Below are 57,671 nucleotides of genomic sequence, written 5' to 3'. Positions count from 1 at the left end.
TGATTGGTCAAACGATTCATGAGATATAAAAAAACATGCAATTTATTAAAACAGGAATAATCGTCACTATGCATGAAACACTTCTACAGAATACTTTATTGGATTTTCTCTCAATTTAAATGAAAACTGTTGTATCTAAGGAAAAAAAATGGTAATCTTTACAGATGAAAGGGTTCATCTGATTAGTTCTATCATGGATTGCTAAAAAAGAAAACCCTCACATAAAAACAACACTCACTTAAAGGAGACCGATTAATATGGAAAAGAAAGAATTTCACGTAGTAGCAGAAACTGGGATCCACGCACGTCCAGCTACTCTATTAGTACAAACAGCAAGCAAATTTAACTCTGATGTAAACTTAGAGTATAAAGGTAAATCAGTAAACTTAAAATCTATCATGGGCGTTATGTCTTTAGGTGTAGGTCAAGGTTCTGACGTTACTATCACTGCTGAAGGTGCTGACGAAGCTGATGCTATGGCAGCTATCGTTGAAACAATGAAGAAAGAAGGCTTATCTGAATAATGGTTGAAATGCTAAAAGGGATCGCCGCTAGTGACGGAGTAGCCGTTGCAAAAGCTTACCTGCTAGTTCAACCGGATTTATCATTCAGTAAGACGACAGTTGAGGATACTTCAGCTGAAGAAGCTCGCTTAGATGATGCTTTAGCAAAATCAACTGAAGAATTACAACAAATTCGTGAAAAAGCAGCGCAAAGCTTAGGTGAAGCAGAAGCGCAAGTATTTGACGCACATTTAATGGTTCTTTCAGATCCTGAAATGATAGGTCAAATCAAACAAAACATCAAAGATAACAGTGTAAATGCTGAATCAGCTCTTAAAGAAGTAACGGATATGTATATCGGGATGTTCGAAGCAATGGAAGATAATGCTTACATGCAAGAACGTGCAGCAGATATTCGTGACGTTGCAAAACGTATTTTAGCACATCTTCTAGGTGTGACTCTACCAAACCCTTCAATGATCAATGAAGAAGTTGTTGTCGTAGCGCATGATTTGACGCCAAGTGACACTGCTCAATTAGATCGTAACTTCGTAAAAGCTTTTGTAACAGATATCGGTGGACGTACATCGCATTCTGCAATCATGGCTCGTTCTCTTGAAATTCCAGCAATCGTTGGAACAAAAGAAATCACTGCGAAGGTCAAAGAAGGCGTAATGTTAGCTGTTAATGGGATCGAAGGCGATGTAGTCATTGAGCCAACAGCAGAACAAAAAGCCGAATTTGAAAAAATCGGCGCAGATTATGCTGCACAAAAAGCAGAATGGGAAAAACTGAAACATGCTGAGACAGTGACTGCCGATGGCAAACACTTTGAATTAGCAGCCAACATTGGTACACCTAAAGATTTAGTCGGTGTACACAACAATGGTGGTGAAGCAGTTGGACTTTATCGTACAGAATTCCTTTATATGGATTCACCAGATTTTCCTACTGAAGAAGATCAATATGTTGCTTATAAAGCAGTATTGGAAGGAATGGAAGGAAAACCTGTCGTTGTTCGTACAATGGATATCGGTGGAGATAAAGAATTACCATACTTGCAATTGCCGCATGAAATGAATCCTTTCTTAGGATACCGTGCATTACGTATCAGCTTATCAGAACAAGGTGACGATATGTTCCGTACGCAAATGCGTGCGTTATTACGTGCCTCTGTACATGGAAACTTGCGTATCATGTTCCCAATGGTTGCTACACTAAAAGAATTCCGTAGTGCAAAAGCAATCTTTGAAGAAGAAAAACAAAAATTAGTAAATGAAGGCATTGAAGTCTCTGATTCGATCCAAGTAGGGATTATGATCGAGATTCCAGCTGCAGCCGTTATTGCGGACAAATTTGCTAAAGAAGTAGACTTCTTCTCAGTAGGAACAAACGACTTGATCCAATACACAATGGCAGCTGACCGTATGAACGAACGTGTTTCTTACTTGTACCAACCATACAACCCATCAATTCTACGTTTGATCAAAAACGTCATTGATGCAGCACATGCTGAAGGTAAATGGGCTGGTATGTGTGGAGAAATGGCCGGCGATCAAATGGCTGTTCCTTTACTAGTAGGTATGGGATTAGATGAGTTCTCAATGAGTGCAACATCGATCTTAAAAACACGTAGCTTGATGAAACGTTTAGATACAAGCAAAATGGCTGAACTAGCGGATCGTGCCCTAAACGAGTGCGACACAATGGAAGAAGTCGTAGAACTTGTGAATGAATATCTAGCTTGATTTTTGGAACAGGCACAGTATTTTGCTGTGCCTGTTTTTTTGTCTTCTTGCAATAATAAATAAAATTCTGTCCAAACTTACAAGTTTGTTGGGAAAAAATCGGACTTAAGGTTGAGTGACAGCTTTCACGCTGTGTTATAATATAAGAGTGAGGGGGAACGTAGATGAAGGTATTATTATATTTTGAAAGTGAGAAGATACTTTCTAAGTCCGGCATTGGTCGTGCACTTGATCATCAAAAGCGTGCGCTTAAAGATGTAGGGATCTCCTATACTTTAGATAGTAAGGAAGACTATGATATTTTGCACATCAATACATATGGTATCAATAGTCATAACATGGTCAACAAAGCGCGTAAAAACGGTAAAAAAATTATTTATCATGCGCATTCAACGGAGGAAGATTTTCGAAATTCCTTTATCGGTTCGAATCAATTAGCACCATTTGTAAAAAAATATTTAGTCGGATTGTATGAAAAGGCAGATTACTTGATTACACCAACCCCATATTCAAAAAAATTATTACAAAGTTATGGCATCGATTTACCAATTCAATCGATTTCCAATGGGATCGATTTGGAAAAGTACCAACCAGACCCTGTCAAAGAACAAAAATTCAGGGAGTATTTCAAACTTTCACCTGATCAAAAAGTGATTATTTGTGTAGGACTGTTTTTTGCAAGAAAAGGAATCATTGATTTTGTTGAAATAGCCAAACAATTACCGGAATATACATTCATCTGGTTTGGTCATGTGCCGATGTATTCGATCCCAAGTAATATCCGAAAAATCGTGAAAGAAGATCATCCCGATAATGTCATTTTTCCAGGTTATATTCGAGGAGAGATCATCGAAGGAGCATACTCAGGAGCGGATCTGTTCTTTTTCCCTTCTTATGAAGAAACGGAAGGTATTGTCGTACTGGAAGCTTTAGCAAGTAAACAAAATGTGTTAGTACGTGATATTCCAGTCTATGATGATTGGCTTGAAGATCAAAAAAATTGTTATATGGGGAGAAACAATGAAGAGTTTTCAAAACTCATTCAAAAAATCATTCAACATGAAGTACCTAGTTTAGTTGAATCTGGCTATCAAACGGCTGAAGAACGAAGTATCAAAAGAATTGGTGAACAACTTCAATCCGTTTATCAACAAGTGCTAAAGGCATCCGATTCTTCAGATGAACAAATGCAAGAATCAAAATAAAGGTTGTTTGGAGGCGAAAAAAGATGAAAATCGGCTTTTTTACCGATACCTATTTTCCACAGGTAAGTGGTGTAGCTACATCTATCAAGACATTAAAAGAAGAACTCGAAAAAATGGGACATGACGTTTATATATTTACGACAACAGATCCCAATGCAGACAAGTTAGAAAAAGATGTAATTCGTATGCCCAGTGTTCCTTTTGTATCATTCAAAGAACGTCGAGTAGTGGTACGAGGAATGTGGTACGCCTATTTAGTGGCAAAAGAATTAGAATTAGATCTTATCCATACTCACACTGAGTTTGGAGCGGGTGTTCTTGGCAAGATGGTCGCAAAAAAATTAAAGATCCCATCGATCCATACGTATCACACGATGTATGAAGATTACCTTCATTATATTGCAAAAGGGAAAGTGATTCGACAATCCCATGTCAAATACTTATCTCGTCTATTTGTGAACCATACGACAGGTGTGGTTTGCCCAAGTGAGCGTGTGATCGAAACACTGCGAAGCTATGGGGTGACAGCGCCATTACGAGTGATACCAACAGGGATCGATATCGAAAAATTCAAACGTCCAGAAATCACACAAGAACAAATCAACGAATTACGGACCTCATTAGGAGTAAAAGAAAACGGCTTGATGATTTTATCTTTAAGTCGGATCTCTTACGAAAAAAATATCCAAGCGTTGATCCAAGGGTTTCCGGAAGTCATCAAACACTATCCAGATGCACGACTAGTCATAGTCGGAAACGGACCTTATGTTGAGCAACTAAAAGAACTGATCACGTCACTGGATTTAGCTGATGCGGTTCAATTTACTGGGGAAGTCGATAACAATGACGTCGCGTTCTATTATCGTGCGGCTGATTATTTTGTGTGTGCTTCGACATCAGAAACACAAGGATTGACGTATACAGAAGCAATGGCGGCTGGTACACCATGTGTAGTTGAAGGAAATGATTATTTGAATCGTTTATTTGATCATGCTTCCCTTGGTCGAACATTTGAACGAGATGAAGACTTTGCATCTGCACTTATTGATTATATCGAAAGCAAAGTTGAAAAAAATCCAGAAGTGTTTGAAAAGAAACTTTACGAAATCTCTGCTACTCATTTTGGTCAATCAATGATCGAATTTTATGAAGATATGCTTGTGTATTACAAAGAAGAGATGCGTAAAAAAGAAGAAGAAGCATCCATCGAACGGATTAAAATTAAATTAAATTCTTTCAAAAGATAAAAAAACAGTGAATAATCCTAAAAAAATCCTTGTTTCTAGCGTATACTAGCATAGAAACAAGGATTTTATCGTTTAGGAGGGCAAAAGATGAAAATTGGTTTTATCGGTACAGGAGTTATGGGAAGCGCGATTGTTCGTCATTTACAAAAAGCAGGCCACGAACTGACTGTTTATAATCGTACGAAAGCAAAAGCTGCGCCACTTATGGAAGAAGGGGCAGTATGGGCAGATAGTCCACAAGAAGTAGCTGAGATGAGCCAAGTTATCTTTACAATGGTCGGCTATCCTCAAGATGTGGAAGAAATCTATTATGGTGAGAAAGGCATTTTCAAAGCAGGTATAATTGGAAAAACAGTCATAGATTTAACGACAAGTACGCCAACACTTGCTGAAAAAATTGCAGCAAGCGCACAAGAGCTTGGAGCGGATGCCTTAGATGCCCCTGTCTCAGGGGGCGATCTAGGAGCAAAAAATGGCACCTTAACGATCATGGTGGGTGGAAAAGAGAATGTCTACGAGCAAGTATTACCACTATTTCGCGAGTTTGGAACAACATTTACGTTACATGGTTCAGCTGGAAAAGGACAACATACAAAAATGGCAAACCAAATCATGATTGCCGGAACAATGACTGGCATGACAGAGATGCTTGTTTATGCACAGAAAGCTGACTTAGACTTAGAAAAAGTGATTGCCACGCTTTCAGGCGGCAGTGCGGCAAACTGGTCATTAAGTAATTATGCACCTCGTATATTACAAGAGAACTATACACCAGGTTTTTTTGTCAAACATTTTATCAAAGATTTGAAGATTGCTTTAGCCGAAGCAGAAAAAGTAGGGTTGGACTTACCAGCGACCAAAGAAGCCCGAAACCTGTATGAAAAGTTAGCAGAAAAGGGTTTTGAGAACGATGGAACACAAGCATTGATCAAGCTTTGGTGGGCAGATGGCAGACAGCCGAAAAAAAAATCCTAAAAAACTAGTTTTTTTGGAGAAAATCAATGCAAGTCGACGATGCTTTTGATACAATATAACAGAACTAAGAAAAGGAGGACCTCCGATGGCACATTCACAATTAGTCGCAATCATTAAACGACTGGAGGCTATGGTCGAATCAGCAGACAATGAGCTGCAAGTTCGTCGCTTTGAAAAAGAGGGCGTAGAAAAATGCACCGTAACTTATGATAAAGCGACAGAAACATTTGAACTAACTGAAACAGACACACATCAACAATACGAATTCGACAATATCGATATCGTTGCGATGGAGATCTATGATTTGATTCAATAAGATTTCGAGCTAGCTAAAAGAGCCTGGGATTCAACCAATGCGTTGGATTCCAGACTCTTTTTTTGATTCCTGTTCGTCTTTTGCCAGTTTACGTTGGTAGCTGATCAAGATTTGAACAGGATCGATTTCTTCTTGAGACAGTTGTCGCTTGAGTGATAACCTATTGTCTTTCTCATAATAGAAATGAGGCGTTTTTCCAGGTTCTGTGATCGTTGTATCAGCCACTTGACCGTAGGAAATCAAGAAATGTTTGATCTTGGTCTCATCGCTAGCTAACGGCATGCTCAATGTGATTCTCGGTGTACGTAAAAATTTTTTTTGTTCTTGTATCCGTCCAGTAAAGTACGTGATCAATTCGATATCTCGCTGTAGAATAGCCGCCTTCTCAAAATTAAGCTGATTAATAAAATGTAATTGTCGTTTTTTTAAATAGCCTAACAATTTCTTGTTTCTTCCTTGCAATAGACCTTGGATCTCTTTCTTTTTTTGGTCAAAGCTCAATACCTTCATTTCAGGAAGTTGAACTTGTAACGCCAAATGACTGATTTCAGAAAGCCAAGGCATTTGATAGTTCTCTTCGATGATTCGAAGGATACTAGGCATTTTTTTATAAAGACGAAAAGGGCCATAAGTTCTTGCGGTAGGAATATTCGTGAGAAAAAGACCATCGGATTGAATATGTAAATAGTTATAGTTGTCAAAATAATTCATCCGACGATTGTAGATAGGGCGATAGTGTTGGATCAATTGACACTCTAATAATAAGGCATCTAGTTCAGTATCAACGACAATGATCTCAAAATCCGCAATCGAACGAACTAAGCGCAAGACTTTTTTCGAGTGTTGTTTATTTTGATGAAAATACGTACTTACGCGATTTTTTAAATTTTTAGCTTTACCCACATAAATAATTTTTCCATCGCTATTTTTCATCAAGTAAACACCAGGTAATAAAGGCAGGTTTTTTACTTTCTCTTTTAAGTGCATAAGCGCTCCCCTAATTGAATTTGAACTAAAAAAGATTATAACAGATTTAAAAAAATGAACAATAAAAGGGATTATATTTTATAAATAATTTATAGAGATACTTTGATAATCAAAATATTTTTTTATTCTTTTATTTTAATTTTTAGAGGTTAAAAGGTTGATATTAAAGCATTTTCCCATAAATTTAAAATTAAAAAAAATTAATAATGCAAAAAAATCTAGTTAAAAGGTTGCATTTTGAAAAAAGTTAAGATATAGTTTGAACATCAAAAGATTTGATAATCAAACTAATTTTAGTGGATGGTGGAACATGGAACCTGATTTTAATACAGTAAATGATTATCTCGTTAGTGTCTTCAATGATATTTTGACGATCGAAGAATCCGAATTAAAAAAGTCACAATTCAAAGATCTGTCGATTACAGAGATGCATACGATCGAGGCAATCGGTATGTACAAGAAAAAGACAACTTCAGAAGTAGCCAAAGAACTGTCGATTACTGTTGGGACCTTGACCACTGCTATCAACAAGTTAGTTAGGAAAGGCTATGTTGAGCGTATCCGTAGTGAAGACGACCGACGAGTGGTGAAGCTGGGGTTGACCAAAAAAGGTAAGTTACTTTACCGCGTGCATCAGCATTTCCATCGTGAAATGGTCAAAAACATTATGGATGGTATGGCTACCGACGAACAACAAGCTTTGCTGTCTGCATTGAAAAACTTGCATGATTTCTTGCGAGATTACAAGTGAGGAAGTTTAATGGAACAATTTGGAACGATCACAGCAACGGCAAGTGTCTTACCGGAAAAAATCATCACAAACGATGATCTCTCAAAAATGATGGATACTTCGGATGAATGGATTTCATCTCGTACAGGAATCAAAGAGAGACATTGTGTGACCGAGCAGGAGACTTCCGATTTGTGTTACCTCGTTGCCGAAAAATTACTAAAGAAAAAAACACTCGATCCAAAGGAACTCGATTTTATTATCGTTGCTACGATGTCGCCTGATTATACATCGCCTTCTGTAGCAACTTTAGTTCAAGGAAGGATCGGCGCAACCAAAGCAATCGCCTTTGATATCAGCGCTGCGTGTTCAGGATTTGTTTATGCTTTGAGTGTTGCAGAAAAACTGATTCGCTGTGGATCAATGAAAGGTTTAGTAATTGGTGGCGAAACATTATCTAAACTGATCGATTGGACGGATCGTTCAACCGCTGTCTTGTTTGGTGATGGTGCTGGTGGGATTTTGTTAGAAGCTGGCTCAGATCAAAAATTATTGAGAGAATCGCTAGCGGCAGATGGTTCGCGTGCGCAATCTCTTACTTCTGGCTATCAACCAAATCAATCGCCTTTATACACGAAAGATTCAGAAGGTTCTTACTATTTAAAAATGGTTGGACGGGATATTTTTGACTTTGCTGTAAGAGATGTCGCGCTGAACATCAAGGAACTCATTCAAGACACACCTGTTGATTATCTGCTTTTGCATCAAGCAAACTTACGAATCATTGAAAAGATTGCTCGCAAGGTAAAAATTCCCCAGGAGCAATTTCTAACGAACATGGATAAATATGGCAATACTTCCGCAGCAAGCATCCCGATTCTTTTAGATGAAGCGATAGAAAGCGGAAAAATCACCTTAGGTCAAAAACAAAAAGTGGTATTTACAGGTTATGGTGGAGGATTGACATGGGGAAGTATCCTCATGGAACTATAAACTGATAAAAATAAAAAATATAAAATAAAGAAACAATATCGGAGGAATTATCATATGGTATTCGAAAAAATTCAAGAAATCATTGCGGAAGAATTAGGGAAAGACGCAGAAGAAATCAAATTAACGACAAACATCCAAGAAGACCTTGAAGCTGATAGCTTGGATTTATTCCAAATCATCAACGAGATCGAAGATGAATTTGATGTAAAAATCGAAACAGAAGACGGCATCAAAACAGTTCAAGATTTAGTCACTTATGTTGAAAAACAAACTGCATAATCATCAAGATTAGGTTGGGGGCTGGGACATTTTCCGAAAAAAGGAATGTCTTAGCCTTTTTTTAAATGAAACAAAAAGCTATCTATCCTGAATATAAATTGGAGACTATGATGAAAACAGCATTTTTATTTAGCGGACAAGGTGCACAATATCAAGGAATGGGTCAAGACCTCTACCATGAACCCATCGTGAAACAGACTTTTGATGAAGCTAGTCAGATCTTGGGCTATGATATGGCGGAGCTTTGTTTTTCAACAAATGAACGTTTGGATCAAACGATCTATACGCAGCCAGCTATTTTAACTGTCAGCATTGCGTTCTATCGTTTGCTGAAAGAACATGGAATCACTCCTCAAGCCGTTTTAGGGCTTAGTTTAGGTGAGTATTCTGCTTTAGTGGCCAGTGGTGCGCTCTCCTTTAGAGAAGCGGTAGCATTGGTCGAAAAAAGAGGCACGTTTATGACAGACGCTGCACCTAACGGTAGTGGGAAAATGGTAGCTGTGATGAATGCACCGGTAGATGTCATCGAGAGCTGTTGTAAGCAGGCAGAAGAAGCGGGGATCGTTTCCCCTGCAAATTACAATACACCTCAGCAAATCGTCATCGGAGGCGAAGAAAAAGCAGTGGATCAAGCGGTGGCACTGTTACAAGAACAAGGGATCAAAAGAATGATCCCACTCAATGTAAGTGGCCCTTTCCATACAGCAATCTTAGAACCTGCTGCTAGACAATTAGCGGAAGAACTAAGCAACATCGTTTTTTCAGAGCCTGAAATACCTGTGATCAGCAATACCACGACAGAACTCATGACGAAAGAAAGAATCCCAGGTTTACTTGAAAAACAAGTGATGAAACCCGTTCGTTTTTACGAAAGTATCGAAAAACTTAAAGATTTAGGGATCGATCAAGTGGTCGAAGTCGGACCCGGTAAAGTATTAAGTGGCTTTATGAAAAAAATCGACAAGTCGATCGCCGTCGCACGTGTGGAGAATCAACAAACATTTGAAGAAACAATCAATCGATTGTCATAGGAGGCAAGTTATGGACGTAACTGGAAAAAATGTATTTATTACAGGTAGTACGCGAGGAATTGGTGAAGCAATCGCTTTAGCCTTTGCCAAAGCAGGCGCAAACATCTTCTTAAATGGTCGTGGAGAGATCCCAGCCGAAAAAATCAATGCGATCAAAGCGTATGGGGTTGAATGCATAGGGATCTCAGGTGATATCTCCGATTATGATAAAGCAGGAGAGATGATCAAAGAAGCAGAACAGCAGCTCGGTTCTGTCGATATTTTGGTCAATAATGCGGGAGTTACGAATGATAAACTTGTCTTACGTATGGATGCAGATGATTTCAAAAAATGTTTGGATATCAATCTAACAGGAACGTTCAATATGACACAGCATGTGTTAAAGAAAATGATGAAAAAAAGAGAAGGCGCAATCATCAATCTTTCAAGTGTTTCAGGATTGATCGGTAACTTGGGTCAAGCCAATTATGCGGCAAGTAAAGCAGGGGTTGTCGGTTTTACTAAATCTGTTGCAAGAGAAGTTGCCACACGAGGAATCACATGTAATGTGATTGCTCCGGGGTTTGTCACTACAGATATGACAGATGTATTATCCGAAAAAGTAAGAGAACAAGCAGAAAAACAAATTCCAATGCAACGTTTCGGCCAAGTGGAAGATATTGCGGAAGCCGCATTGTTTTTAGCGAAAAGTTCGTATATCACAGGTCAAGTCATCAATGTTGACGGCGGATTGGTCATGCACGGATAGGGAGGAAAATTTATGAATCGAGTAGTAATTACAGGTTATGGAGTCACTTCACCGATAGGTAATGATGCAGATAGTTTTTTAGCTAGTTTAAAGGCAGGGACAAATGGCATTGCACCGATCACAAAATTTGATGCAACAGACACGGGAATCACATTAGCAGGTGAAGTAAAAGACTTTCCTTTTGATAAATACTTTGTAAAAAAAGATAGCAAACGTATGGATATGTTTTCGATCTATGGCATTTATGCTGCAATGGAAGCCTTGACGATGAGTGGGATCGAAAAAGAAACGATCAATCAAGATCGTTTTGGCGTTATCGTTGGCTCTGGGATTGGTGGGTTACCAACGATCGAAAGCCAAGTCATCCGCATGCACGACAAAGGAGCCAATCGTGTATCACCAATGTTTGTTCCAATGTCGATCGCCAATATGGCAGCTGGTAATATTGCGTTGCGTGTAGGGGCGAAAGGGATTTGTACGTCGATCGTGACCGCTTGTGCCAGTGGAACGAATGCGATTGGTGAAGCATTCCGCAACATCAAACATGGTTATTCCGATATCATCCTTGCAGGTGGAACAGAAGCAACAATCTGTGAAATGGGGATCGCTGGATTTGCGGCATTGACTGCTTTGTCAACATCGACAGATCCTGAACGTGGATCGATGCCATTTGATGAAGACCGTAATGGTTTTGTCATGGGTGAAGGGGCAGGAGTATTAGTTCTTGAATCACTGGAACATGCACAAGCTCGTGGCGCAAAAATCTTTGGTGAAGTTGTGGGTTACGGCTCAAATTGTGATGCTTACCATATGACAGCACCAACACCAGATGGTTCTGGGGCGTCAAAAGCAATGAAATTGGCGATGGAAGAAGCGGGTATCGATGCAAAAGAAGTGGGCTATATCAACGCACATGGAACAAGTACACCTGCAAACGATCAAGCAGAAGCTAAAGCGATCCAAATCGCATTAGGAGACTCTTTCAAAGAAACCTATGTCAGCAGTACGAAATCAATGACTGGACATTTATTAGGTGCTGCAGGTGGGATTGAGGCGCTTGCCACTTTGATGGCGTTAGAGCATCAGTTTATTCCACCGAACATCAATGTTGAAAAACAAGATCCTGAAATCGATCTGAACGTTGTGATCAATGAAAGTAAACCAGCTGAACTGTCTTATGCCATGAGTAATTCACTAGGATTTGGTGGACATAATGCTGTACTATGTATGAAACGCTGGGAGGAATAATGTTGAAGATCAATGAAATCAAAGAATTAGTCAGTCAATTTGATCAGTCAACTTTAACAGAATTTGACTTGAAAGACGGACAATTTGAATTATATATGAATAAAAATGAAATGAGTCGGGGAATGGGACAAACAGTACCAACAACGAGTGCTTCTGAACTACAACCTCAACAAGTTGTACCGACTTTACCAAAAGAAGAAAGCCACTCTGTACAACCAGAAGCAGTTGCGCCGACAATTGATGGGACTGAAGTGAAATCACCAATCGTTGGAATCGTCTATCTACAACCATCTCCTGACAAGCCAGCATTCAAGAAAGTAGGAGACAAAGTCGCTAAGGGTGAAGTGATCTGTATCATTGAAGCAATGAAATTGATGAACGAAGTAACTAGTGATGTCGATGGTGAGATCGTTGCGATCTTGATCGACAATGAAGAAGTCGTAGAATACGGACAACCACTCTTTATCATCCAACCAAATTAAGCCAAGGAGAACCAGACCTATGAATATACAAGAAATCAAAGAAATCATCCCTCATCGCTATCCGCTGTTGCTGATTGATCGAGTGGAAGAAATCGTCGAAGGCGAACGGATCGTTGCTAAAAAAAATGTGACGATCAATGAACCTTTTTTCCAAGGACATTTTCCAGAAGAACCTGTGATGCCGGGGGTATTGATCGTAGAAGCGATGGCCCAAGCAGGAGCAGTAGCTCTATTATCATTGGAACAGTTCAAAGGAAAAACTGCTTACTTTGGCGGATTAGATAAAGCGAAGTTTCGTAAAAAAGTGACTCCTGGAGATACGTTGATATTAGAAGTGGAAATTACTAAAATCAAGTCTTCTGCAGGAATAGGCAAAGGAATTGCAAAAGTGGACGGCAAAAAAGTTGCTGAAGCTGAATTAACCTTTATGATTGGATAGGTGAGTTATGTTTTCAAAAGTCTTGATAGCAAATCGCGGCGAAATAGCCGTACGGATCATTCGTGCCTGCCGTGAGCTTGGAATCCAAACCGTTGCGGTCTATTCTGAAGCGGATGCGGAGGCATTACACACACAATTAGCAGACGAAGCCGTCTGCATCGGTCCTGCAAGAGCAACAGATTCCTATTTGAATGTACAAGCAGTTCTAAGTGCAGCCATCGTTACAAAAGCAGAAGCAATCCATCCTGGATTTGGATTCTTATCTGAGAACAGTCGATTTGCTTCGATGTGTGAAGAATGTAATATCGTCTTTATTGGTCCTAAAAGTAGAACGATCGATGATATGGGGAATAAAATCAACGCACGTCAGTTGATGCAACAAGCAGATGTTCCTGTGATCCCAGGTAGTGATGGTGTGCTATCGACTGTTGAAGAAGCACTGGAAGTGGCAGAAAAAATTGGCTATCCAGTGATGCTCAAAGCCGCCGCTGGTGGTGGCGGTAAAGGAATCCGCAAAGTCTTGTCAAAAGAAGAATTACCACAACATTTTTCATCCGCCCAACAAGAGGCAGCAGCTGCTTTTGGTAACGATGATATGTATTTGGAAAAAATCATTTATCCTGCAAGACATATTGAAGTGCAAATATTAGGTGATCAATTTGGTCATGTTCTGCATCTAGGTGAACGTGATTGTTCCTTACAAAGAAATAATCAAAAAGTCTTAGAAGAATCACCATCTGTTGTGATCTCTGAGGAAAAACGAAATCACTTGGGTGCAGCAGCTGTCAGAGCAGCAAAGGCAGTGAACTATGAAAATGCAGGAACGATCGAATTTTTAATGGATGAATCCGGTGATTTTTATTTTATGGAAATGAACACCCGCATCCAAGTCGAGCATCCAGTAACAGAAATGGTCACAAATATCGATCTTGTCAAAAAACAAATCGAGGTTGCGGCCGGACGACCACTAGAGATCCAACAAGAAGATATCATTTTCCAAGGTCATGCGATCGAATGCCGGATCAACGCAGAAAATCCAGCATTTCATTTCGCTCCTTCACCAGGTAAAATCAAGAATTTGTTGCTACCAGCTGGTGGTATGGGATTAAGAGTCGATAGTGCGGTTTATTCAGGTTACACGATTCCACCTTATTATGATTCAATGATTGCTAAGGTCATCGTACATGGCGATACACGTTTCGATGCGTTGATGAAAATGCAACGGGCATTGAGCGAGATCGTGACAGATGGCGTGATCACGAATGCTGAATTCCAAATGGATCTGATCAGTCACCCTGCAGTGATTGCTGGTGATTACAGTACCGCATTCTTACAAGAAGAGTTTTTACCAAACTGGATTCCCGAGACGGAGATAGGAGACGAATAAGATGGCTTTATTCAAAAAGAAAAAATACATTCGAATCAATCCTAATCGAGAAATCAAGCCAACGAATGCACCATCGGTCCCTGACAATATGTGGGCGAAATGCCCAAATTGTAAACATATCATCTACACAAAAGATATCGGGGAAGAAAAAGTATGTCCACACTGTAGTTATAACTTTAGGATCGGCGCATGGCAGCGATTAGCGTTGATCATTGATGAGAAAAGTTTAGAGGAATGGGATACGGATCTTGTCACAAAAGATCCCCTTGATTTTCCTGAGTATCAAGAAAAGATTAGCAAGATGCAAGAAAAGACTGGCTTACATGAAGCAGTTCTGACAGGTCAAGCGACTATTAAAGGCATTCCTTTTGCTATCGGTGTCATGGACCCTAATTTTATTATGGGAAGTATGGGGACGATCGTAGGGGAAAAGATCACTCGCTTGTTTGAACGTGCGGCGAGTAAAAAATTACCCGTTGTATTGTTCACTGCTTCAGGGGGCGCCCGGATGCAAGAAGGAATTTTCTCTCTCATGCAAATGGCCAAAATCTCCGCAGCGGTCAAACGTCATAGCAATAAACAACTATTTTATTTGACTGTCTTGACAGATCCGACGACCGGTGGTGTTACCGCCAGCTTTGCGATGGAAGGGGATATCATCTTAGCTGAACCGCAAAGTTTGATTGGCTTTGCCGGCCGCCGAGTGATTGAACAAACAATCAAACAAGAGCTACCAGAAGATTTCCAAAAAGCAGAATTTTTACTGGAACATGGCTTTGTGGATCAAATCGTTCCACGAAAAGAACTCAAGGATACGATCCATCAATTACTAGAATTGCATACGCAGAAAGGATGGATCAACCATGAATAAAACTGCTCATGATATCGTCCAACTGGCGCGAGCAAAAGATCGTTGGACAAGTCTTGATTTTTTTGAAACGATTTTTGAAGGCTTCCAAGAATTTCATGGTGATCGCTTATTTGGTGACGATGAAGCGATTGTCGGAGGTGTGGCAAAACTAGCAGGAAAACCTGTGACCGTCATTGGTATCCAAAAAGGTCGTGACTTACAAGAAAATATTCGCCGGAATTTTGGTTCTCCTCATCCGGAAGGTTATCGTAAAGCACTGCGTTTAATGAAACAAGCAGAAAAATTCAACCGTCCGGTCATTACGTTGATCAACACTGCAGGTGCTTATTGTGGAATTGGTGCAGAAGAACGTGGCGAAGGGGAAGCGATTGCCCGTAATCTATTAGAAATGTCGGATTTAAAGGTACCAATCATCAGTATCATTATTGGTGAAGGCGGTAGTGGCGGGGCATTAGCCTTGGCATTGGCTGATGAAGTCTGGATGTTAGAACAAACGATCTATGCTGTTTTATCACCAGAAGGCTTTGCTTCGATTCTTTGGAAAGACGGCAGTCGGGCAGCCGAAGCCGCTGAATTGATGAAAGTCGCTGCTGGTGAATTATTAGAGTTAGACGTCATCGATCGAGTGATCCCCGAAACATTCAATGGAGAGCCTTTAGGCAAGGGAAAAGTTGCGCGTATGATGCAAAAAGCATTGATCGAAAAACTGAACGAACTCTGTCTGAAACCAACCGAAGAATTAATTGAACAACGCTACCAACGTTTTCGTAAATATTAAAGGTATTGCGTCATATACAGACGTCGCTTATGTAAATGAAAAACTGTAGAGGGATTCCTCTATAGTTTTTTTGTGTATGAACAAATAGGTCAATGGCTAATAGATGATGGTTGCTTGTGTGTCAATAAATCATGAAAAGTATTGATTATTGTCGATACAGAATTCATGTAAAAATAGTATTCTAAAACATAATTTTGTTATTTTTAATTTATATGATATCTTTGTTCAAAAAGAGTTGATGCAGTGTTGGGAAAATTGTTGAATGTTCTTTTTATGGTGTGTTATTTACGGTAACGCTATTTTTGACTGGCTGTTCTAAAGCGGATGATCATCAATTAGAAAATGCCGAGATCGTTCAACTAACGAATACTGGGGCGATACAAAATAGAGGTAGTTATACTCTTAAAGAGGGTAATTTAGAAATCATGAAAGAAATCCAACTGGCACAAAACCTAGATCAAGTCCGATCTAATCTAAAACTCTCAAGCAGTGAAGAACAAGAAATCAAAAGTTTGCTGACACCTGATTTTACAACCGAAGAACAAGAATTAAAAACGGCTGAACTTTTTCAAACGTTTGTTAAAGAAATCAAACATGTAACAGTCGAAGTAAATCAGAAGAAAACAACAACATTAGTCGGAAAGGATTATCGAAAAGAATTTTCTGGGGTAGGTGAAGTGGGAATCGTTTATCTAACTCACATAAGATTGAATATAGTTTTGTGTCAGGAAATGAGGAATAGTTGATTAAAGAAATAAACTGAATAGAGAATGATATAAGCTGAGACCTAGTACTCGGCTTTTTTTCATTACCTGTAGCGAAATAATAAAATAAATATTCTTAATTCGTCATTATTATTCATTTTTAAAGTATAAAAGCGAAATAAAATAAATAAATATACAAAAAATAGTTTATTTTTGAAATTTTCATGCTATAATGACAGAACAAAATGAATAAGGGGCGAGACAATGAAAAAGATTTCAGGAATTATTTTGTTTTTAGTTACAACATTCGCATTAGGAGCTTGTGGCAATGGGGATGCAGCAGAATCAAACGATCAATTGGCAGAGATCAAGGAAAGTGGTGTATTGAAAGTAGCAACATCTGCTGACTATGCGCCGTTTGAATTTCATACGATCGTCGATGGGAAAGATCAAATCGTCGGATCAGACATTGATTTAGCAAAGGCTATTGCAGATGAACTTGGTGTGAAACTGGAGCTTTCAGATATGAGTTTCAATACAGTGTTAGCCTCTTTAAAAGAAGGGAAAGTCGATGTAGCGATTTCAGCGATTTCAGCGACCGCAGAACGGAAAGAACAATTTGATTTCACCGATAACTATTACAATCCGCCACAAGTTCTTGTGATCAACAAAAAAGACCAAGGGACATTAACAAGCATTGATCACTTGGCAGGTAAAAGCTTAGGGGCGCAAAAAGGCTCGATCCAAGAAGCAGTGATCAACGAACAAATCCAAGAAGCTAAAGTAGTCACGATCGATAAGGTGCCAAATATGGTGATTGAGATCAATCAAGGTTCACTTGATGGCATGGTCGTTGAACAAACGATTGCCGAAGCATATATCGCTCAAAATCCCAACTTGATGATTGCAGATATTCCTTTGGAACAATCAGATGATGAAGCTTTTGCTATTGCCTTACCAAAAGGGAGTACAGAATTACAAGAAGAGTTGAATAAAATTATCAAAAAACTAAGTGATGAGGGAAAAATCAATGAATTCATCAAAAAAAATCATGAACTAGCTGAACAAACAGCGAAAGAATAGAGGGACGCAGTGTGAATTTTTCGTTTTTAGATAAGTACTTACCTTATTTTTTATCCGGCGCGGTCGTTACGATCGTCATTTCGATCTTGACAGTCATCTTTGGTACAATAATCGGCTTAGCCATGGCATTGATGAAGCGCTCAAAGATCAAGCCTTTGAATTGGTTAGCTAATAGTTATATCGAATTACTAAGAGGCACACCGATGTTATTACAGATCATGATCGGATTCATCTTATTGCAACGTTTCTTTCCAGCGCTGGATTGGTCCGTGGGGATTTTAACGATCGACTTAGGGCGTTTGATACCAGGAATCATCGTATTATCACTGAACTCTGGGGCGTATGTTGCTGAAATCATCCGTGGAGGAATTACGGCTGTTGATATGGGACAAACAGAAGCTTCGTATTCACTAGGCTTACGTCCTATACAAGCGATGCGTTATGTCATTTTTCCACAAGCGTTGAGAAATATTCTGCCACCATTAGGAAATGAGTTTGTAACGTTGATCAAAGATTCTTCTTTACTGACAGTGATCGGTATCAATGAATTGATGGGATCTGCTCAAATCGTTATCTCAAACTCCTATATCCCATTGGAACCTTATTTTATTGCCGCAGGGTTATACTTCGTTATGACCTTTGTCACATCGCGGTTGTTGAGTAGTTGGGAGAAAAAACTCGGAAAAGGATATCAACGTTAGGAGAGAATGTGGTATGGAAAAATCAATAGTAACGATCAAACAGCTAAGTAAATCATTTGCAGAAACAGAAGTATTGAAAGGAATTACTACGACCATTTCCGCAGGGGAGGTCGTGGTAATCATCGGTCCTTCAGGTTCAGGAAAAAGTACGTTTCTCCGTTGTTTGAATCTACTCGAATCTCCTACAGCTGGTACGGTGGAGTTTGAGGGGAGGGATATCACACACAAGCAACACGATATTTTTAAAACAAGAGAAAAAATGGGCATGGTTTTTCAACAGTTCAATCTATTTCCCAATATGACAGTATTAGAAAATATCACCTTATCACCAATCAAAGTGAAAAAAATGCCTAAGAAAGAAGCCGAGGCGATCGCTTTGGAATTATTGGCAAAAGTTGGTTTGTCAGATAAAGCCACCGCCTACCCATATTCTTTATCAGGTGGGCAGCAGCAACGGATAGCGATTGCCCGAGCGTTGGCAATGCAACCAGACGTCATGTTGTTCGATGAGCCCACTTCGGCACTTGATCCAGAAATGGTGGGTGAGGTGCTCTCCGTTATGTTGCAACTAGCACAAGAAGGGATGACGATGGTCATTGTCACTCATGAAATTGGCTTTGCAAAAGAAGTGGGGGATCGGATCATTTTTATGGATCAAGGGCAAATCCTTGAAGAAGGAACACCTGTCGAAGTATTTGAACGAACCAGTCATCCTCGGACGATCGATTTCCTAGCAAAAGTCTTATAGTAAGAAAAGATATACGATATAGGTAGATTTAGATGTTTTTTTCGAGTCTGCCTGTAGATGATGATGTTAGTCCTCAAGCAATCCGCAAAAATGAATACAAAGAATACCTTTGAAAAACAGCAACCAACTTCTTAAATAATAAGAAACTATTATAGAAGCTGGTTGCTGTTTTTTGGCACTGATTACTTTTGTCATAACTATAGGGAAAAGGTTTAATGTATAGAGGTAGTTTTTTTTTAGATTTTACAGTATAATATGGGGTTGAGGAGTACATATCGTGCTCCTTCATTTTTTGCAGATGAGGAGACAACATGTTTTCAAATTATAAACCTACATGGATGGTAGAAGCCGTCTATAAAATTACCCCTGCACAACTGAAAAAACTAGGGATCAAAGCCGTCTTGACGGACCTTGATAATACACTGATTGCTTGGAATAATCCAGATGGAACGGAAGAATTGTTCACTTGGATTTTAGAAATGAGAAATGCGGGCATACCAGTAGTCGTTGTTTCTAACAACAACTCAGAACGCGTAGCTCGTGCAGTTAAAAAATTTGAGCTACTTTATGTGGCAAGAGCGTTGAAACCTTTGCCAGTGGGAATCAATAAAGCAAAAAAAATGTTGGATCTGGCAGACGAAGAGATCATCATGATTGGTGATCAGATCATGACCGATATTCGTGGCGCGAATAGTGCCGGTATCCGTAGTGTCTTAGTTAAACCAATCATTGAAACTGATAGTTGGAAGACGAAATTCAATCGGTTCTGGGAACGTAAGATCATGAGTTATTTAGTAAAGAAACATCCAGATATGGATTGGCGAGGTGGCATTGAATGAACGAAGAATTACAATGTATCGGTTGTGGTGTGATGATCCAAACAGAATATCCTGATGAATTAGGTTATACACCAAAAGCAGCACTCGAAAAAGGGTTAGCAACAGGAGATGTTTATTGTCAACGTTGTTTCCGTTTGAGACATTATAATGAGATCCAAGATGTATCATTGACAGATGATGATTTCTTGCAATTACTAAATGAATTAGGTCAAAAAGACGCATTGATCGTCAATGTGGTGGATATTTTCGACTTCAATGGCTCACTGATTCCTGGGTTACATCGTTTTGTCGGAAACAATCCAGTTCTTTTGGTTGGGAACAAAGTCGATATTTTACCTAAATCATTGAAAAAATCAAAAATGATCCAATGGATGAATGAGCGTGCCTATGAAGCGGGGCTAAGACCTGTTGAAGTGTTGTTGACAAGCGCAAAAAAAGCACCTGAAATGACAACACTTCTAAAAAAGATCGAAAAATATCGTGAGGGTCGAGATGTATATATCGTTGGTGTGACGAATGTCGGAAAATCGACATTGATCAATCAAATCATCAAAAATACGGCAGGCGTCCAAGAAGTGATCACAACTTCGCAATTCCCAGGAACAACGTTAGACAAAATCGAGATTCCATTGGATGATGGGCAATTTTTGATCGATACACCAGGAATTATCCATCGCCATCAAATGGCCCACTATTTAGGCAAAAAAGACTTACGTATCATTGCACCGACGAAGGAAATCAAGCCTAAGGTGTATCAGCTGAATGAAGGTCAAACGCTTTTCCTTGGAGGATTAGCTCGATTCGACTTTATAAGTGGCAAACGGGGTTCATTTATTGCTTATGTATCAAATGATGTCAATTTACATCGGACAAAATTAGAAAAAGCCGATGCTTTTTATGAAAAACATGTCGGTGGCTTATTACAACCACCACGTCCGAATGAAGTCAGTGAATTCCCTGAACTTGTTCGCTTTGAGTTTTCTGTAAAAGAAAAGACAGATATCGTCTTTGCAGGACTAGGCTGGATCACGGTAACGGAACCAGCAGTCATCGCAGGCTGGGCACCAAAAGGGGTACATGTGTTAAGAAGAAAAGCACTGATTTAAGAAAGAAGGAAAAACATGAGTTTAAGAGGAAAGCAAAAACGATTTTTACGTAGTCAGGCACACCATCTTCAACCAATCTTCCAAATCGGTAAAGGTGGGATCAATGAAGCAATGATCGTCCAAATCGAAGAAGCACTTGAAAAAAGAGAATTGATCAAAGTATCATTGCTGCAAAATACAGATGAAATCGCAGAAGATGTGGCACAAGTATTAGAACAAGCCATCGCATGTGAAGTGGTTCAGATCATCGGACGCGTGCTTGTTTTATACAAAGCATCATCCAAAGAGAAATATCAACGGATATCTAAAGAAGTACATGCAATCTAAGGAGTGACGAAGATGAAATCGCAAGCGAAATCCTTTGTTCGATCTCAAGTATTTCCAAAAGAAATGCCCCATCTTTACGAGAAAAGAAAACAGGTGGGGATCTTGGGCGGAACTTTCAATCCTGTGCATCTAGCCCATCTAGTGATGGCAGAACAAGTAGGACAGAATTTAGGACTAGACCATGTCTGTTTAATGCCTTCCTATCAACCACCTCATGTGGATGAAAAGCCAACTATACCGGCAGAACATCGCTTAAACATGCTGGAACTTGCGATCGAAGACAATCCTTTTCTAACGGTTGAAACGATTGAAATCGAACGAGGTGGCAAAAGCTATACGTATGACACGATGAAGGCTTTGACTCAAAATAATCCTGATACGGACTACTATTTTATCATTGGCGGTGATATGGTCGAATATTTACCAAAGTGGTACAAAATCGACGAGTTATTGACAATGGTCCACTTTGTCGGTATCCATCGACGTGGGTGTCAAGAAGAAACCCCATATCCTGTGATTTGGGTCGATGTCCCTGAGATTGATCTAAGTTCGACAAAGATTCGTCAAAAAATCCAACAAGGATGTTCCGTCCGTTATTTGATCCCAGATAAAGTCTTGGATTATATTCAGAAAGAAGGCTTGTATCAACATGAATTATAGTACAGATTATACGGCCTATACTCGAGAAATCTTGATGCAAAAAGTCCAAATGAGAATGAGTGAACAGCGCTTCAAACATGTCTTAGGTGTAGAACAAACAGCTATTGCACTTGCTGAAAGGTATGGTTGCTCGCCAGAAAAAGCGAGTATCGCCGCATTGACACATGATTATGCAAAAGAACGACCAGACGATGAGTTTATCTTATTCATCGAACGTGAGCAACTTGATCCAGAGTTATTAGCTTATGGAAATGCGATTTGGCACGGATTAGTCGGTGCATCATTTGTTGAACGAGAATTAGACATCACTGATGAGGAGATCTTACAAGCAATCCGTCTCCATACGACAGGAGCTGCTGAGATGTCCTTACTCGATAAAATCATCTATGTGGCTGACTATATCGAACCAGGACGTTCCTTCCCAGATGTCAAAGAAGCCCGTGAGATTGCCATGATCGATTTAGATGAAGCAGTTGCATTCGAAACCAAACATACATTAGCACATTTAATTGCGCAAGAAATCAAAATTTATCCAAAAACAATTGAAACATATAATCATTGGGTAGCAAAATAGCTGACCCATTAGGAGGAAATCATCATCGATAGTAAAGAACAATTAAAAATCGCTGTCCAAGCAGCAGATTCAAAACGTGCAGAAGATATTTTAGCTTTAGACGTCCGTAAAGTGTCGCTATTAGCTGACTACTTTATGATCTGTTCAGCAAACAGTGAACGTCAGATCAATGCCATCGTGGAAGAAATCATTGAAAAAGAAGAAGAAAGCAAATACGAAGTAAAACGCGTAGAAGGAAAAGAAGGCGGCAAATGGATCCTGATCGATCTAGGTGATTTGATCATCCATGTATTCCATGCCCCAGAACGTGGTTTTTATAATTTAGAGAAATTATGGTCAGATGCGCCACTTGTCGATTTGACTGAATGGTTGGATTAACATGGCCTACGAAACATTTGCCTTTATTTACGATGAAGTCATGGATGACGGGCTTTATGAACAATGGCTCGCATTTTCTAAACGCCATTTGCCTGAAACAACTAAAAACATCCTTGAACTAGCTTGTGGTACAGGAGCATTAGCTGTGGCTTTTGCCAAAGATGGCTACAATGTAACTGGCTTGGATCTATCAGAAGAAATGCTGATGATCGCCAGTCAACGTGCCTATGGAGCAGAAGCAACGGTACAATTTGTTGAAGGGAATATGTTAGATCTATCAGAGAGTGGGCAATACCAAGCCATCACTTGTTTTTCAGATTCTTTGTGCTATATGCAAAACGATCAAGAAGTACAACAAGTATTCGATGAAGTCTATCAGGCACTGGAAGAAAACGGCCGCTTCTTGTTTGATGTCCATTCCGTTTATCAAATCGATCAAGTATTTCCGGAGTATAGTTATCATTATCAAGGAGACGATTTTGCCTTTCTTTGGGACAGTTATACGGGGAAAGAAAAACATAGCATTGAACATTATTTGACATTCTTTGTCGAATCACAAGAAAAAGACGGTACGTTCACACGTGAAGATGAATTACATCAAGAACGTACGTATCCACTAGAAAACTACTTGCGGATGTTAGAGAATAGCGGATTTGCTAAAGTAGAAGTATTCGCTGATTTTACAGACGAAACACCTAACGAAGAATCCAGACGTTGGTTTTTTGTCGCCCAGAAAGAAGAAGGCGAAATCGACGAACTGTAGCGAACAACAAAAAGGAGAGACGGCTGGATCAAAAAGCTTAGTCTCTTCTTTTTTACTAGGCGAAAGGAGAAAAGCGAATGAAAGTATGTGGCATCATTGTTGAATATAATCCCTTTCACAATGGTCATCTTTATCATGTCCAGCAAGCACGAGAACGAACCGGTGCCGACGTAGTGATTGCGGTGATGAGTGGCAATTTTTTGCAGCGAGGTGAACCGGCGATTTTAGATAAGTGGCAACGTGCAGAAGTAGCCTTGAAAAACGGCGTGGATCTCGTGGTTGAATTACCAATCGAGTGGGCAGTACAATCTGCTGATTATTTTGCTAAAGGAGCAGTTCAACTGTTGCAAAAATTAAACTGTGACTATTTATGTTTTGGAACAGAAGATGAAGCGACCTTCGATTATCAAGCATTTGGTCAATTTGTCTTGCACCATCAGGATCAAATCACCAAAGCTTTTCAAGGGTTGCCCGATCAGACAATGAGTTATCCGCAAAAGATGACACAGGTATTCAAGCACGTCTATCCAGAAATCTCACTTGATTTTTCCTCGCCTAATCATATTCTAGGGCTGAGCTATGCAAAAGAAAATGCTACCTATGACCATCCAATGGAACTAGTTCCGATCAACCGTAAAGGGGCTGGTTATCATGATGAAGAATTACCAAAAGAAACAATAGCCAGTGCCACAGCGATTCGTAAAGCATTAACGGAAAATCAATCGATTTCTGCAACAGTTCCCTCAGAGACAGAGAGATTTTTAAAGACAGAAAGTTTGCAAACTTGGACATCTTATTGGCCCTTGCTAAAATATCGTCTTCTTTCCTCCACCGTTGACTCGTTGCAAAAAATCTACCAGATGACGGAAGGTTTAGAGATCAGGATGTTAGAAGCGGCAAAGACAGCTAATACATTTTACGAGTTCGTCGAACAAGTCAAAACAAAACGCTATACGTGGACGAGAATCCAGCGCTTGTCGTGCTACGTGTTATTGAATATCCAAAAAGAAGAGATGAGAGAACAACAGATGCAAGAATACATCCATGTGTTGGGCTTTACAGCAGCAGGTAGAGCATGTCTCAAAAATAAAAAAGCCTTAGGCCTTTTTGCGAAAATAGGCAAAAAAGAAGCGCAAGTGGCGAAACTACTTGTTCGCAGTGATCAAATCTATTGCTTAGGTGGCGAAGTAGCGGAACAAGTATTTGGGCGAAAACCAGTCTTTATCGAAACGATCGAAGAGAAAAAAAGCTTCACATAAACCTGATTCACAAGTATAATGAAACAGGACGTTTTGTGTGTTCCCGCACGAATCAAAAAGAATCTATTCTATATCAAATCAGAAAGCGAAGTGAAACTATGGGACGTAAATGGGCCAATATCGTAGCTAAAAAAACAGCTAAAGATGCAAACAACAGCCGAATTTATGCGAAGTTCGGAATTGAAATCTATGCAGCAGCAAAATCAGGTGATCCTGACCCACACGCTAACCAAAAACTACGTTTCGTCATTGAGCGCGCTAAAACTTATAATGTACCAAAACATATCATCGACCGAGCAATTGAAAAAGCAAAAGGTTCAGGGGATGAAACATATTCTGAATTGCGCTATGAAGGATTTGGACCAAATGGCTCAATGGTGATCGTAGACACATTGACCAACAACGTAAACCGAACAGCCGCTGATGTGCGTGCAGCATTCGGTAAAAACGGCGGAAATATGGGGGTCTCTGGGGCAGTATCTTATATGTTCGACAATACCGCGATTTTTGGTTTTGCCGGTGAAGATGCAGATGAAATCTTAGAATACTTGATGGAAAAGGACATCGATGTACGTGATGTCATGGAAGAAGATGGCCAAATCATCGTTTACGGAGAAGTGCCAGATTTCCACAGTATTCAAGAAGCACTAAAAGAAAAAGGCATCACTGACTTTTCAATTGCGGAGATCCAAATGATCCCTCAAAACGAAGTGACGTTGACTGGCGAAGACTTGGAACAATTCGAAAAAATGATTGATGTATTAGAAGATCTAGAAGATGTTCAACACGTCTTCCATAATGTTGCCTTAGAAGATTAATTGAATAAAGCGGATAAAAGAGGTCGGAACAGAAATGTTTAATCTCGAGAAATAAGGCGCTTGCCACGAAAATTGTTTTTCAAATTTTTGTGGCAAGCGCCTTATTTCTGAAGATATACTTCTGTTCCCACCGTTTATTTGGTTGGAGGTACTAAGAGAGGTCGAATGTCTCGGATATAAAAAAATGAAACAGCTGTTATCCTGTTCGAAAAGTCAATGTCATGTTTCGCTTTCGTACTTTTATTTATACGATTTTTTCGGAGAAGAGAAAATATTGGTGAGGCTAAAAAAGGAGTATATTCATACGACACGAAAGAAAGAGAACAAATACAGAGTAGTTAAATTAAAAATCCTGTGTTATTTGTTACAGTTTTTTTGTGATTTATTATCATTTCTATTTCAACCTGTGTTATTATTAAAGTATCGTGAGTAAACGAATAGTAATTTGATGTAGGCGGGGAAAGAATAATGGAAGCAAAAATTAATCTAGAGCCATTCGAACGTATTCTAAGCGGTTACCAAAAAGTAGAAGAGTTGGCAGTCAATATCACCGATTGCTCGAAGCTTGCACAAAAATATGCACCTTATGGGGTAGAAGGCTATCGTTTAGGAAACTATATAGGCACAGGCTATTTGAATCGTTATCTAGAATGTATGGTTGATCGCGCGCCCATGCTGATCTATAAAAAAAAATATTTGATTCCATTGCTTTTTCGACGTTCTGACTCAGCATTTCAGTTGTTTGAGGAAGATTATCGGATGGAAGCTTTCTTTTTATTATTGGACTGGAGTCTGAAGCATCAACCAGAAAAGATATTGATTGAAACAAGTCAAAAAGTAGATACGAAAAAAGAAAAAGTCATTGATACAGCTTATTTGGCTTTTCGTGTATCAGAAATATTGGATAGTGGGGGTTACCCGATCAGTAATTTCCAAACAGTCGAACAATTTATGGATTGGAATCGTATTTATCGTCTGATCGATAATGGAGGGATTGGTCGCCATAGTAAAGTATTTGACCCAGAATATCCCGAAAATATCGAAGAATTGCGAATGATCGTCTCACTTGTTCGTTTTAAATACCCAAACACAGAATTGATGTTGTGATCGATAGATGAATAAAAAGAGGCAGAGACAGAAGTGTTTAGCCTCGAGAAATAAGGCGCCATCCCCGAAAATTGTTTTTTCAATTTTTTGTGGATGACGCCTTATTTTTTTAAGAGGTTACTTCTGCTCTCGCCGTATATTCAGTTTAAGGTGGTGCGAGAGGACTGATTCCCCTGATGCTTTTTATTTTTAATAACGAATCAATCTAAAGCGAGAGACTCATGAGTTTCAGTAACCAATGTTTGTAGAAAAGAAGCGCCTTTCGCTGATGTAAATAGGATCAATTCATGCATGGCACGCGTACACATTGTATATAAGATTTGTTTGTCATGACTGGAATTAAAATGTGCATCATCGACATTCCATAAAAAGACTCGGTCAAATTCTAATCCTTTTGCTAGATAAGCAGGAAGAAGGATAATCGAACGTTTCATAAAATCAGACTCATCAGCAATCAATTGGACTTGATCTTTCAGTGATACAGGCAAATGTTCATAGAGTGCTTCACATTCAGCAATCGTTTTACCAATGATCGCGGTACGCCAATATTTTGCTTGCTCTTTCGTGTCAATGATCGTTTGTTCCAACCAGTTGATTTTGCTTGTAGATGAATCACTTTGGACGATCAACGGTAGGCGACCTTCACGAGCCGTTGTTTCCACAAGATTGTCGTGAGCTAAGAAATGATTGGCAAAATCAGTGATTTGCTTCGTGGAGCGGTAGCTCGTCGTCAATTGGAATTGGGTCACTTCTTTCTCTGGGAAAAGCGATTCTAACGAACCAGTGATCGTCTCATTCCCAAAAACATTTTGGTTCAGATCCCCACAAAATGTTAGATTTGCAGTTGGGTAGATTGATTGTAGCAATGCGACCTGCGAAGGAGCAAAATCTTGCATTTCATCAATGAAAATATACCTTGCCTTTTGTGCGACTGATACAGGATGGATTCGACGCATCAATAGGAAGTACAAGACGGCATCTTCCTGTGGCAATTCTCTTTTCCGCAAGTTCATTTTGACTTCTTTTAGATGTTCGTTCCAAGAAGTTTCGCTGATTCCATGGGCGGTTAACATAGTTTTAGGAATCGTTTGTAAAAAGTGAAGAAACTGTTTCGGTAAGTTGACGAATTGATAATGTAAAATTCCTCGATGAACTTTACGGAATCTTTTTTTCACGATTTGATTCGTGAGTTTTTTACGCAATGATTTTTCTTTTTGTTCCGTGTATTCTAAATTTGGATCGGTTGCGTATAGTTCTTGAAGTTGTTCTTCCGCAAGTTCTTTAACCCATTTCTGACGGGTTTCATCCTTTTGCAGACCGCCTAATTTTTTCAATAACTTTGTCTGTAATAAAGATAGACGTTGATGCAATGGAAGTAGTTCATTGGTTTCTTGGTACCATCTTCGGATCGCTTCTTTGGATAGGATCGTTCGACCGTTGATTTTCATCTCACGGAACAATGGCCCAAAATCAGTGATCGTCTGGATGTAAGTCTCAAGGTGATCAACGAAAGTCAATCCGGCCTTCAACGTTTTTATCGGGTCATCGGCACCAGAAAGGAAACCGATTTCTTGTTGTTCTTCTTCAGTCAACTCAAATTCAGGAACCAATTGCTGTAAATAATTTTTGAATGTTTGTGTTGGAACACCACTTTCACCAAGAGACGGTAAAACAGTGGAGATGTAATCAGAAAACAGATGGTTTGGTGAGAACAATAAGACGTTCTCAGCATCTAGCCATTTCCGATTATGATAAAGGATGAATGCGATACGTTGAAGTAATGCCGAAGTCTTACCGCTTCCAGCAATTCCTTCGATCAGCATCACTTTACTGTTGGTGTCACGGATGATGGCATTTTGTGCTTTTTGGATCGTCGATACGATGTTTTTCATGTGAGCACTTGATGCGTCATCCAAGATTTCTAATAGAAAATCATCATTGATGACTTCAGATGTATCGACCATGGAGACGATTTTTCCTTCAACGATTTTAAACTGTCGTTTCAAGAGAAGTTCGACGCCGATTTTTTCGACATCTGTTTCATAAAAAGCAGGACCGATTTCTCCTTCGTAATACAGGTTAGCGATCGGTGCACGCCAGTCGATCACGATGGTTTCTTCTTCTGTATCTCTCAATGAGGCGATGCCAAGATAGAGAGTTTCTTTTTCCGTTTCTTCTTTGAAATCGATACGAGCAAAGTAAGGACTTTCTTTCATTACTTCCAATGTTTGCAGACGTTTTTGTTGAGATTCTAATGTGTGGTATTTTAAAAGCAATTCTTGTTCATGTTGGCGGTATTCGACCACTGACTCATAAAAAGACTCGTTGGAGCCGCTACGTATTTTGTGATTAGCTGTTTCTTTTGTGGAGTCATTCATTTTTTCAGTCAAGTCGCTTAATTTGCGATTCAATAGGCGTTGTTCAAGCTGGATCATTTGTGTGGTTTCTTCCACATGCTGTTGTTCTAATTGTCTTTCATTCATTGCATCGTTTACTCCTTCCGCCGTAAATAACGAATTAAAAGTATAGCACAGTTTGACTAAAAAAGGTACACAAGTGAGTTAACTAAAAATAAACGTAAAACTACATGAGAGTGATAGTTGTTTTCATTTAGGGGTTTTTAGTTTTAATGGCTTTAGAGAACAGGTATTCTAAATGTGGAGAAAGGAGCTGAACAAAATGACACATTTTAAAAAATTTGCGATGACATTACTGATTGGAGCGGTGGCCCTCATCAGTGAGTTTATGTTCGATCGTCCTCGCCTTGCGTTTATGATTATTGCTATCACTGGTGGTACACTCGCCTTCTTGATGTTTGTCGAAATGATCAAAACGCTGCGTTCAGGGAAATATGGGGTCGATATTTTAGCGATTACAGCTATTGTTGCGACATTGCTCGTCAATGAATATTGGGCGAGTTTGATGATTTTGATCATGTTGACAGGTGGCGAAAGTTTGGAAGACTATGCGCAAAAAAAAGCAGGTCAGGAATTGCAGTCCCTATTAGATAATACGCCAAGAACTGCCCATAAACTGCAAGGAGATCAACAACTTGATGTTGCGGTAGACACACTTGAGATCGGCGATTATCTGGTGATCAAACCAGGAGAAATCGTTCCAGCTGACGGACGAGTGATCATGGGGGAATCTACTTTTGACGAAGCATCACTGACTGGAGAAGCAAAACCGATGAGCAAGAAAGTCGGTGATGAATTGATGTCCGGTTCGATTAATGGAGACTCATCTGTCAAAATGGTGGTTGAGAAACGGGCAGAAGATAGCCAGTATCAATTAATTATCAAACTAGTAGAGGAATCGAAAGAAAAACCCGCACGTTTTGTCCGTCTAGCAGATCGTTATGCTGTTCCTTTTACTTTGATCGCTTACTTGATCGGCGGAATCGCTTGGTGGGTCAGTGGTGATCCTGTACGCTTTGCGCAAGTTTTAGTTGTAGCATCGCCATGTCCATTGATTTTGGCTGCACCTGTTGCTCTAGTAGCGGGAATGAGTCGTTCAAGTAAAAGTGGCATCGTTGTCAAGACTGGTACCGCTGTGGAAAAATTAGCAGAGACTAAAACGATTGCCTTTGATAAGACAGGAACGATCACCAAAGGAATACTTGAAGTAACTGGTGTCGCTCCCGTTCAAGGGTTTTCAGAAGCGGAATTATTACGTGTGGCGGCGAGTGCGGAACAAGGCTCAGCCCATATCTTGGCCCGTTCCTTAGTTCGAGCAGTTCCCCAATTGTTACCAGTCACTGATTTAAAAGAAATCTCAGGGCAAGGGATTAGCGCTACGGTTGATGGCTTGCAGGTTAAAGTAGGGAATGCACGCTTTATTGATGTTCCGGAAGCTGAAACAGACAGGACTGCGATCTATGTGGCGATTGATGAAAAATATGCCGGTACGATCTACTTTTCAGACACAATCCGTCCAGAAGCAAATAAAACAATCGCTCGCTTGAAAGCTCAAGGCATCACCGACTTACTGATGGTGACTGGGGACGGTCGTACGGTTGCAGAAGCAATTGCCGAGGAAGTTGGCTTGACCGAAGTTCATGCTCGTTGTTTACCACAAGATAAATTAACGATTTTAACTAGTATCCCCAAAGAAAAGCGGCCTGTCACGATGGTAGGAGATGGTGTCAATGATGCTCCTGCCTTGACTGTCGCAGATGTAGGCATCGCCATGGGCGCACATGGCTCAACTGCTGCAAGTGAAAGCGCAGATGTCGTCATTTTGAAAGATGATTTAGAACGAGTGGCAGAAGCAGTGATGATTTCTAGAGAAACGATGAAAGTAGCGAAACAATCTGTTTTGATTGGTATTTTTGTCTGTGTCTTTTTGATGATCGTTGCCAGTACAGGAGTTATTCCAGCATTGTTTGGCGCGATGCTTCAAGAAGTTGTGGATACAGTTTCCATTTTAAGTGCGTTACGTGCCAAAAAACCAGTGAAACAACAACATACCATGATCACACAAAATTAAAGGCAAAATGATAAAAGAGACTTTTCAGCAAAATCTTTTTGCGGTATGATGCAAGGAGAGAAGCAATAGTTGATCAATAAAAAAATGAACGATGAAAGGAAGTTGAGAACATGCCATTCGTACATGTTGAATTAGTCGAAGGACGTAGCCCAGAACAATTAGAAAATATGATGAAAGATATCACCGAGGCTGTCCATAAAAATACGCAAGCACCAAAAGAACACATTCATGTAATTATCAACGAAATGAAAAGAGGCACGTATGGTGTCAATGGTGAATGGAAAAAATAAGTGAATTCGAGACTTGATTTTTTGAAATAATAATGGTTAAATAAACACATAGATGATTGATGAGAAAGACAACTGAATTTGAGAGTCTTCGACAAGAGAGGAAAAGCTAGGCTGAAACTTTTCCAGGAGAAAACCAAAGGATGACCACTTTCGAAACCTTTGTTGAAACAGAGGCGGTCGTACCGTTATCACGCTTGAGGAACACGCATGTCGTATTCAAAATTAGGTGGAACCACGAATTTTTCGTCCTAGTATCTGTACAGATACTAGGACTTTTTTTATTGGTGGCGAAGCTAAAAATGGAAATTTAAAGGAGGAACCTCTATGATAAAAATGACATTTCCTGATGGTGCAGTCAAAGAGTATGCGCCAGGGATCACCACTGCAGAAATTGCAGAAAGTATTTCTAAAAGTTTAGCTAAAAAAGCCTTAGCTGGAAAAGTGAATGGCGAACTGATCGACTTGAACCGCGGGATCGAAGAGGATGGCTCAATCGAGATTGTGACACCTGATCATGAAGACGCACTTGCTTTGATTCGTCATTCAAGTGCTCATTTGATGGCACAAGCCATGCGCCGTTTGTATCCAAATATCCACTTTGGTGTAGGACCAGCAATCGATTCAGGATTTTACTACGATACTGATAACGGTGAGAGCCAAGTCAGTGCAGAAGACCTACCAGCGATCGAAGCGGAAATGATGGCGATCGTCAAAGAAAATTTGCCGATCGAACGTCGTGTGTTATCAAAACAAGAAGCATTAGAAATCTTTGCAAGTGACCCTTACAAAGTCGAACTGATCAGCGAATTACCAGAAGACGAAGTGATCACTGCCTACCAACAAGGAGAATTCATCGATTTATGTCGTGGCCCACATGTTCCATCAACTGGTCGTATCCAAGTCTTCAAATTACTATCTGTGGCAGGGGCTTACTGGCGTGGAAATTCAAATAACCAAATGATGCAACGTGTTTATGGAACAGCATTTTTTGATAAAAAAGCGTTAAAAGAGTTTATCCAAATGCGCGAAGAAGCAAAAGAAAGAGACCATCGCAAACTAGGAAAAGAGCTAGATTTATTCATGGTAGCACCTGAAGTTGGCTCTGGTTTACCTTTCTGGTTACCAAAAGGTGCAACGATCCGTCGTACGATCGAACGTTACATCGTAGACAAAGAAATCAGCTTAGGCTATCAACATGTGTATACACCGATCATGGGGGACGTAGAGTTATACAAAACTTCTGGCCACTGGGATCATTACCAAGAAGATATGTTTCCACCAATGGATATGGGAGATGGCGAGATGCTCGTACTACGCCCAATGAACTGCCCACATCATATGATGGTCTACAAAAATACAATCCATTCTTACCGTGAGTTACCGATCCGTATCGCAGAACTAGGTATGATGCACCGTTATGAAAAATCAGGTGCATTGTCTGGTTTACAACGCGTACGTGAAATGACATTGAATGACGGACATACATTTGTTCGTCCAGACCAGATCAAAGATGAATTCAAACGTACGTTGGAGTTGATGGTCGCAGTTTACGCTGATTTCAATATTACAGACTATCGCTTCCGTTTAAGCTACCGTGATCCAAACAACACAGACAAATATTTTGACGATGATGCAATGTGGGAAAAAGCACAGATCATGTTAAAAGCTGCGATGGATGAAATGGAACTTGACTATTTTGAAGCGGAAGGAGAAGCAGCCTTCTATGGACCAAAATTAGATGTTCAAGTTAAAACAGCATTGGGAACAGAAGAAACATTATCAACGATCCAATTAGACTTCTTATTACCAGAACGCTTTGATTTGACTTATGTAGGAGAAGATGGTGAAAATAATCATCGTCCAGTTGTTATCCACCGAGGCATCGTTTCAACAATGGAACGCTTTGTGGCATACTTGACAGAAGTATACAAAGGTGCATTCCCAACTTGGTTGGCACCGATCCAAGCAACGATCATCCCAGTTTCAGTTGATGCTCATTCAGATTACGCTTATGAAATCAAAGAACGTCTACAAATGAAAGGCTTGCGTATAGAAGTCGACGATCGCAATGAAAAAATGGGCTATAAGATCCGGGCTTCACAAACGCAAAAAATCCCATACCAAATCGTGGTTGGGGATAAAGAAGTGGCAGATGCAACAGTCAATATCCGCCGATATGGTAGTAAAGAGACTGCCGTAGAGGACTTGAATATCTTTGTCGATGCGATGACAGAAGAGGTTCATAATTACAGCCGTTAAACTGGGTGTGTAAGCAAACTAAAACCTAATAAAAAAAGGAAGGACAAAAGATTGTTCCTTCCTTTTTTATGTGGGCCATTCTTACACACGTGAAAACGCTAAATCAAGCTAAAATAAATGCATCAGAAAAATAAAGGGGAATGGAAGAGCATGTATCAACCAATCCAACCTCACCATCTGTTTTAGCAGTCGTATAAAGAAAAGATAGATTATAGAGAAACGTTTCTCCCGGACTTAGCAGATGTCTTGTTGTATATGTGGGAATCTATTGCAATTGATTTCAGTGGTACGGTCAACGATGTGAACATCGCCGACGGTTGCATTGATTTGCTTGTCAATGTTTTGGCGCAATCTGTTTTCGATACTGGTTTAAGTAAAACGGACTTCAACTTTCTCTCAAGGTTGCCCGAACACTATATTGGTTTTCGCTTAAAGCAAGCCGTTTTTTTTTGTCTTAACTGGTCGAGAAGCAACAGCAGCGATGGATCAAGTGTTGTTCATTGAAGAAGTAGATGTTAGGTTTGATACATCCCTTTTTTTACGCTCACGATTGAAGAAATGAAAGAATCACTGATCAGCTATTTGTCCGGATTAGCTAGATGTATCTCTTCGACGGAATACATTCAGTTATTTGAAAAACTATATATAAAAAAATTAGCTTCCCCACAAGCATTATACGAATATATGAGACTTAGTCCAAGGCATGTCCAACGGCTATTCAAAAAGCAGTACGGTCTCATCCCAAAATTGGCTCTATCGACCCATAGTTTGACCATTTTATTAAAACAACCTACTGATTGAAGGGAGCTTGTTGGAAATGATTATGACCACTCCCATTTTATCAATGAGTTCAAAAAAAATTGGCCTCACACCCATTGAGTTTGTTAAGTTGAATGAGCAGCGAAAAATGTCGCTTCTATCCAATACGTTACTAACCTAAGTTGCTACAATGAAACTAACTTAAAAAAGAAGTGGTCAATAGATGAACTTTAATTAGGCAAAATTGGGTTGTTGATTCAAAAAATTATGGGGAATGCTATGATTTTTACACAAAAAAATCAGGATAGGTTCCTACATGGGGAGATATAAAAAGTCCGTATACGTCATTTGCTATGGCAACAGGAGAACCTAACTGTTTTGATATAACGTTAGCAAAAGAAATGTCTTTGGTTAAAGGGTATATACAGTATGCTGAAAATGGAGTCTCTGATACAGTGGTGATCACATTACCTACGAAGGGTATCCAAAAAGAATATAAGAAGTTAACCGCAAATGGGGTCACTTTTTTAGGTGAACCACAGAAAATAGAGGCTTGGAGAGGATTTATCAGTGCCTACTTTAGGGACCCAGAAGGCAATTTGTTTGAACTGGATGACAGTATTAGTTGATGTTGTATATTGCTTCTTTTATTTTTTTCTTTAAGATGGGCAAACTGTCTGATTCTGTGAAATTCCATAAATGATAAGTCAAATGAAACCAAGATTAGAGTGTGACATGTTGCCACTTATATCTTGGCTTTTTTAGCGATTGATTTTTAGGAATAACAGTAATCGGTTGAGCAGGTAGAGAACAAAGGATATTCTCTATTTTCTTGTTTAGTATGAGAATTGTTTGCCTTTGAGTATGATATAATGACATAGACATTTAGAAAAAGGGATGTGTATGAGATGAGCGTAGTGAGTCGCATTGAAAGTATGATGAATGACTATTCTTCTGCTGAAAGAAAACTAGCAGATTATATCGTCACACATGTAGAAAAAATACCAACGATGACAGCCAATGAGTTAGCAGAAGCGGCGGGCCTGAGCGCTCCCACAGTTGTTCGTTTCTCCAAAAAACTTGGCTTTCAAAGTTTAACGGATTTTAAAATCACTATTTCCACCGAATTACAAGCAGGTATCGTGGAAGGATTCAGCGATATTGAACCAAATGAATCATTTTATTCGATCAAACATAAATTAGGGAATAATGCGCAAGTAGCGATCAAAGAAACCGTGGATATTTTAGAAGAAGAGATGATCCAACGTGTCGTTGAGCGTCTGGAAGAAGCACAAACAGTTTACCTATATGGTGTGGGCGCTTCTTCTTTAGTCGTTGAGGATATCCTCCAAAAATGGTCTCGTGTAGGAAAACCAATCATTTTTGAAAAAGACATCCACGTCTTATTGCCACAATTAGTGAGTAATGAAACAAAAAAAGTCCTATGGCTTGTCTCTAACTCAGGAAACAGTAAAGAAGTGGTGATGATCGGACAGTTAGCCAAAGAAATGGGAATCGATGTTATCGCATTGACTCAATTTGGAAATAACCGATTAAGTAAATTGGCCGATGTCGTTGTCCAGACATCAAGACCAAAAGAAATCACGAACCGAAGTGCAGCAACTAACTCATTATTGGCTCAATTTGCAACGATCGATATCATTTTTTATCTTTATATGGCAAAGAATGAAAAATTAACTGAGAAAGTCACTCAAACCAAAGAAGTAATCAAAAATTATGTCAAACAAAAATGAAATAACAGATGATAGTTTTCCACAATGTCATATTTGTTCCCATTGTTTCACAGTAAAAGAAAACTTTATTTTCAAAAATAACCATATTTTTTAAAGTTTTTTAGAATCCATTTTTGTGACACATTACTTGTTTGTGAAACAAACTAGTCTTTTTTTGGTCGAGAATTAAAGAATTTCTTGCGGATCAGGATTTTACTTTTTAATTTTGTTTTTTTTAGGTACAATGGAGCCTATAAGTAGGCGAAAAAGAAGGAATGATGAAAAGTTTTATGAAAAAAAATACAAATAATTCTTGGTTAGATCGAATAAAAAAAGGAACACAAGAACCAAAAAATAAAACGTTTCGACGTTCGCATGTTCCCTTTCGTTTAAATTTCCTTTTTTTCATTATATTTACGTTGTTCGTGTCATTGATTGCTCGATTAGGTTATTTGCAGATCGTAAACAGTGAGGAACTCGAAGCAAAAGTCAAATCATCTTCGTCTCTAACGGTACAAGTAAGTTCACCCCGAGGCATGATCTACGATGCCACTGGGAAAGCTTTGGTGACAAATCAAGCCAACCAAGCAATCACATTCACGAGAGGCAGAAATATGACAGCGGAGGATTTGCTGAAAACAGCAAATACTTTGACACAGTTGATCGATATGCCAGTAGATGAAAATTTGACTACACGTGATAAAAAGGATTTTTGGTTAGCAGATCCCGATCATTTGAAAGTTGCGACTGAACGCCTATCGGCAAAAGAAAAAAGCTTGAGTACGAGTGAGCAATACCAAGCAACTGTAGATAAAGTGACAGATGAGGAAATCAATTTCAATGAGGAACAATTGAAAGCAGCAACGATTTTTAAACGAATGAATAATGCTTACGAATTGAATACAGTTTTCATCAAAAATTCTGGTGTTACCGATCAAGAATTGGCGATCGTGGCAGAACATGCATCAGACCTGCCAGGTGTTTCAACAGGAACTGACTGGGTACGCCAGTATAATGCGGCGGATTCCATAAAGAGTATTTTAGGAAGCGTAACATCAGAAAAACAAGGCTTACCTGCCGATCAAGTAGAAGAATTCTTGGCAAAAGGCTACTCACGTAATGACCGCGTAGGCCAAAGCTATTTAGAAAAACAATATGAAGATGTCTTGCAAGGAACAAAGACACAATATGAAATCACTTTAGATAATAATGGAAATGTCATCCAACAAAAAGAATTGTATGCAGGAGAAAAAGGATCGAATTTGATGTTATCGATCAATGCAGAGTTCCAAGCGAAGGTCGAAGAGATCCTTAGAAACAATTATCAAAAATTAGTCGATAATGGAAAAGCCCAATATTCACCAGGTGCGTATGTAGTCGCGATGAATCCTCAAACAGGTGAAGTATTAGCGATGACGGGTTTCAGCCATGAGCAAGGCTCAAAAGAGTTGACTGAAAATGCCCTTGGTACGATCACGAATGCCTTTGTTCCAGGATCTGTTGTAAAGGCGGGGACGTTAGCCGCCGGTTGGCAAAGTGGCGTGATCAGCGGTAATCAAGTATTAGTAGATGAACCGATTCGATTACAAGGCTCTTCAGAAAAAAGTTCCGTCTTCAATCGTACTGGATCTGTACCGTTGGATGTGGTCCAAGCGTTAGAGCTTTCATCAAATACCTATATGATCAAAGTAGCGTTGAAGATGCTTGGGTTAGAGTATGTACCAAATATGGGCTTACCTAGTCTAAGTGAAGAGGCACAAGCGTATGAACAATTGCGTGACAGCTTTAAACAATTTGGACTTGGAACAGTCACAGGGATCGATTTACCAAATGAGTCTGCGGGGATCTCACACTCTGTTGAATACATGAAGAAATTCAATGCAGACAACGGAAAAGACTGGTTCACACCAGGAAACTTTACTGACTTGGCATTTGGCCAGTTCGATACGTATACCCCGATCCAGTTAGCGCAATATGCAGCAACGGTAGCAAACGGTGGAAAAAGAATCCAACCACGCATTGTCAAAGGCATTTACGGGAACGACGAGAATGGGAACTTAGGTGAAGTGAAAAAAGAGATGGAACCAGTTGTCGAAAATACAGTAGACGTGTCTCCTGAAGAGATGGCCCTTTTACGCGAAGGATTCCATCAAGTAGTCCATGGAACAAATGCCTACACGACTGCTCGATCATTAGCAGATGCAAAAATGGATCTTTCTGCTAAAACAGGAACAGCTGAAACAGTCGCTGAAGGTCATCCCGATATTGTAACAGTCAATAGTAATATTGTGGCCTACGGACCAACAGAAAATCCTGAGATTGCGGTAAGTGTTGTCTTACCAAACCTGCTAGATGAAAAAGACCATATGAATTCGGTCATAGCCAAAGAGATTATGAATACTTATTACGATATGTTCATGGCAAACAGATAACAGAGGTCAGAGCAGAAGTATTTAGCCTCAAAAAATAAGGCGCCATCCACAAAGATTTTGTGGATGGCGCCTTATTTTCGAAGAGCTTACTTCTGCTCCCGCTGTTTATTTGGTTTTAAGTGGTGCGAGAGGACGACTGCCCCAGACAGATTTTTTATAATGAAAGTAATTTTTCAAGGTAATTCGCCAAACCGTCTTCTTCATTCGTTTGCTCAGTGACATCGTTGGCTACGCCTTTTAGTTGCTCAGTCCCGTTAGCCATTGCCACACCCCAGCCCGCATATTCAAGAAGTTCTAGGTCATTATGTTCATCACCAAAAGCAATCACATCTTTTTGTTCGATCGATAGGTAATTCGCTACTTGATGGATTCCTTTCGCTTTTTCGATCCCTTTTGAAACAATCTCTAGTATCGCCATTGGGCCACCCCAAGTCCTTACATCGATATGCTTCCCAAATTGACGTGTTAGTTCGGCAGAAACTTGTTCAGCATATTGTTTTTCTGTACGTATCAATAAGGACGTAGGGTTAGTTGTTAGATTTCGTGGAGACAGTAGGTTTTCTGGTTTAGGATTTGATGAAGCAAAGAATTTTGCGTCAAAAAAATCAAAAGTATCGATAAAGAAAGTGTCGCGATTCTCCGCAGCAATAAAATCTAGATTCAATTGATTTTTTTGCGCTAAGATCTCAAAAACAATCTCTTTGTTGATCAATGTTTCTTGTTCCCCAGCCCATTGTTGCTTTGGGATATGCACAAGCGCACCGTTAAAGTTGACCATCGGTGTTGTCAATTCTAACTGTTGATAATATTGATAACTCATTCGATAAGGACGTCCGGTTGCAATACTGACATGATGTCCAGCATCAATGGCTTTTCTCAATGTCTCTTGGGTTTTAGAAGTAATGATCGACTCAGGATTCAACGTTGTTCCATCCAAGTCGATCGCAATCAATTTTTTGTTCAATGCTGTCATTCCTTTCAAACAACGATTTGTTTTAGTCTAGCATATTTCAATGAATAAACAAGGTACAGATCTTTCTGAAAAATAAATGCTTTAAAGCAAAAATAGAAAACAATTAAACCAAATCGAACTAAACACGAACGTTAAAAGGCAAAAATGACATTTCATAAAGATTTTTGTTGAAAAACGAATGAAATGTCTATATAATCTATAAATGTTCGACGGAAAATTATATTTGGATTTATTTTTACATATTATATAGTCCGTTAGAAAAAATCAGGGAGTGGAAATTTTTATGGAAAAGTTTTTCCAACTAAAGAAAAATAATACAAATGTACCAACAGAAATAATGGCTGGTGTAACAACGTTTTTTGCCATGAGTTATATATTATTTGTTAATCCGACGATCTTGTCAGCTGCTGGCATGCCATTTCAGGCGGTCTTTTTAGCGACGATCATTGCTTCGATCATCGGTACTTTAGTTATGGGATTATTTGCTAATGTGCCTTATGCACAAGCCCCAGGAATGGGTTTGAATGCTTTCTTCACATTCACAGTTGTTTTTGGGTTAGGTTATTCTTGGCAAGAAGCATTAGCTATGGTCTTTATTTGTGGGTTGATTAATGTATTTATTACAGTAACAAATATTCGGAAAATGATCATCCATGCCATTCCTGAGAGTTTACAACATGCAATCGGCGGTGGTATAGGGATTTTTGTTGCATATGTTGGGATCAAAAATGCTGGATTTTTGTCTTTTTCTGCAGATCAATCAGCGATAACTAGTTCTGTGGTTGATAATGGTCAAGTGACGAATGTGACGATCAACGGTGGGATTGTCCCAGAACTTGCAAACTTCAATAATGCGCCAATCTTATTAGCAATTATTGGGCTAGTGTTGACATCGATTTTAGTCGTTAAAAATGTTCGCGGCGCGATCTTGATCGGAATTGTCGTTACAACGATCATCGGGATCTTGATGGGGGTCGTTGATCTAGGAACGATCGATTGGGAACAAAATTCTTTGGGGAATTCGATCAATGAACTGGGAACAACTTTTGGCGCAGCATTCGGTGCGGAAGGGATGCAATCATTATTTAGTGATAGCTCTAAGATTCCACAAGTACTGATGACGATCATCGCATTTAGTTTATCCGATATATTTGATACGATCGGAACATTCATCGGTACCGGTAGACGCACAGGAATCTTCTCTAAAGAAGATGAAGAAGCTTTAGAAGACGGGCGAGGATTAAAAACAAAAATGGATAAAGCATTGTTTGCTGATGCAATCGCTACATCGATCGGTGCGATTTTTGGAACATCAAATACCACGACTTATGTTGAATCGGCAGCTGGAATCGGTGCTGGTGGACGTACAGGGTTGACCTCAGTCGTCGTAGCTGTATTATTTGCTTTGAGTAGTTTATTCTCTCCACTGATTGCTATTGTACCGGCACAAGCAACTGCCCCAGCTTTGATCTTAGTTGGTGTGATGATGATGGCTTCGTTTGCTGATATCAATTGGTTAGATATGGAAGAAGCATTACCTGCATTTTTTGCGTCGATCTTCATGGGATTAGCTTACAGCATCTCTTACGGAATCGCTGCTGGATTTATCTTCTATACGATCATGAAAGTGATCAAAGGCAAAACAAACGAGATTTCAATTGCTTTATGGGTTGTTGATATTTTATTCATTCTCAACTTCGTTATTTTAGCAATCATTTAAAAGACATTTTTAATAGGAGTGAAGAGTAGGCTAACTCTTTGCTCCTATTTTATTTGGTCTATGTCCTCTTTGACAAAAATGAATGGTACTGGCACATACGTTGCACACACGTACAAAAATAGGTATGATAATAGAGACGAAAGAAGGGTGATAGATGAAGGTTCAATGGAGAAAAAATTTATTCGTAGCTTGGATAGGCTGCTTTTTTACTGGTTCAAGTATCAGTTTAGTTATGCCGTTCATTCCAGTTTACGTCGAACAACTAGGTACACCTAAGGATCAAATTGAATTATTTTCAGGATTAGCGATTTCAGTAACAGCCTTTGCTGCAGCGATCGTTGCGCCTATTTGGGGAAATCTAGCCGATCGAAAAGGACGGAAGATGATGATGATCCGGGCAGCAGCCGGTATGACGATCACTATGGGATCACTAGCTTTTGTCCCAAATGCTTATTGGCTTTTGGTCATGCGTTTCTTTAATGGGATTTTATCTGGATACATACCTAATGCGACAGCGATGATTGCTTCACAAGCGCCTAAAGAGAAAAGTGGTTGGGCGTTAGGCACGCTTTCTACTGGGGCAGTGGCAGGGACGCTGATTGGTCCCTCAATGGGAGGCGCTTTGGCGCAATGGTTCGGAATGGAAAATGTTTTTTTGATTACTGGAGGGTTATTACTGATCACCACGATCTTAACAATTTTCATGGTAAAAGAAGATTTCCAGCCGGTAGAGAAAAAAGATATGATCAGTACCAAAGAAGTTTTTGCTAAAATGGATCACTTTTTTGTGTTAGTCGGTTTATTTGTCACTACTCTGATCTTACAGTTAGGGATCACTACGATCAGCCCAATCTTAACATTGTACATTCGGGAATTGAGTGGTGACACATCAAATATCTTATTTGTTAGTGGTCTGATTGTTTCAGTATCAGGTGTTTCAGCAGTATTTTCTTCTCCAAGACTGGGGAAATTAGGCGATAAGATCGGAAATCAGAAAGTGCTGTTAGCAGGTTTGGTACTTTCGTTTTGTTGTTACTTACCAATGGCATTTGTGACTACACCTTTACAATTAGGGATCTTACGGTTTATATTAGGTTTTTCGACAGGGGCGTTGATGCCATCGATCAATACATTGATCAGCAAGATCACACCAGAAGAAGGTGTCAGTCGAGTATATAGCTATAACCAAATGTTTACAAACTTTGGTCAAGTACTAGGACCGATGTTAGGTTCGACAGTCGCTCATGCGTACAATTACAGTACAGTGTTTATTGTGACTAGTCTCTTTGTTCTGACGAATATTCTTTTATCACTATTTAATTTTAGAAAAGTACTTCATCAAAAACTATGATCAAGAAAAAACAGATTGGAGTATTTCTCCAATCTGTTCGGCTTTTATGAATGTGAAGCGGACGAAGTTTCTTTTTTAGGTGTTGCAACAGCGCTGATCAAAATGACGATCAATCCTGCAACCAATGAAATAATAGTCGTCATGGTAAAATCATATGGGCTACTAGACAATGCACCACCGATATAGCCAACCACTTGACCTAAAATGACTGCCCAAAATAATGTGACGATATATCGCATATCAAACACCTCTTTTCTAAGTTCAGTTTACCAGATTTTTTTTGAATGTAAAGGGAGAAACAGGCATGCAACGTCAGTGGATAGTATAAAAGTGTAGATCGTTCGTCAGATAGGAAAAGCATGAAGAAAGACGAATACACGTAACCAGTCCTACAAGATAACGAGTTGATGTTACGAATATTCCCCTAAAAAGAAAGTGAATGGAAAAGGTGGTATGTAAAAATGTTTCTTCCACAACTTTGTACGATCACCTCGTATTCTTTGTTGCAAAGTACGATTCGCATAAACGAATACGTTCAAGAAGCAAAGAAACTAGGCTATCAAACATTAGCGATCACAGATAAGGATGTGCTATCTGGGGCAGCGGAATTTTACCGCATCTGTATGAATGAAAAAATACAACCAATTATTGGACTGAACTTGACCTACCAGTTTCAAGAACGTTATTATGAGTTATTACTCTACGCAAAAGATAGAATCGGCTACCAACAATTGATCAAGCTCTCAAGCAAGAAAATGATCCGAGAAAAAATAGAGCTTCACGAGATCGATGAACTCGATCATTTGCTTGTCGTTTTACCAGCCAAAAAATCGATTGCTGATGACTACGGTGTGTCAGCATCATTTGATAGTCATTGGCAAAGTTTGCAAGGGAAAATAGCATCTTCTCATCTTTATGTAGGAGTCACAGAAGAAACGCACCTAGAAGCTCCAGAATGGCTAGCTTATTTACGAGCAAATCAATTTCAACTTTGTGCATTACATCCGATTGCTAGTTTGCACCAAGAGGAACTTTTTTCTTTAGAGACAATGAAACATCTTCGTGAAGGTACGCAACTTTCTTTTGATGAAGTGCGACAAACGACTCGCGATTCAGGTGCAGGGTTTTTGCTTCCTGAAGCAGAGTTAAGACAAAGATTCATGACCGCAGGATTGGAGGAAGCGTTAAACAATGCGCACCAGTTAGCTAAGTCAGTCACATTTGAATTTCAGTTTCATCAGAAATTACTACCACATTATCCTGTGCCAGATAATCGTGCTGCTGGAGAGTATTTACAGGAACTCTGCCAGAAGCAATTAGGGAAGCGAGTTAAAAAAATCACCCCAGCTTATCAAGAACGATTAGATTATGAACTGTCGGTGATCCACCAGATGGGGTTTGATGATTACTTCTTGATCGTTTGGGATGTCATGGCTTTTGCCCATGAAAACAACATCGTTACTGGTGCTGGTCGTGGCTCAGCAGCGGGGTCATTAGTCGCCTACGTGTTGGAGATCACGGATGTCGATCCATTGGAGTATGACTTGTTATTTGAACGTTTTTTGAATCCAGAACGATATACGATGCCAGATATCGATCTAGACATACCCGATAACCGAAGAGAAGAAGTACTGATCTATGTCCGTGAGAAATACGGGCAATATCATATGGCCCAAATCGCAACATTCGGAACTATGGCAGCTAAAATGGTACTTAGAGATGTGGCTCGAGTCTTTGGATTATCGCAAAGCGAAGCTAATCGTTGGTCCAAAGCGATTCCCAACCAATTGAAAATGACATTGAATGAGGCGTATCGGACTTCGAACAAGCTGGTTGAGCTAGTCCAGGCGAGTGAGAAAAATCAATTATTATTCCAAACAGCAAAAATACTTGAAGGTTTGCCACGACACGTTTCCACCCATGCAGCCGGAGTCGTTTTAAGTGATAAGAATCTACTAGAGTTAGTTCCTTTACAAAAAGGATCCGATGAAGCATATTTGACTCAGTATACAATGAACGATGTCGAAGCTATCGGGCTGTTAAAAATGGATTTTCTTGGATTAAGAAATCTGTCCATTATCGATTACACAGTGAAAGCAATCAAACGTGTCGAAAACAAAGTTATCCAACTCAAAGAAATCCCATTAGATGATTCTAAAACGCTACAGCTTTTTCAACAAGGCGAAACAACGGGGGTTTTTCAATTTGAATCTGCGGGGATTCGGAACGTCTTACGGAGATTAGGGCCAGAAAACATCGAAGATATTGCCGCAGTCAACGCCTTATATCGTCCTGGACCAATGCAAAATATCGATACATTTATCGCTCGTAAAAAAGGGAAGGAAAGAATCTATTATCTCGATGATTCATTGGAGCCGATTTTAAACAATACGTATGGTGTCATTGTCTATCAGGAACAGATCATGCAGATCGCTTCAACCATGGCTGGATTTTCTCTTGGCCAAGCGGATATTTTAAGGCGAGCAATTAGTAAAAAGAAAAAAGAAGTGATTGATCAAGAAAGAGATCATTTTGTTCAAGGTGCCAACCAACAAGGGTACAGTAAGGAAAAGGCTAATGAAGTGTACGAATATATCGAACGCTTTGCTAACTATGGGTTCAATCGTTCCCACGCGTTTGCTTACTCCTTTGTTGGCTTTCAAATGGCCTATCTCAAAGTTCATCACCCTGGTGCATTTTTTATGAGTTTGATGAATTCCGTCCGTCACAACACGGCAAAGTTAAAAGAGTATATTGCTGAGGCAAAAAAGTATAAAATAAAGCTGATCCCTCCATCCATCAATCAAAGCTTTTACGGCTTCGAGTTGACGGATGAAAGAACGATCCGTTTTGGATTGACAGCGATCAAAGGTGTTCGTCGAGATTTTGTTGAAGAGATCATTCGTGAACGAAAAGAGGATGGTCCATTCCGTTCTGTTGATCAGTTTCTGATTCGTATCAATAAACGTTGGCTCAAATTAGAGTTGCTACAAACATTAGTTGCATCAGGTGTTTTTGATGAATTAGTAGGAAATCGCAGACAGTTGATGTTGGATCTGGAAGGTAAGATCCAAAACATCTTATATAGTGGTGGTAGTTTAGACCTTTTAGATATCATGGCTTTAAAAGAGGAAGAGGTCGTAGATTATAGCCTTGAAGAGAAGCTTCAATTGGAAGAAGAGCATTTAGGTGTCTATTTATCTGGTCATCCGACAGAAGGGTATGAGCGACTTAAATTAGCAAAAAAAGTACATTTAGTCACAGAAATCGTACCTAAACAAGCCGCAAATGTTTTAGTGATGGTCAAAGAGGTAAGAGAGATCCGTACGAAAAAAGGCGCGTTGATGGCTTTTGTCAGCGGGACAGATAGTAGTGGAGAAATAGCTATTACCGTTTTTCCAGAGCTGTACCGCCAAGCGCGTCCATTATTCAAAGAAAATCAAGTGATTTTCGTGCAAGGACGTTCAGAAATCAGTAAATACAATCAAGAATTGCAGCTGATTGCAGAAGTAGTCGCTGATCCTGAAGAATTGCAACAGCAGTATCCAGAACAAACGTGTTATTTGAGAATCAGGGAAGAGGCAGATCAGTCAGATACGATGAAGCAGCTGCAAGAATTGTTCAAAAAATTCCCAGGATATATTCCTGTTGTGATGTATTATGAAAAAGACCAACGAAAAGTTGTGTTATCTGAAGCCTTTTGGCTCGATGGTTCAGACAGTCTTAAGAAGCAATTAGCTTACCTTTTAAAAGAAGAAAATGTTGTTTTCAAATAACTTACGGTAAAAGATACTATTTGCTTTCATTTTTTTTCATTTTTTTATCAGGAAATCAAGACAAGTGAGCAAAATAATGTTAGAATGTTAGTCGTGGTTAATACAAAGAAGGTTATAAACCTAGGTCTTGCTTAGGATAAAGTAATTTAATGAGGTGAAGATGAATATGAAACGCATCGGAATTTTGACTAGTGGTGGAGATGCTCCTGGGATGAATGCAGCAGTTCGTGCAGTCGTTCGTAAAGGTATATATGAAGGATTGGAAGTTTACGGGATCAATTATGGTTTTGCTGGATTAGTTGCCGGAGATATCCGTCGATTAGATGTTGCAGATGTCGGTGATAAGATCCAACGCGGGGGTACATTCTTATACTCTGCACGTTATCCTGAATTTGCAACAGAAGAAGGACAATTAAAAGGAATCGAACAATTGAAAAAATTCGGTATCGAAGGTCTTGTCGTGATCGGTGGCGATGGTTCTTACCATGGCGCGATGGCTTTGACTAAACGTGGTTTCCCAGCAGTCGGTGTACCAGGTACGATCGATAACGATATTCCAGGGACTGATTTTACGATCGGTTTTGATACAGCAATCAACACAGTATTAGAATCAATCGACCGTATCCGTGATACAGCAACTTCACACGTTCGTACGTTCGTGATCGAAGTAATGGGACGTAATGCTGGAGATATCGCTTTATGGTCAGGTGTTGCTGGTGGAGCAGATGAGATCATCATCCCTGAGCATGATTTTGATATGGCAGTTGTTGCCAAAAAAATCCAAGATGGCCGCGATCGTGGCAAAAAACATTGCTTGATCATTTTGGCAGAAGGCGTAATGGGCGGAAACGAATTTGCAGAAAAATTGTCAGAATATGGCGATTACCATACACGTGTATCGATCTTAGGACACGTTGTACGTGGTGGTTCACCAACTGCACGCGACCGTGTATTAGCAAGTAAATTTGGCGCACATGCTGTTGAATTATTGCAACAAGGAAAAGGTGGTTTGTGTATCGGTATTCGCGACAACGATATCGTTGAGGCTGATATCATCGACACACTAGAAAATAGCAAACACCAACCAGATTTATCATTATATGACTTGAATAATTCACTTTCTTTCTAACTAAAGAAAAGTAGTCAGGTAAATCAATAGATATATATGGGAGTGGGAAGCAGGTCTTCCCAATATCTAACAGATATTTAAGCTTTGAATGGCTTTAAATAAACAATTTGAATGGGAGAGTTTTGTAAAATGAAAAAAACGAAAATCGTTAGTACATTAGGACCAGCCAGTAATTCAGTAGAAACAATTTCTAAATTGATTGAATCTGGAGCAAATGTCTTCCGCTTCAACTTTTCACATGGTGACCATGAAGAACAATTATCACGTATGGTAATGGTTCGCGAAGCAGTGAAGAAAACTGGTAAAGATGTCGGCATCCTTTTAGATACAAAAGGTGCAGAAATCCGTACAACAGTTCAAGGCACAACTGAAGAAGATTTTGGCCGTGCAGGCTACATCAAATTTGAAGTTGGCGACAAAACACGCATCTCAATGGACCCTGAACATGTAGGTTCAAAAGAAAAAATCGCAGTGACTTATCCAGGTCTTTTTGAAGACGTTCATGTAGGTGGACATATCTTATTCGATGATGGTTTGATCGACATGGAAATCATTGAAAAAGATGAAGCAACGCGTGAATTAGTAGTAGAAGTGAAAAATGCAGGTATGCTAGGGTCACGTAAAGGTGTTAACGCACCAGGCGTTTCAATCAGCTTACCAGGTATTACACCAAAAGATGCAGACGATATCCGCTTCGGACTAGATAACGACATCGACTTTATCGCTGCAAGTTTTGTTCGTAAGGCACAAGACGTGTTAGATATTCGTGAAATTTTAGAAGAAAAAGACATGACACATGTTCAAATCTTCCCTAAAATCGAATCTCAAGAAGGTATCGACAACATTGATGAAATCATCAAAGTTTCTGATGGTATCATGATTGCTCGTGGAGACATGGGTGTTGAGATCCCTGCTGAATTAGTACCAATGGTTCAAAAACGTATCATCAAAAAATGTAACGCTGCGGGTATCCCAGTAATCACTGCAACACAAATGTTAGAATCAATGCAAGAAAACCCACGTCCAACACGTGCGGAAGCATCTGACGTTGCCAATGCAGTATTTGACGGAACAGACGCAACAATGTTATCAGGTGAATCAGCAAATGGTGACTATCCTGTTGAAGCTGTTGCAACAATGGCTCGTATCGACCAACAAGCTGAACTAGCATTAGCAGAATTAGGTTCATTCCAATTAAATGAATTTGACAAAACTGATGTAACAGAAACAATCGGTCTATCAGTGGCACGTGCTGCGAAAAACTTAGGCGTAAAAACAATCGTTGCTGCAACTGAATCTGGTTATACAGCAAAAATGATCTCTAAATACCGTCCAGATGCTGATATCTTAGCTGTCACATTTGACGAACGCACAAAACGCGGTTTGATGCTTAACTGGGGTGTGTATCCAACAGTTGCTGAAAAACCAACAACAACAGACGAAATGTTTGAATTAGCTGCGAAAAAAGCAGTCGAATTAGGTTTCGCTTCAGAAGGTGACTTGATTTTGATCACTGCTGGTGTACCAGTAGGTGAACGTGGAACAACAAACGTAATGAAGATTCAAATGATTGGTTCAAAATTGCTTGAAGCACAAGGAATTGGTCAACAATCTGTTGTAGCCAATGCTGTAGTTGCTTCATCAGCAGCAGAAGCAATCAAAAAAGCAAAAGATGGTATGGTATTAGTTGTTCCTTCAACTGATAAAGAATTCATGCCTGCAATCGAAAAAGCAGCAGCAGTAGTTGTTGAAGAAGGCGGTTTGACTTCTCACGCAGCAGTTGTGGGAATTGCACAAGATATTCCTGTCATCGTTGGTGCGAAAGATGCAACTTCAACAATCAAAGATGGTGAATTGATCACTGTTGACGCTCGTCGTGGTATCGTTTATCGCGGAGAAACAACAGCTATCTAATCGAAATCAAAATCAAAAAGAGTGTTGAGAGAAATCTCAGCACTCTTTTTTTTATTCTGTGTATGAGTTGAGCAAGTCATTTTTGGGTTTTCATAAATTCATGGATGACTTCGATCACGTTTTCATGTAAAACCGTTGGTAACTGCTGTGCGCGAGTGGCTAATGAAATCAAAAACCGTGGTTGAGCAGTATCTTCTAACGGAATAGCTACGAGATTATCTTCAGGATGAATTGCGATCTCGGTGAGAAAGCCAATCCCGATATTTTCTCGGATCATGCTTTTCAAAATAGTTAAGTCATTACTCTGATAAACGATCTTAGGTACGATATGCGTTTGCTTAGAAAGCTTTGTAAACGCAGCAGGATGGACGTAGTGTTCATTTAACAAAACAAACTGATCGTTGACTAGCTCTTTAAAAGAAACGCTTGTACGATCTGCTAGAGGGTGTGAAGGGGACACAACGATCATGAAGCGTTTATCCAACAAAGGCTCGATTGCTAGTTTTTGATCGACGATCGGTTGTGTTGATCCAAGAATCGCAAGATCAATCCGCCCTTGATGAATCATGCCATATAGATCACGAGAACCTCCGTCGATGATATCGATTTGATTCATTAATTGATGCTTGATAAAATAGCTCGATAATTTTGGAAAATATTCATTGCCGATGATAGGTGGCATACCAAAGCGCAATTTTTTCTTTTGTAGCTGAGCAATCTCTGCCTTAGCAAGTGTAATTTCTTGTAAGACGGATTGTGCATGGATCAACAATTGCTTACCAGCAGGAGTGATGATCAATTCATGATGGGAACGATCTCTTGTAATCAGTGTGGCACCAATTTCTTTTTCCAGACGTTGTAAGGCATAAGTGATCGTCGGTTGACTGACGTCAAAAAACTTAGCCACCTTAGTAAAGTTTTTTTGTTTGACGATTTGAACATAGTATTCAAGATCTCTCGTATTCATGAATCGATTCTCCCCCTTGACATATAAATAATGTTTATTGTAATCGATAATTTTGACTATAACAAACCTAAAAGACTACACTTAAAAAAGAAATAAGTAATCTACTAGGCTAGTGGCACACGAATCGTCTTTTAGATTAAAACAGAAAATAGAAGAAGCAACATGATTGAGCAGTGTTGGCTCATATCTACAAAGAGATTGCTTCAATAAATGGTTACTGAGGAGATGGAAGAAATGGTATTTTTTCAATCAATTGAAAGTGTGATCAGTATAATCTTGATGATTGGATTAGGCTACGTACTAAAAAGCTTGGGGTGGTTTGATGAACAGTTTGGGGGAAGTATCTCTTCCTTGATCACTAAAGTAGCTTTACCCGCCTCGATTTTTGTTTCAGTTATGAAGAATTTAACTAAAAGCAGTTTGATCGAATTATCTGGAAGTTTGATATATCCGATCGCTGCAGTAATCATTTCTTACCTGATTGCTTATGTGCTAACAAAATTACTTAAGATACAACCAGGTAGACGGGGGGTTTTTATGAATGCAGTAGTGAATGCCAATACGATATTTATTGGCTTGCCACTCAATATTGCTCTTTTTGGCGAAGCCTCTTTACCTTACTTTTTAATTTATTATGTGACAAATACCGTATCGACCTGGGCGTTTGGTGTTTTTTTGATCGCTAATGATGACCCGACAAAAGATCAAACAGAAAAGAAAACGAAGCTGAATTGGAAAAAGCTTTTGCCAGCGCCTTTATTAGGTTTTATCCTTGCGCTTTTCTTCTTAGTGTTAGAGATTCCTGTACCTGATTTTGTAAATTCTACACTAAACTATGTAGGCGGAATCGTGACGCCATTATCATTGATCTATATCGGAATTGTATTATACGATGCAGGGTTGAAAAGTATTCGATTTGATCGGGATACGATCGTGGCTTTGATCGGTCGATTTATCTTAGCACCAGCTATATTGATTGGACTGATGGTAATTGGTAAATATGCCTTTGGTGCGGAATTAGCTCCTCTACTGAAACAAACGTTGATCGTACAGTCAGCTACACCTATGCTAGCTGTCTTACCAATCCTTGCAAATGAAGCCCACGGTGATGTGAAGTATGCAACGAATCTTGTCACGACGAGTACCCTACTATTTGTGTTCGTTGTACCTATTTTAATGCAATTGATCCAATACATTTGATATCTGATCAAACGGTGGTAGTTAGCGACAAAGTAAACGCAGAGCGAATAAATCTCACATAGATGAGAAAAACGCTCTGTGTTTTTTTATGAAGTGTAAGGTGTCAAGAAAATTTCATTGACAACCGACTTTTTGCCCTGTATAATAGCTTTTGTTGCTTAGGAGTGATGAAACTATGAAATGGTCTTTATTGGAATTGAGAAAATACCAAGAGACACCGTTAACTTTTCATGAGACCCTTGACGTAAAAAAGGCTCTTATGAAGCGAGACGATTCAATTTTAGATGTTGCGCCTGTGGAAGTCGAAGGTCTAGTCTCAGTAGATAACAAAGGCTATCTCGTTCATTACACTGCGCAGACGACACTGACTGTTCCGTCCACTCGTTCATTGACACCAGTTGAATTACCAATCAAGCTGTCTGTGGATGAATTGTTTATGACGATGGAACAATACCAACGTAGAGATGCTCAGTTACCTTCAGAAGAAATCCTCTTAATCGAAGGAACGCATCTAGATGTGACAGAGTCGATCGAAGACAACATTTTATTGGCGATTCCGATGCGTGTACTCACAGAAGAAGAAGAGCATGCCACTGAATTACCGAAAGGGAACGATTGGGAAGTGCTATCTGAAGAAGAGTACGAAAAACGCAAAACGGAAGAAGCTGAGACAAAAGTAGATCCTCGTCTTACAAAACTATCAGAATTTTTTGATTCAGCATCAGAAGAAGATGATAACGCGTAAGATTGGAATATATTGTATCAAATATTGATACAAGACTTTACAAGGAGGTGTAGCAAAATGGCAGTACCAGCTAGAAGAACATCGAAAGCTAAAAAAGCAAAACGTCGTACTCATTACAAATTGACAATCAAAGGATTGAACGAATGTCCAAACTGTGGTGAAATGAAAAAAAGCCATCACGTATGTGCAAGTTGTGGTTACTACGATGGTAAGGACGTAATGTCTAAAGAAGCTTAATACATTTTATTTAGAAAATGTAAAACCTCAAGGCTAACCATGGAGCCTTGAGGTTTATTTTTTTGGTTTCTGAAATAACGATTGTATTCGGAATGATAATAAGTAAGAATCATCATCGATTCATACTTATTTGGTTTGCAAGTAAGCTATGTTAAGCTATAATGAGAGAGATTAGGGAGAATATCCCATATGTAGGAGGAGTTTATATGTCAAAACAACAAATCGGCGTTGTCGGAATGGCCGTCATGGGTAAAAATCTAGCCCTTAACATTGAGAGCCGCGGTTACTCTGTTGCACTATTCAATCGTACAGGAGCAAAAACAACAGATGTGGTAGAAGAACATCCAGACAAAAACTTCAAAGCAACATACACGATCGAGGAATTTGTTGATTCAATCGAAAAACCACGCCGTATCCTTTTGATGGTCAAAGCAGGACCAGCAACAGATGCAACGATCCAAGAATTATTACCACATTTAGACAAAGGTGATATTTTGATCGATGGCGGGAATACCTTCTTCCAAGATACGATTCGTCGAAATGAAGAATTAGCCAACTCGGGTATCAATTTTATCGGGACTGGGGTTTCAGGTGGAGAAGAAGGTGCGTTGAAGGGACCTTCGATCATGCCTGGTGGACAAAAAGAAGCGTATGAATTAGTTGCACCGATCCTTGAACAAATTTCTGCAAAAGCAGAAGACGGCACGCCTTGTGTAACTTACATTGGTCCAAATGGTGCAGGCCATTATGTTAAAATGGTCCACAATGGGATCGAATATGGTGATATGCAACTGATTGCCGAATCTTATGACCTGATGAAAAATATTTTAGGTTTATCTGTCGATGAGATGGCTGATATCTTCAAAGAATGGAACGAAGGTGAATTAGATAGCTACTTGATCGAAATCACTGCGGACATTTTGACACGTAAAGACGATGAAGGTACAGGACAACCGATCGTAGACGTGATCCTTGATGCTGCAGGAAATAAAGGAACAGGGAAATGGACAAGTCAAAGTGCTTTAGACCTTGGTGTGCCACTTCCGTTGATCACAGAGTCTGTATTTGCCCGTTATATCTCTGCATACAAAGATGAACGTGTACAAGCAAGCAAAATCTTGACACATACGAATGATTTTGAATTCAACGGTGATAAAAAAGAATTTATCGAAAAAATTCGTGAAGCGTTATACTTCAGCAAAATCATGAGCTATGCACAAGGGTTTGCACAGCTACGTGTCGCATCGAAAGACTATGGCTGGGATTTACCATTCGGTGAAATTGCAAAAATCTGGCGTGCCGGCTGTATCATCCGTGCTCGTTTTTTACAAAAAATCACTGATGCCTACGAAAACAATCCTGACATTGAAAATTTATTATTGGATGACTACTTTGTTGAGATCACTAAGAAATACCAACAAGCCGTGCGAGAAGTTGTTGCGTTAGCTGTCCAAGCAGGCGTACCGGTACCAACATTCTCTTCAGCGATTGCTTACTTTGATTCATACAGAGCCGAACGTTTGCCTGCAAATATCATCCAAGCACAACGTGATTATTTTGGCGCGCACACGTATGAACGTGTTGACAAAGAAGGAATCTTCCATTACTCATGGTATAACGAAGATTAATCAGCTTCTTTATTCTTCAACATGGTAAACAAATAAGTAATAAATGAAAGAGCTGAGGTCATTTATAGAGGGCGACTTCAGTTCTTTTTTAAAATAGTATTCCATGATAAAATGATTATAGATTTTAAATTAACTATTGGTATAATAATAGAGTTTAGAAGCCTAGGAGAGAAAGGACAAAATTGAATGAGTAATATTCTAATCATTGAAGATGAGAAAAACTTAGCCCGATTTGTCGAGTTAGAATTAAAACATGAAGGGTATAATGCTGAAGTACATTACAACGGACGAACAGGTCTAGATGCTGCTTTGAATAATGAGTGGGATGCAATTTTATTAGATTTGATGTTACCTGAATTGAACGGACTTGAAGTTTGTCGTCGTGTACGCCAAGCGAAAAATACACCAATTATCATGATGACTGCGAGAGATTCTGTCATTGATAGAGTTTCTGGTTTAGATCATGGTGCAGATGATTACATCGTCAAACCATTTGCAATCGAAGAATTGTTAGCGCGTCTACGTGCTTTATTACGCCGCATCGACATCGAAGGAGACAAAAATGTGGCAAAACAAACAACGATCACTTATCGTGACTTAACGATCGAAAAAGAAAATAGAGTCGTACGTCGTGGTAATGAAGTCATTGAATTAACAAAGCGTGAATATGAACTATTACTTACTTTGATGGAAAATGTCAACGTGGTACTTGCACGCGATGTTTTATTAAACAAGGTTTGGGGCTACGAAACCGAAGTGGAAACAAACGTAGTGGATGTGTATATTCGTTATCTCCGTAATAAGATCGACGTTCCTGGTGAGGAAAGCTATATTCAAACAGTACGTGGGACTGGTTACGTGATGCGCTCGTGAGCCATTACAATCAAACCGAAAAAAGAGAACTTAAAGGTCCATCCTTGACGATCAAGTGGGCCTTTGCAAGTTCTTTCTTCATATTTGTCGTCTTTACGATTTTTGCAGTGATCGCCTATAAATCATCGATCAATCTAATAGTAGCTAAGGAAAGAGCAAATGTCGAACATACCATTTCTGAAGCGGCTTCTCGTTTATCAAATTCAGATGAGGAGTTGACGTTGATCAATGCCTATCGAAACTTAACGAACGCTGACCAAGCCGGTGGCACTGGAGATGATACTGCTGTCATTGAAGGGAACTTGATGAAAATCGACTCCTTTATTTCCGAACTTGGTCAAGCATCGATGGATCTATATGTTTACGATCTGGATGAAAAATTGATTTTTAAAACACACGAAAAAAGTCGTTCATTGATCCAAACGACCAGGAAGATCCCAACGATCGTTACTTTAGACGGGAAAACTGGCTTTTTATCGATCCAACCTATTTATTCTAAACAAACAAGAGAAAAAATTGGCTATACTCAAACATTTTATGAACTTTCATCTTTCTATGATATAAGAAATAACCTTTTATTGACTTTGATCGTGCTAGAGATTGTCTCCTTGATACTAAGTAGTATCTTAGGTTTCTTCCTATCTTCCTACTTCTTAAAACCGTTAAAAGTATTACGAGATACGATGGATACGATCCGTAAAGATCCACAATCAGATATCCATATGCCAGAGATTGATACAGATGATGAGTTAGCAGACCTTGCTGAGATCTTCAATGAAATGCTAGATCGTATGCGTCTGTATATCGAACAACAAGAACAATTTGTGGAAGATGTATCACATGAATTAAGAACACCTGTAGCGATTATTGAAGGGCATCTCAACTTATTGAATCGCTGGGGGAAAGATGATCCCGAAATTTTAGAAGAATCCCTAACTGCAAGTATGCAAGAAATCAGTCGGATGAAAAGCTTAGTACAAGAAATGCTAGATCTATCACGTGCAGAGCAAGTAGATGTTTATTATGCCAACGAAACGACGAATGCAAAAGAAGTGACTTACCAAGTATTCAATAATTTTAAATTACTTTATCCTGATTATGTTATTACACTGGATGATGACTTACCTAAAGAAGTAACACTACAAATTTTTAGAAATCATTTTGAACAATTGATTATCATCATTTTAGATAATGCGGTAAAGTATTCAACGACAAGAAAAGAAGTCCATATCTCTATTTCATCGACGCTTAGCGAATTTGAGATCGCGATCCAAGATTTTGGTGAGGGAATACCTGAAGAGGACTTGAAGAAAATATTTAATCGTTTTTATCGTGTAGATAAAGCAAGAGCACGAACAAAAGGTGGAAATGGCTTAGGATTGTCGATTGCCAAACAACTTGTAGAAAGCTATAAAGGAAGAATAATAGCAGAGAGTGTAGTAGGGCAAGGGACGATTTTTAGAATTTTTGTACCAATTGTACGAACAGAAGACAAGTAAAGTGATGACTTTGCTTGTTTTTTTTATGAATTTATCGACAAACTTCACTAGGCTATTGATTTCTAAGGAGTTTTTCCATAGCCTTTCCCCTGGAAAGATACGAACTTTAATTGTGAAATACTAGAATAATACAATTAAATAACATCAAAAAACTGTTGATATTTAAACATCTTATACGAATATTCGGCTTTGAAAATAATCGTTGAAAAAAGCATTTTTTCTATTGCAATTTTTTTAAGTCCTTGATATATTATTATTTGTTCTGACAAAGCAGTAAGAAACGTCATGATAAATTATTGAAATTAAATGTTGACGAGGTTTTAATGCTATGTTATAATAACAAAGTCGTTAAAAACAAGGTGACAAAAAACCTTAATATACCAACGAAAAAGGTTGTTGACAAATAACGACTGAGGTGATATATTAATGAAGTCGCTAAGAAACAACGACAATCAACTTTCTAAGTTAAGAAAGAAAAACTTATTGACAACTTCTTAAATAAATGTTAGGATATAAAAGTTGTTAAATAAGAAAGAATAGACCTTTGAAAACTGAACAAAGTAAGACAAACCAAATGTGTAGGGCGTCTTGATTCAATTCAAGACAACAAACATTTTTAACAAGCAAGCAATATGCTAGCAAACAAATTGAGCTTAACAATCGC

General features: G+C 39.2%; 53 protein-coding genes. 48 read left to right on the top strand and 5 right to left on the bottom strand.

Going from position 1 to position 57,671, the window contains the following annotated elements; all coding sequences use genetic code 11:
- Positions 1 to 257: 257 nt before the first annotated feature.
- From P3R27_RS06930 to P3R27_RS06905, 6 genes are all read left to right on the top strand, one after another.
- On the top strand, positions 258 to 524 hold the full coding sequence (locus P3R27_RS06930) for a phosphocarrier protein HPr (protein ID WP_002287602.1): 267 nt from the start codon (positions 258 to 260) through the stop codon (positions 522 to 524).
- Positions 524 to 2,251: a phosphoenolpyruvate--protein phosphotransferase gene (gene ptsP, locus P3R27_RS06925; protein WP_034688446.1), complete on the top strand. Its 1,728-nt coding sequence runs from the start codon at positions 524 to 526 to the stop codon at positions 2,249 to 2,251. The genes P3R27_RS06930 and ptsP overlap by 1 nt, the downstream gene beginning before the upstream one ends.
- 164 nt (positions 2,252 to 2,415) lie before the next feature.
- Positions 2,416 to 3,456 carry an LTA glycolipid anchor biosynthesis glycosyltransferase, IagA/BgsA family gene (locus tag P3R27_RS06920; protein WP_034688445.1) on the top strand — a complete coding sequence of 347 codons (1,041 nt, stop codon included), beginning with the start codon at positions 2,416 to 2,418 and terminating at the stop codon, positions 3,454 to 3,456.
- Between the two features lie 23 nt (positions 3,457 to 3,479).
- Entirely contained in the window at positions 3,480 to 4,703 is a 1,224-nt protein-coding gene (locus P3R27_RS06915; RefSeq protein ID WP_034688444.1) for a glycosyltransferase family 4 protein, read from the top strand.
- Between the two features lie 87 nt (positions 4,704 to 4,790).
- On the top strand, positions 4,791 to 5,678 hold the full coding sequence (locus P3R27_RS06910; RefSeq protein ID WP_034688443.1) for an NAD(P)-dependent oxidoreductase: 888 nt from the start codon (positions 4,791 to 4,793) through the stop codon (positions 5,676 to 5,678).
- Between the two features lie 85 nt (positions 5,679 to 5,763).
- Positions 5,764 to 5,994 (top strand): YkuJ family protein, encoded by a 231-nt coding sequence (locus P3R27_RS06905; protein ID WP_010735881.1) that lies wholly within the window; start codon positions 5,764 to 5,766, stop codon positions 5,992 to 5,994.
- Between the two features lie 30 nt (positions 5,995 to 6,024).
- Here the strand turns inward: P3R27_RS06905 and P3R27_RS06900 are convergent, their stop codons facing one another.
- The gene (locus P3R27_RS06900) at positions 6,025 to 6,981 is read right to left on the bottom strand and encodes a GIY-YIG nuclease family protein (protein WP_034688442.1); all 957 of its coding nucleotides are present in this window, start codon (positions 6,979 to 6,981) and stop codon (positions 6,025 to 6,027) included.
- Between the two features lie 310 nt (positions 6,982 to 7,291).
- Here P3R27_RS06900 and fabT point away from each other — a divergent pair, with 310 nt between their 5' ends.
- From fabT to P3R27_RS06775, 25 genes are all read left to right on the top strand, one after another.
- Complete coding sequence (gene fabT, locus P3R27_RS06895) at positions 7,292 to 7,732, top strand: fatty acid biosynthesis transcriptional regulator FabT (RefSeq protein ID WP_010735879.1); 441 nt, start codon at positions 7,292 to 7,294, stop codon at positions 7,730 to 7,732.
- Positions 7,733 to 7,741: 9 nt separating this feature from the next.
- The gene (locus P3R27_RS06890) at positions 7,742 to 8,704 is read left to right on the top strand and encodes a beta-ketoacyl-ACP synthase III (RefSeq protein WP_034688441.1); all 963 of its coding nucleotides are present in this window, start codon (positions 7,742 to 7,744) and stop codon (positions 8,702 to 8,704) included.
- A 54-nt stretch (positions 8,705 to 8,758) separates the two neighbouring features.
- Entirely contained in the window at positions 8,759 to 8,983 is a 225-nt protein-coding gene (locus P3R27_RS06885; RefSeq protein ID WP_034688440.1) for an acyl carrier protein, read from the top strand.
- 110 nt (positions 8,984 to 9,093) lie between these two features.
- Complete coding sequence (fabD, locus tag P3R27_RS06880; protein WP_034688542.1) at positions 9,094 to 10,014, top strand: ACP S-malonyltransferase; 921 nt, start codon at positions 9,094 to 9,096, stop codon at positions 10,012 to 10,014.
- A 10-nt stretch (positions 10,015 to 10,024) separates the two neighbouring features.
- Entirely contained in the window at positions 10,025 to 10,762 is a 738-nt protein-coding gene (fabG, locus tag P3R27_RS06875; RefSeq protein ID WP_034688439.1) for a 3-oxoacyl-[acyl-carrier-protein] reductase, read from the top strand.
- 12 nt (positions 10,763 to 10,774) lie between these two features.
- Positions 10,775 to 12,010 carry a beta-ketoacyl-ACP synthase II gene (gene fabF, locus P3R27_RS06870; RefSeq protein ID WP_034688437.1) on the top strand — a complete coding sequence of 412 codons (1,236 nt, stop codon included), beginning with the start codon at positions 10,775 to 10,777 and terminating at the stop codon, positions 12,008 to 12,010.
- Positions 12,011 to 12,012: 2 nt separating this feature from the next.
- Positions 12,013 to 12,492, top strand: a complete 480-nt coding sequence (accB, locus tag P3R27_RS06865) for an acetyl-CoA carboxylase biotin carboxyl carrier protein (protein WP_301356783.1) — start codon at positions 12,013 to 12,015, stop codon at positions 12,490 to 12,492.
- A gap of 19 nt (positions 12,493 to 12,511) precedes the next feature.
- On the top strand, positions 12,512 to 12,931 hold the full coding sequence (gene fabZ, locus P3R27_RS06860) for a 3-hydroxyacyl-ACP dehydratase FabZ (protein WP_010735872.1): 420 nt from the start codon (positions 12,512 to 12,514) through the stop codon (positions 12,929 to 12,931).
- Positions 12,932 to 12,938: 7 nt separating this feature from the next.
- A complete protein-coding gene (locus tag P3R27_RS06855) occupies positions 12,939 to 14,318 on the top strand; it encodes an acetyl-CoA carboxylase biotin carboxylase subunit (protein WP_034688432.1) in 1,380 nt (459 codons plus the stop codon).
- Between the two features lies 1 nt (position 14,319).
- A complete protein-coding gene (gene accD, locus P3R27_RS06850) occupies positions 14,320 to 15,189 on the top strand; it encodes an acetyl-CoA carboxylase, carboxyltransferase subunit beta (RefSeq protein WP_034688431.1) in 870 nt (289 codons plus the stop codon).
- Positions 15,182 to 15,967 carry an acetyl-CoA carboxylase carboxyl transferase subunit alpha gene (locus P3R27_RS06845; RefSeq protein ID WP_034688429.1) on the top strand — a complete coding sequence of 262 codons (786 nt, stop codon included), beginning with the start codon at positions 15,182 to 15,184 and terminating at the stop codon, positions 15,965 to 15,967. Before accD ends, P3R27_RS06845 begins: the two co-directional genes overlap by 8 nt.
- A 278-nt stretch (positions 15,968 to 16,245) precedes the next feature.
- The gene (locus P3R27_RS06840; RefSeq protein ID WP_080693146.1) at positions 16,246 to 16,713 is read left to right on the top strand and encodes a hypothetical protein; all 468 of its coding nucleotides are present in this window, start codon (positions 16,246 to 16,248) and stop codon (positions 16,711 to 16,713) included.
- 222 nt (positions 16,714 to 16,935) lie between these two features.
- Positions 16,936 to 17,754, top strand: coding sequence for a transporter substrate-binding domain-containing protein (locus tag P3R27_RS06835; protein WP_034688428.1), 819 nt, complete (start codon positions 16,936 to 16,938; stop codon positions 17,752 to 17,754).
- A gap of 11 nt (positions 17,755 to 17,765) precedes the next feature.
- Positions 17,766 to 18,455 carry an amino acid ABC transporter permease gene (locus P3R27_RS06830; RefSeq protein WP_126134012.1) on the top strand — a complete coding sequence of 230 codons (690 nt, stop codon included), beginning with the start codon at positions 17,766 to 17,768 and terminating at the stop codon, positions 18,453 to 18,455.
- 13 nt (positions 18,456 to 18,468) lie between these two features.
- Positions 18,469 to 19,203, top strand: a complete 735-nt coding sequence (locus P3R27_RS06825) for an amino acid ABC transporter ATP-binding protein (RefSeq protein ID WP_034688425.1) — start codon at positions 18,469 to 18,471, stop codon at positions 19,201 to 19,203.
- 311 nt (positions 19,204 to 19,514) lie between these two features.
- Positions 19,515 to 20,042, top strand: a complete 528-nt coding sequence (locus tag P3R27_RS06820) for a YqeG family HAD IIIA-type phosphatase (RefSeq protein WP_010735865.1) — start codon at positions 19,515 to 19,517, stop codon at positions 20,040 to 20,042.
- Entirely contained in the window at positions 20,039 to 21,148 is a 1,110-nt protein-coding gene (gene yqeH / locus P3R27_RS06815) for a ribosome biogenesis GTPase YqeH (RefSeq protein ID WP_034688423.1), read from the top strand. The genes P3R27_RS06820 and yqeH overlap by 4 nt, the downstream gene beginning before the upstream one ends.
- Positions 21,149 to 21,163: 15 nt before the next feature.
- Entirely contained in the window at positions 21,164 to 21,475 is a 312-nt protein-coding gene (gene yhbY / locus P3R27_RS06810) for a ribosome assembly RNA-binding protein YhbY (RefSeq protein ID WP_019724120.1), read from the top strand.
- Positions 21,476 to 21,487: 12 nt separating this feature from the next.
- Positions 21,488 to 22,135, top strand: a complete 648-nt coding sequence (locus P3R27_RS06805) for a nicotinate-nucleotide adenylyltransferase (RefSeq protein WP_034688420.1) — start codon at positions 21,488 to 21,490, stop codon at positions 22,133 to 22,135.
- Entirely contained in the window at positions 22,125 to 22,709 is a 585-nt protein-coding gene (gene yqeK / locus P3R27_RS06800; protein WP_034688419.1) for a bis(5'-nucleosyl)-tetraphosphatase (symmetrical) YqeK, read from the top strand. Before P3R27_RS06805 ends, yqeK begins: the two co-directional genes overlap by 11 nt.
- 24 nt (positions 22,710 to 22,733) lie before the next feature.
- Entirely contained in the window at positions 22,734 to 23,087 is a 354-nt protein-coding gene (rsfS, locus tag P3R27_RS06795; RefSeq protein ID WP_034688417.1) for a ribosome silencing factor, read from the top strand.
- Between the two features lies 1 nt (position 23,088).
- Entirely contained in the window at positions 23,089 to 23,850 is a 762-nt protein-coding gene (locus P3R27_RS06790; RefSeq protein WP_301356784.1) for a class I SAM-dependent DNA methyltransferase, read from the top strand.
- Positions 23,851 to 23,927: 77 nt separating this feature from the next.
- Positions 23,928 to 25,109, top strand: coding sequence for a nucleotidyltransferase (locus P3R27_RS06785; RefSeq protein ID WP_034688414.1), 1,182 nt, complete (start codon positions 23,928 to 23,930; stop codon positions 25,107 to 25,109).
- 98 nt (positions 25,110 to 25,207) lie between these two features.
- Positions 25,208 to 25,927, top strand: a complete 720-nt coding sequence (locus P3R27_RS06780) for a YebC/PmpR family DNA-binding transcriptional regulator (protein WP_034688412.1) — start codon at positions 25,208 to 25,210, stop codon at positions 25,925 to 25,927.
- A 468-nt stretch (positions 25,928 to 26,395) separates the two neighbouring features.
- Positions 26,396 to 27,034, top strand: coding sequence for a hypothetical protein (locus P3R27_RS06775; RefSeq protein ID WP_301356785.1), 639 nt, complete (start codon positions 26,396 to 26,398; stop codon positions 27,032 to 27,034).
- A gap of 200 nt (positions 27,035 to 27,234) precedes the next feature.
- Here P3R27_RS06775 and helD read toward each other — a convergent pair whose 3' ends face one another.
- Positions 27,235 to 29,517 carry an RNA polymerase recycling motor HelD gene (helD, locus tag P3R27_RS06770; RefSeq protein WP_034688410.1) on the bottom strand — a complete coding sequence of 761 codons (2,283 nt, stop codon included), beginning with the start codon at positions 29,515 to 29,517 and terminating at the stop codon, positions 27,235 to 27,237.
- Positions 29,518 to 29,713: 196 nt separating this feature from the next.
- On the opposite strand from helD, the gene P3R27_RS06765 reads away from it, so the two are divergent.
- From P3R27_RS06765 to P3R27_RS06740, 6 genes are all read left to right on the top strand, one after another.
- Positions 29,714 to 31,522 carry a heavy metal translocating P-type ATPase gene (locus P3R27_RS06765; protein ID WP_034688408.1) on the top strand — a complete coding sequence of 603 codons (1,809 nt, stop codon included), beginning with the start codon at positions 29,714 to 29,716 and terminating at the stop codon, positions 31,520 to 31,522.
- Positions 31,523 to 31,632: 110 nt separating this feature from the next.
- Positions 31,633 to 31,812, top strand: a complete 180-nt coding sequence (thmT, locus tag P3R27_RS06760; RefSeq protein WP_034688406.1) for a 2-hydroxymuconate tautomerase — start codon at positions 31,633 to 31,635, stop codon at positions 31,810 to 31,812.
- A gap of 324 nt (positions 31,813 to 32,136) precedes the next feature.
- Positions 32,137 to 34,071 carry a threonine--tRNA ligase gene (gene thrS, locus P3R27_RS06755; protein ID WP_034688404.1) on the top strand — a complete coding sequence of 645 codons (1,935 nt, stop codon included), beginning with the start codon at positions 32,137 to 32,139 and terminating at the stop codon, positions 34,069 to 34,071.
- 1,112 nt (positions 34,072 to 35,183) lie between these two features.
- Entirely contained in the window at positions 35,184 to 35,459 is a 276-nt protein-coding gene (locus tag P3R27_RS06750) for a VOC family protein (protein ID WP_235186315.1), read from the top strand.
- Positions 35,460 to 35,738: 279 nt separating this feature from the next.
- A complete protein-coding gene (locus P3R27_RS06745; RefSeq protein WP_034688402.1) occupies positions 35,739 to 36,584 on the top strand; it encodes a MurR/RpiR family transcriptional regulator in 846 nt (281 codons plus the stop codon).
- A gap of 254 nt (positions 36,585 to 36,838) precedes the next feature.
- Positions 36,839 to 38,995, top strand: a complete 2,157-nt coding sequence (locus P3R27_RS06740) for a peptidoglycan D,D-transpeptidase FtsI family protein (RefSeq protein WP_034688400.1) — start codon at positions 36,839 to 36,841, stop codon at positions 38,993 to 38,995.
- A 154-nt stretch (positions 38,996 to 39,149) separates the two neighbouring features.
- Here P3R27_RS06740 and P3R27_RS06735 read toward each other — a convergent pair whose 3' ends face one another.
- Positions 39,150 to 39,959 (bottom strand): Cof-type HAD-IIB family hydrolase, encoded by an 810-nt coding sequence (locus P3R27_RS06735; RefSeq protein WP_200868960.1) that lies wholly within the window; start codon positions 39,957 to 39,959, stop codon positions 39,150 to 39,152.
- Between the two features lie 292 nt (positions 39,960 to 40,251).
- Between P3R27_RS06735 and P3R27_RS06730 the strand changes: the two genes are divergently transcribed.
- Together P3R27_RS06730 and P3R27_RS06725 are read left to right on the top strand one after the other, a co-directional pair.
- Entirely contained in the window at positions 40,252 to 41,688 is a 1,437-nt protein-coding gene (locus P3R27_RS06730) for an NCS2 family permease (RefSeq protein WP_034688397.1), read from the top strand.
- 154 nt (positions 41,689 to 41,842) lie between these two features.
- On the top strand, positions 41,843 to 43,039 hold the full coding sequence (locus P3R27_RS06725; RefSeq protein WP_034688396.1) for a multidrug efflux MFS transporter: 1,197 nt from the start codon (positions 41,843 to 41,845) through the stop codon (positions 43,037 to 43,039).
- 44 nt (positions 43,040 to 43,083) lie between these two features.
- On the opposite strand, the gene P3R27_RS06720 is transcribed toward P3R27_RS06725, so the two are convergent.
- Positions 43,084 to 43,278: a YjzD family protein gene (locus P3R27_RS06720; protein ID WP_010735843.1), complete on the bottom strand. Its 195-nt coding sequence runs from the start codon at positions 43,276 to 43,278 to the stop codon at positions 43,084 to 43,086.
- Positions 43,279 to 43,500: 222 nt separating this feature from the next.
- Between P3R27_RS06720 and dnaE the strand changes: the two genes are divergently transcribed.
- The 3 genes from dnaE to pyk all read left to right on the top strand — a co-directional run bounded on the left by dnaE (position 43,501) and on the right by pyk (position 49,858).
- Complete coding sequence (gene dnaE, locus P3R27_RS06715) at positions 43,501 to 46,815, top strand: DNA polymerase III subunit alpha (protein WP_034688394.1); 3,315 nt, start codon at positions 43,501 to 43,503, stop codon at positions 46,813 to 46,815.
- 166 nt (positions 46,816 to 46,981) lie between these two features.
- Positions 46,982 to 47,944: a 6-phosphofructokinase gene (gene pfkA / locus P3R27_RS06710; RefSeq protein ID WP_034688391.1), complete on the top strand. Its 963-nt coding sequence runs from the start codon at positions 46,982 to 46,984 to the stop codon at positions 47,942 to 47,944.
- 129 nt (positions 47,945 to 48,073) lie between these two features.
- Entirely contained in the window at positions 48,074 to 49,858 is a 1,785-nt protein-coding gene (gene pyk / locus P3R27_RS06705) for a pyruvate kinase (RefSeq protein WP_010735840.1), read from the top strand.
- A gap of 76 nt (positions 49,859 to 49,934) precedes the next feature.
- On the opposite strand, the gene P3R27_RS06700 is transcribed toward pyk, so the two are convergent.
- Entirely contained in the window at positions 49,935 to 50,825 is an 891-nt protein-coding gene (locus P3R27_RS06700; protein ID WP_034688390.1) for a LysR substrate-binding domain-containing protein, read from the bottom strand.
- Positions 50,826 to 51,059: 234 nt separating this feature from the next.
- Here P3R27_RS06700 and P3R27_RS06695 point away from each other — a divergent pair, with 234 nt between their 5' ends.
- The 6 genes from P3R27_RS06695 (at position 51,060) to P3R27_RS06670 (ending at position 57,007) form a co-directional block, all read left to right on the top strand.
- The gene (locus P3R27_RS06695; RefSeq protein WP_034688389.1) at positions 51,060 to 52,025 is read left to right on the top strand and encodes an AEC family transporter; all 966 of its coding nucleotides are present in this window, start codon (positions 51,060 to 51,062) and stop codon (positions 52,023 to 52,025) included.
- A 175-nt stretch (positions 52,026 to 52,200) separates the two neighbouring features.
- On the top strand, positions 52,201 to 52,770 hold the full coding sequence (locus tag P3R27_RS06690) for a YceD family protein (RefSeq protein WP_034688387.1): 570 nt from the start codon (positions 52,201 to 52,203) through the stop codon (positions 52,768 to 52,770).
- Positions 52,771 to 52,827: 57 nt separating this feature from the next.
- Positions 52,828 to 53,007: a 50S ribosomal protein L32 gene (gene rpmF, locus P3R27_RS06685; RefSeq protein WP_010735836.1), complete on the top strand. Its 180-nt coding sequence runs from the start codon at positions 52,828 to 52,830 to the stop codon at positions 53,005 to 53,007.
- A 206-nt stretch (positions 53,008 to 53,213) separates the two neighbouring features.
- Positions 53,214 to 54,635, top strand: a complete 1,422-nt coding sequence (gnd, locus tag P3R27_RS06680; protein ID WP_034688385.1) for an NADP-dependent phosphogluconate dehydrogenase — start codon at positions 53,214 to 53,216, stop codon at positions 54,633 to 54,635.
- Between the two features lie 186 nt (positions 54,636 to 54,821).
- Entirely contained in the window at positions 54,822 to 55,508 is a 687-nt protein-coding gene (locus P3R27_RS06675; RefSeq protein ID WP_010735834.1) for a response regulator transcription factor, read from the top strand.
- A complete protein-coding gene (locus tag P3R27_RS06670) occupies positions 55,505 to 57,007 on the top strand; it encodes a HAMP domain-containing sensor histidine kinase (RefSeq protein WP_301356786.1) in 1,503 nt (500 codons plus the stop codon). The genes P3R27_RS06675 and P3R27_RS06670 overlap by 4 nt, the downstream gene beginning before the upstream one ends.
- Positions 57,008 to 57,671: the final 664 nt, after the last annotated feature.

The sequence above is a fragment of the Enterococcus spodopteracolus genome (assembly GCF_030441955.1).
In the GTDB taxonomy this organism is placed as follows: Bacteria; Bacillota; Bacilli; order Lactobacillales; family Enterococcaceae; genus Enterococcus_B; species Enterococcus_B spodopteracolus.
The sequence above is the reverse complement of the archived record's forward strand: the minus strand, read 5'-3'. Positions and strand labels throughout refer to the sequence as shown.

Coding starts and splice junctions, on each gene's coding strand:
- P3R27_RS06890 (WP_034688441.1), top strand. CDS start 7,742: ATGGAACAATTTGGAACGATCACAGCAACGGCAAGTGTCTTACCGGAA.
- P3R27_RS06700 (WP_034688390.1), bottom strand. CDS start 50,825: ATGAATACGAGAGATCTTGAATACTATGTTCAAATCGTCAAACAAAAA.
- P3R27_RS06675 (WP_010735834.1), top strand. CDS start 54,822: ATGAGTAATATTCTAATCATTGAAGATGAGAAAAACTTAGCCCGATTT.
- P3R27_RS06915 (WP_034688444.1), top strand. CDS start 3,480: ATGAAAATCGGCTTTTTTACCGATACCTATTTTCCACAGGTAAGTGGT.
- helD (WP_034688410.1), bottom strand. CDS start 29,517: ATGAATGAAAGACAATTAGAACAACAGCATGTGGAAGAAACCACACAA.
- P3R27_RS06825 (WP_034688425.1), top strand. CDS start 18,469: ATGGAAAAATCAATAGTAACGATCAAACAGCTAAGTAAATCATTTGCA.
- P3R27_RS06910 (WP_034688443.1), top strand. CDS start 4,791: ATGAAAATTGGTTTTATCGGTACAGGAGTTATGGGAAGCGCGATTGTT.
- fabZ (WP_010735872.1), top strand. CDS start 12,512: ATGAATATACAAGAAATCAAAGAAATCATCCCTCATCGCTATCCGCTG.
- rpmF (WP_010735836.1), top strand. CDS start 52,828: ATGGCAGTACCAGCTAGAAGAACATCGAAAGCTAAAAAAGCAAAACGT.
- P3R27_RS06790 (WP_301356784.1), top strand. CDS start 23,089: ATGGCCTACGAAACATTTGCCTTTATTTACGATGAAGTCATGGATGAC.
- pfkA (WP_034688391.1), top strand. CDS start 46,982: ATGAAACGCATCGGAATTTTGACTAGTGGTGGAGATGCTCCTGGGATG.
- P3R27_RS06740 (WP_034688400.1), top strand. CDS start 36,839: ATGATGAAAAGTTTTATGAAAAAAAATACAAATAATTCTTGGTTAGAT.
- P3R27_RS06695 (WP_034688389.1), top strand. CDS start 51,060: ATGGTATTTTTTCAATCAATTGAAAGTGTGATCAGTATAATCTTGATG.
- fabF (WP_034688437.1), top strand. CDS start 10,775: ATGAATCGAGTAGTAATTACAGGTTATGGAGTCACTTCACCGATAGGT.
- P3R27_RS06900 (WP_034688442.1), bottom strand. CDS start 6,981: ATGCACTTAAAAGAGAAAGTAAAAAACCTGCCTTTATTACCTGGTGTT.
- P3R27_RS06905 (WP_010735881.1), top strand. CDS start 5,764: ATGGCACATTCACAATTAGTCGCAATCATTAAACGACTGGAGGCTATG.
- P3R27_RS06750 (WP_235186315.1), top strand. CDS start 35,184: ATGGCAACAGGAGAACCTAACTGTTTTGATATAACGTTAGCAAAAGAA.
- fabT (WP_010735879.1), top strand. CDS start 7,292: ATGGAACCTGATTTTAATACAGTAAATGATTATCTCGTTAGTGTCTTC.
- P3R27_RS06720 (WP_010735843.1), bottom strand. CDS start 43,278: ATGCGATATATCGTCACATTATTTTGGGCAGTCATTTTAGGTCAAGTG.
- gnd (WP_034688385.1), top strand. CDS start 53,214: ATGTCAAAACAACAAATCGGCGTTGTCGGAATGGCCGTCATGGGTAAA.
- dnaE (WP_034688394.1), top strand. CDS start 43,501: ATGTTTCTTCCACAACTTTGTACGATCACCTCGTATTCTTTGTTGCAA.
- ptsP (WP_034688446.1), top strand. CDS start 524: ATGGTTGAAATGCTAAAAGGGATCGCCGCTAGTGACGGAGTAGCCGTT.
- yqeH (WP_034688423.1), top strand. CDS start 20,039: ATGAACGAAGAATTACAATGTATCGGTTGTGGTGTGATGATCCAAACA.
- P3R27_RS06690 (WP_034688387.1), top strand. CDS start 52,201: ATGAAATGGTCTTTATTGGAATTGAGAAAATACCAAGAGACACCGTTA.
- fabD (WP_034688542.1), top strand. CDS start 9,094: ATGAAAACAGCATTTTTATTTAGCGGACAAGGTGCACAATATCAAGGA.
- fabG (WP_034688439.1), top strand. CDS start 10,025: ATGGACGTAACTGGAAAAAATGTATTTATTACAGGTAGTACGCGAGGA.
- thmT (WP_034688406.1), top strand. CDS start 31,633: ATGCCATTCGTACATGTTGAATTAGTCGAAGGACGTAGCCCAGAACAA.
- P3R27_RS06725 (WP_034688396.1), top strand. CDS start 41,843: ATGAAGGTTCAATGGAGAAAAAATTTATTCGTAGCTTGGATAGGCTGC.
- P3R27_RS06845 (WP_034688429.1), top strand. CDS start 15,182: ATGAATAAAACTGCTCATGATATCGTCCAACTGGCGCGAGCAAAAGAT.
- P3R27_RS06765 (WP_034688408.1), top strand. CDS start 29,714: ATGACACATTTTAAAAAATTTGCGATGACATTACTGATTGGAGCGGTG.
- P3R27_RS06885 (WP_034688440.1), top strand. CDS start 8,759: ATGGTATTCGAAAAAATTCAAGAAATCATTGCGGAAGAATTAGGGAAA.
- yhbY (WP_019724120.1), top strand. CDS start 21,164: ATGAGTTTAAGAGGAAAGCAAAAACGATTTTTACGTAGTCAGGCACAC.
- thrS (WP_034688404.1), top strand. CDS start 32,137: ATGATAAAAATGACATTTCCTGATGGTGCAGTCAAAGAGTATGCGCCA.
- P3R27_RS06775 (WP_301356785.1), top strand. CDS start 26,396: ATGGAAGCAAAAATTAATCTAGAGCCATTCGAACGTATTCTAAGCGGT.
- accD (WP_034688431.1), top strand. CDS start 14,320: ATGGCTTTATTCAAAAAGAAAAAATACATTCGAATCAATCCTAATCGA.
- P3R27_RS06785 (WP_034688414.1), top strand. CDS start 23,928: ATGAAAGTATGTGGCATCATTGTTGAATATAATCCCTTTCACAATGGT.
- pyk (WP_010735840.1), top strand. CDS start 48,074: ATGAAAAAAACGAAAATCGTTAGTACATTAGGACCAGCCAGTAATTCA.
- P3R27_RS06780 (WP_034688412.1), top strand. CDS start 25,208: ATGGGACGTAAATGGGCCAATATCGTAGCTAAAAAAACAGCTAAAGAT.
- yqeK (WP_034688419.1), top strand. CDS start 22,125: ATGAATTATAGTACAGATTATACGGCCTATACTCGAGAAATCTTGATG.
- P3R27_RS06745 (WP_034688402.1), top strand. CDS start 35,739: ATGAGCGTAGTGAGTCGCATTGAAAGTATGATGAATGACTATTCTTCT.
- P3R27_RS06855 (WP_034688432.1), top strand. CDS start 12,939: ATGTTTTCAAAAGTCTTGATAGCAAATCGCGGCGAAATAGCCGTACGG.
- P3R27_RS06835 (WP_034688428.1), top strand. CDS start 16,936: ATGAAAAAGATTTCAGGAATTATTTTGTTTTTAGTTACAACATTCGCA.
- P3R27_RS06930 (WP_002287602.1), top strand. CDS start 258: ATGGAAAAGAAAGAATTTCACGTAGTAGCAGAAACTGGGATCCACGCA.
- P3R27_RS06820 (WP_010735865.1), top strand. CDS start 19,515: ATGTTTTCAAATTATAAACCTACATGGATGGTAGAAGCCGTCTATAAA.
- P3R27_RS06805 (WP_034688420.1), top strand. CDS start 21,488: ATGAAATCGCAAGCGAAATCCTTTGTTCGATCTCAAGTATTTCCAAAA.
- P3R27_RS06730 (WP_034688397.1), top strand. CDS start 40,252: ATGGAAAAGTTTTTCCAACTAAAGAAAAATAATACAAATGTACCAACA.
- P3R27_RS06920 (WP_034688445.1), top strand. CDS start 2,416: ATGAAGGTATTATTATATTTTGAAAGTGAGAAGATACTTTCTAAGTCC.